At 67.3% G+C, this 57,202-nt stretch carries 52 protein-coding genes and 4 pseudogenes (1 of these 56 cut by a window edge); 31 read left to right on the plus strand and 25 right to left on the minus strand.

Translation table 11 applies throughout. The features are described from left to right. Positions 1-88: 88 nt before the first annotated feature. From JM664_RS05915 to JM664_RS05925, 3 genes are all read right to left on the minus strand, one after another. Positions 89-346: a hypothetical protein gene (locus tag JM664_RS05915; RefSeq protein ID WP_319637517.1), complete on the minus strand. Its 258-nt coding sequence runs from the start codon at positions 344-346 to the stop codon at positions 89-91. 125 nt (positions 347-471) lie between these two features. Next, positions 472-1,797: a recombinase family protein gene (locus JM664_RS05920; protein ID WP_227419003.1), complete on the minus strand. Its 1,326-nt coding sequence runs from the start codon at positions 1,795-1,797 to the stop codon at positions 472-474. Further along, complete coding sequence (locus tag JM664_RS05925) at positions 1,794-2,024, minus strand: DUF2924 domain-containing protein (RefSeq protein WP_406675772.1); 231 nt, start codon at positions 2,022-2,024, stop codon at positions 1,794-1,796. The genes JM664_RS05920 and JM664_RS05925 overlap by 4 nt, the downstream gene beginning before the upstream one ends. Positions 2,025-2,054: 30 nt before the next feature. On the opposite strand from JM664_RS05925, the pseudogene JM664_RS05930 reads away from it, so the two are divergent. Continuing rightward, positions 2,055-3,365 (plus strand): annotated as a pseudogene (locus JM664_RS05930) (phage tail protein); the annotation flags it as partial. 10 nt (positions 3,366-3,375) lie between these two features. Then, positions 3,376-3,690 (plus strand): annotated as a pseudogene (locus JM664_RS05935) (DUF2793 domain-containing protein); the annotation flags it as partial. Positions 3,691-4,305: 615 nt separating this feature from the next. Here JM664_RS05935 and JM664_RS05940 read toward each other — a convergent pair. The 3 genes and pseudogenes from JM664_RS05940 to JM664_RS05950 all read right to left on the minus strand — a co-directional run. After that, positions 4,306-4,722 (minus strand): annotated as a pseudogene (locus JM664_RS05940) (ParB/RepB/Spo0J family partition protein); the annotation flags it as partial. Continuing rightward, positions 4,719-5,627: a plasmid partitioning protein RepB C-terminal domain-containing protein gene (locus JM664_RS05945; RefSeq protein ID WP_227419004.1), complete on the minus strand. Its 909-nt coding sequence runs from the start codon at positions 5,625-5,627 to the stop codon at positions 4,719-4,721. The gene JM664_RS05945 and the pseudogene JM664_RS05940, both read right to left, overlap by 4 nt. Continuing rightward, positions 5,627-7,119: pseudogene (locus JM664_RS05950) on the minus strand (recombinase family protein). The gene JM664_RS05945 and the pseudogene JM664_RS05950 overlap by 1 nt, the downstream one beginning before the upstream one ends. 378 nt (positions 7,120-7,497) lie before the next feature. Between JM664_RS05950 and JM664_RS05955 the strand changes: the two are divergent. From JM664_RS05955 to JM664_RS05970, 4 genes are all read left to right on the plus strand, one after another. Beyond that, positions 7,498-7,797, plus strand: a complete 300-nt coding sequence (locus JM664_RS05955; protein ID WP_227419005.1) for a P-loop NTPase family protein — start codon at positions 7,498-7,500, stop codon at positions 7,795-7,797. An 89-nt stretch (positions 7,798-7,886) separates the two neighbouring features. Further along, positions 7,887-8,144, plus strand: coding sequence for a ribbon-helix-helix domain-containing protein (locus JM664_RS05960; protein WP_227419006.1), 258 nt, complete (start codon positions 7,887-7,889; stop codon positions 8,142-8,144). Positions 8,145-8,148: 4 nt separating this feature from the next. Beyond that, entirely contained in the window at positions 8,149-8,457 is a 309-nt protein-coding gene (locus tag JM664_RS05965; protein ID WP_227419007.1) for a type II toxin-antitoxin system RelE/ParE family toxin, read from the plus strand. Positions 8,458-9,294: 837 nt separating this feature from the next. Next, complete coding sequence (locus JM664_RS05970; RefSeq protein WP_227419008.1) at positions 9,295-9,612, plus strand: c-type cytochrome; 318 nt, start codon at positions 9,295-9,297, stop codon at positions 9,610-9,612. On the opposite strand, the gene JM664_RS05975 is transcribed toward JM664_RS05970, so the two are convergent. Beyond that, positions 9,599-9,910, minus strand: coding sequence for a hypothetical protein (locus JM664_RS05975; protein ID WP_227419009.1), 312 nt, complete (start codon positions 9,908-9,910; stop codon positions 9,599-9,601). The genes JM664_RS05970 and JM664_RS05975 overlap by 14 nt on opposite strands. A gap of 6 nt (positions 9,911-9,916) precedes the next feature. Here JM664_RS05975 and JM664_RS05980 point away from each other — a divergent pair, with 6 nt between their 5' ends. Next, a complete protein-coding gene (locus JM664_RS05980) occupies positions 9,917-10,264 on the plus strand; it encodes a hypothetical protein (RefSeq protein WP_227419010.1) in 348 nt (115 codons plus the stop codon). A gap of 7 nt (positions 10,265-10,271) precedes the next feature. Here JM664_RS05980 and JM664_RS05985 read toward each other — a convergent pair whose 3' ends face one another. The 5 genes from JM664_RS05985 to JM664_RS06005 form a co-directional block, all read right to left on the minus strand. Next, positions 10,272-11,090, minus strand: a complete 819-nt coding sequence (locus tag JM664_RS05985; protein ID WP_227419011.1) for a substrate-binding periplasmic protein — start codon at positions 11,088-11,090, stop codon at positions 10,272-10,274. Between the two features lie 10 nt (positions 11,091-11,100). After that, complete coding sequence (locus tag JM664_RS05990) at positions 11,101-11,943, minus strand: ABC transporter permease (RefSeq protein ID WP_227419012.1); 843 nt, start codon at positions 11,941-11,943, stop codon at positions 11,101-11,103. Continuing rightward, on the minus strand, positions 11,940-12,935 hold the full coding sequence (locus JM664_RS05995) for an ABC transporter ATP-binding protein (protein WP_227419013.1): 996 nt from the start codon (positions 12,933-12,935) through the stop codon (positions 11,940-11,942). Before JM664_RS05995 ends, JM664_RS05990 begins: the two co-directional genes overlap by 4 nt. Next, a complete protein-coding gene (locus JM664_RS06000; RefSeq protein WP_227419014.1) occupies positions 12,935-13,789 on the minus strand; it encodes a substrate-binding periplasmic protein in 855 nt (284 codons plus the stop codon). Before JM664_RS06000 ends, JM664_RS05995 begins: the two co-directional genes overlap by 1 nt. A 78-nt stretch (positions 13,790-13,867) precedes the next feature. Further along, on the minus strand, positions 13,868-15,616 hold the full coding sequence (locus JM664_RS06005) for a pyrroloquinoline quinone-dependent dehydrogenase (protein ID WP_227419015.1): 1,749 nt from the start codon (positions 15,614-15,616) through the stop codon (positions 13,868-13,870). 354 nt (positions 15,617-15,970) lie between these two features. Between JM664_RS06005 and JM664_RS06010 the strand changes: the two genes are divergently transcribed. From JM664_RS06010 to JM664_RS06020, 3 genes are read left to right on the plus strand one after another with little or no spacing between them, the layout of a single operon-like run. Next, entirely contained in the window at positions 15,971-16,927 is a 957-nt protein-coding gene (locus tag JM664_RS06010) for a sulfurtransferase (RefSeq protein WP_227419016.1), read from the plus strand. 7 nt (positions 16,928-16,934) lie between these two features. Then, the gene (locus JM664_RS06015) at positions 16,935-18,062 is read left to right on the plus strand and encodes a YeeE/YedE thiosulfate transporter family protein (protein ID WP_227419017.1); all 1,128 of its coding nucleotides are present in this window, start codon (positions 16,935-16,937) and stop codon (positions 18,060-18,062) included. Continuing rightward, positions 18,059-18,232, plus strand: coding sequence for a hypothetical protein (locus JM664_RS06020; protein ID WP_227419018.1), 174 nt, complete (start codon positions 18,059-18,061; stop codon positions 18,230-18,232). Before JM664_RS06015 ends, JM664_RS06020 begins: the two co-directional genes overlap by 4 nt. Positions 18,233-18,306: 74 nt before the next feature. Here JM664_RS06020 and JM664_RS06025 read toward each other — a convergent pair whose 3' ends face one another. Then, positions 18,307-20,022: an SLC13 family permease gene (locus tag JM664_RS06025; protein WP_227419019.1), complete on the minus strand. Its 1,716-nt coding sequence runs from the start codon at positions 20,020-20,022 to the stop codon at positions 18,307-18,309. 342 nt (positions 20,023-20,364) lie between these two features. Here JM664_RS06025 and JM664_RS06030 point away from each other — a divergent pair, with 342 nt between their 5' ends. From JM664_RS06030 to proX, 8 genes are all read left to right on the plus strand, one after another. Next, positions 20,365-20,700, plus strand: coding sequence for a YnfA family protein (locus JM664_RS06030; RefSeq protein ID WP_227419020.1), 336 nt, complete (start codon positions 20,365-20,367; stop codon positions 20,698-20,700). Between the two features lie 166 nt (positions 20,701-20,866). Beyond that, positions 20,867-21,610, plus strand: coding sequence for an SDR family oxidoreductase (locus tag JM664_RS06035; RefSeq protein WP_227419021.1), 744 nt, complete (start codon positions 20,867-20,869; stop codon positions 21,608-21,610). Positions 21,611-21,752: 142 nt separating this feature from the next. Continuing rightward, the gene (gene putA / locus JM664_RS06040) at positions 21,753-25,415 is read left to right on the plus strand and encodes a bifunctional proline dehydrogenase/L-glutamate gamma-semialdehyde dehydrogenase PutA (RefSeq protein WP_227419022.1); all 3,663 of its coding nucleotides are present in this window, start codon (positions 21,753-21,755) and stop codon (positions 25,413-25,415) included. Positions 25,416-25,458: 43 nt separating this feature from the next. After that, positions 25,459-26,931: a sodium/proline symporter PutP gene (putP, locus tag JM664_RS06045; RefSeq protein WP_227419023.1), complete on the plus strand. Its 1,473-nt coding sequence runs from the start codon at positions 25,459-25,461 to the stop codon at positions 26,929-26,931. Between the two features lie 153 nt (positions 26,932-27,084). Further along, entirely contained in the window at positions 27,085-28,479 is a 1,395-nt protein-coding gene (locus JM664_RS06050; RefSeq protein ID WP_227419024.1) for an L-serine ammonia-lyase, read from the plus strand. 160 nt (positions 28,480-28,639) lie between these two features. Continuing rightward, positions 28,640-29,827 carry a glycine betaine/L-proline ABC transporter ATP-binding protein ProV gene (gene proV / locus JM664_RS06055; RefSeq protein WP_319637518.1) on the plus strand — a complete coding sequence of 396 codons (1,188 nt, stop codon included), beginning with the start codon at positions 28,640-28,642 and terminating at the stop codon, positions 29,825-29,827. Beyond that, positions 29,820-31,061 (plus strand): glycine betaine/L-proline ABC transporter permease ProW, encoded by a 1,242-nt coding sequence (gene proW, locus JM664_RS06060; RefSeq protein ID WP_227419026.1) that lies wholly within the window; start codon positions 29,820-29,822, stop codon positions 31,059-31,061. The genes proV and proW overlap by 8 nt, the downstream gene beginning before the upstream one ends. 81 nt (positions 31,062-31,142) lie before the next feature. After that, positions 31,143-32,159 (plus strand): glycine betaine/L-proline ABC transporter substrate-binding protein ProX, encoded by a 1,017-nt coding sequence (gene proX, locus JM664_RS06065; RefSeq protein ID WP_227419027.1) that lies wholly within the window; start codon positions 31,143-31,145, stop codon positions 32,157-32,159. Between the two features lie 69 nt (positions 32,160-32,228). Here proX and JM664_RS06070 read toward each other — a convergent pair whose 3' ends face one another. The 4 genes from JM664_RS06070 to JM664_RS06085 all read right to left on the minus strand — a co-directional run bounded on the left by JM664_RS06070 (position 32,229) and on the right by JM664_RS06085 (position 35,834). Further along, on the minus strand, positions 32,229-32,765 hold the full coding sequence (locus tag JM664_RS06070) for a c-type cytochrome (RefSeq protein WP_227419028.1): 537 nt from the start codon (positions 32,763-32,765) through the stop codon (positions 32,229-32,231). Further along, entirely contained in the window at positions 32,762-33,862 is a 1,101-nt protein-coding gene (locus JM664_RS06075) for a c-type cytochrome domain-containing protein (RefSeq protein WP_227419029.1), read from the minus strand. The genes JM664_RS06070 and JM664_RS06075 overlap by 4 nt, the downstream gene beginning before the upstream one ends. Positions 33,863-33,993: 131 nt before the next feature. Beyond that, a complete protein-coding gene (locus JM664_RS06080) occupies positions 33,994-35,307 on the minus strand; it encodes a GAF domain-containing protein (protein WP_227419030.1) in 1,314 nt (437 codons plus the stop codon). Continuing rightward, positions 35,304-35,834: a hypothetical protein gene (locus JM664_RS06085; protein ID WP_227419031.1), complete on the minus strand. Its 531-nt coding sequence runs from the start codon at positions 35,832-35,834 to the stop codon at positions 35,304-35,306. Before JM664_RS06085 ends, JM664_RS06080 begins: the two co-directional genes overlap by 4 nt. Positions 35,835-36,184: 350 nt before the next feature. Between JM664_RS06085 and JM664_RS06090 the strand changes: the two genes are divergently transcribed. Then, on the plus strand, positions 36,185-37,072 hold the full coding sequence (locus JM664_RS06090) for a sulfotransferase domain-containing protein (protein WP_227419032.1): 888 nt from the start codon (positions 36,185-36,187) through the stop codon (positions 37,070-37,072). A gap of 247 nt (positions 37,073-37,319) precedes the next feature. On the opposite strand, the gene JM664_RS06095 is transcribed toward JM664_RS06090, so the two are convergent. After that, complete coding sequence (locus tag JM664_RS06095) at positions 37,320-38,018, minus strand: VPLPA-CTERM sorting domain-containing protein (RefSeq protein WP_227419033.1); 699 nt, start codon at positions 38,016-38,018, stop codon at positions 37,320-37,322. A 268-nt stretch (positions 38,019-38,286) separates the two neighbouring features. Here JM664_RS06095 and JM664_RS06100 point away from each other — a divergent pair, with 268 nt between their 5' ends. The 9 genes from JM664_RS06100 to JM664_RS06140 all read left to right on the plus strand — a co-directional run bounded on the left by JM664_RS06100 (position 38,287) and on the right by JM664_RS06140 (position 48,975). Then, positions 38,287-39,426, plus strand: coding sequence for an acyl-CoA dehydrogenase family protein (locus JM664_RS06100; protein WP_227419034.1), 1,140 nt, complete (start codon positions 38,287-38,289; stop codon positions 39,424-39,426). Continuing rightward, positions 39,423-40,463, plus strand: a complete 1,041-nt coding sequence (locus JM664_RS06105) for an enoyl-CoA hydratase/isomerase family protein (protein WP_227419035.1) — start codon at positions 39,423-39,425, stop codon at positions 40,461-40,463. The genes JM664_RS06100 and JM664_RS06105 overlap by 4 nt, the downstream gene beginning before the upstream one ends. Then, positions 40,460-41,332, plus strand: coding sequence for a 3-hydroxyisobutyrate dehydrogenase (gene mmsB, locus JM664_RS06110; RefSeq protein ID WP_227419036.1), 873 nt, complete (start codon positions 40,460-40,462; stop codon positions 41,330-41,332). The genes JM664_RS06105 and mmsB overlap by 4 nt, the downstream gene beginning before the upstream one ends. Before the next feature lie 109 nt (positions 41,333-41,441). Continuing rightward, positions 41,442-42,431 carry a TAXI family TRAP transporter solute-binding subunit gene (locus JM664_RS06115; protein WP_227419037.1) on the plus strand — a complete coding sequence of 330 codons (990 nt, stop codon included), beginning with the start codon at positions 41,442-41,444 and terminating at the stop codon, positions 42,429-42,431. 631 nt (positions 42,432-43,062) lie between these two features. Continuing rightward, the gene (locus JM664_RS06120; RefSeq protein ID WP_227419038.1) at positions 43,063-43,920 is read left to right on the plus strand and encodes an alpha/beta fold hydrolase; all 858 of its coding nucleotides are present in this window, start codon (positions 43,063-43,065) and stop codon (positions 43,918-43,920) included. A 44-nt stretch (positions 43,921-43,964) separates the two neighbouring features. Then, entirely contained in the window at positions 43,965-46,190 is a 2,226-nt protein-coding gene (locus JM664_RS06125; protein ID WP_227419039.1) for a TRAP transporter permease, read from the plus strand. A 166-nt stretch (positions 46,191-46,356) separates the two neighbouring features. Then, on the plus strand, positions 46,357-47,142 hold the full coding sequence (gene surE, locus JM664_RS06130; RefSeq protein WP_227419040.1) for a 5'/3'-nucleotidase SurE: 786 nt from the start codon (positions 46,357-46,359) through the stop codon (positions 47,140-47,142). A gap of 1 nt (position 47,143) precedes the next feature. Continuing rightward, entirely contained in the window at positions 47,144-47,782 is a 639-nt protein-coding gene (locus JM664_RS06135) for a protein-L-isoaspartate(D-aspartate) O-methyltransferase (RefSeq protein WP_227419041.1), read from the plus strand. A gap of 53 nt (positions 47,783-47,835) precedes the next feature. Beyond that, positions 47,836-48,975 carry a peptidoglycan DD-metalloendopeptidase family protein gene (locus JM664_RS06140; RefSeq protein ID WP_227419042.1) on the plus strand — a complete coding sequence of 380 codons (1,140 nt, stop codon included), beginning with the start codon at positions 47,836-47,838 and terminating at the stop codon, positions 48,973-48,975. Between the two features lie 13 nt (positions 48,976-48,988). Here JM664_RS06140 and JM664_RS06145 read toward each other — a convergent pair whose 3' ends face one another. The 6 genes from JM664_RS06145 to JM664_RS06170 all read right to left on the minus strand — a co-directional run bounded on the left by JM664_RS06145 (position 48,989) and on the right by JM664_RS06170 (position 53,522). Further along, entirely contained in the window at positions 48,989-49,822 is an 834-nt protein-coding gene (locus tag JM664_RS06145) for an ATP-binding protein (RefSeq protein WP_227419043.1), read from the minus strand. Continuing rightward, the gene (tatC, locus tag JM664_RS06150; protein WP_227419044.1) at positions 49,819-50,706 is read right to left on the minus strand and encodes a twin-arginine translocase subunit TatC; all 888 of its coding nucleotides are present in this window, start codon (positions 50,704-50,706) and stop codon (positions 49,819-49,821) included. Before tatC ends, JM664_RS06145 begins: the two co-directional genes overlap by 4 nt. Then, entirely contained in the window at positions 50,703-51,167 is a 465-nt protein-coding gene (gene tatB, locus JM664_RS06155) for a Sec-independent protein translocase protein TatB (protein WP_227419045.1), read from the minus strand. The genes tatC and tatB overlap by 4 nt, the downstream gene beginning before the upstream one ends. Positions 51,168-51,192: 25 nt before the next feature. After that, positions 51,193-51,405 (minus strand): twin-arginine translocase TatA/TatE family subunit, encoded by a 213-nt coding sequence (locus tag JM664_RS06160; RefSeq protein WP_227419046.1) that lies wholly within the window; start codon positions 51,403-51,405, stop codon positions 51,193-51,195. A gap of 154 nt (positions 51,406-51,559) precedes the next feature. Then, positions 51,560-52,660 (minus strand): ABC transporter ATP-binding protein, encoded by a 1,101-nt coding sequence (locus JM664_RS06165; protein WP_227419047.1) that lies wholly within the window; start codon positions 52,658-52,660, stop codon positions 51,560-51,562. Positions 52,661-52,742: 82 nt separating this feature from the next. Continuing rightward, positions 52,743-53,522, minus strand: coding sequence for an SDR family oxidoreductase (locus tag JM664_RS06170; protein WP_227419048.1), 780 nt, complete (start codon positions 53,520-53,522; stop codon positions 52,743-52,745). A gap of 126 nt (positions 53,523-53,648) precedes the next feature. Here JM664_RS06170 and JM664_RS06175 point away from each other — a divergent pair, with 126 nt between their 5' ends. Further along, complete coding sequence (locus JM664_RS06175; RefSeq protein ID WP_227419049.1) at positions 53,649-54,434, plus strand: universal stress protein; 786 nt, start codon at positions 53,649-53,651, stop codon at positions 54,432-54,434. A gap of 50 nt (positions 54,435-54,484) precedes the next feature. Further along, positions 54,485-56,092, plus strand: coding sequence for a peptide chain release factor 3 (locus JM664_RS06180; RefSeq protein ID WP_227419050.1), 1,608 nt, complete (start codon positions 54,485-54,487; stop codon positions 56,090-56,092). A 33-nt stretch (positions 56,093-56,125) separates the two neighbouring features. On the opposite strand, the gene JM664_RS06185 is transcribed toward JM664_RS06180, so the two are convergent. Next, positions 56,126-56,554: an OsmC family protein gene (locus JM664_RS06185; protein ID WP_227419051.1), complete on the minus strand. Its 429-nt coding sequence runs from the start codon at positions 56,552-56,554 to the stop codon at positions 56,126-56,128. A gap of 178 nt (positions 56,555-56,732) precedes the next feature. On the opposite strand from JM664_RS06185, the gene JM664_RS06190 reads away from it, so the two are divergent. Then, on the plus strand, positions 56,733-57,202 hold the beginning of the coding sequence (locus JM664_RS06190; RefSeq protein ID WP_227419052.1) for a DEAD/DEAH box helicase. Its footprint extends 973 nt past the window's final position; 470 of the gene's 1,443 nt are visible here — the first part of the coding sequence; the start codon lies at positions 56,733-56,735; its stop codon lies off the right edge, out of view.

A 57,202-nucleotide genomic window follows, 5' to 3' on the forward strand; every position in this document is an offset into this window, starting at 1 on the left:
CATGAGCACGTGCTCAGGCATATGCCTAAGCCTCCATGGCTATGCCTGGGGGTCCGGTCGAAACGGGGGCCAGTTCATAAACTGAGGATCAGTCGAACACCCGCACCGGCTGCTCGTCCCAAGGCAGCGATGCAACGAAGCACAGGTCGTAGAGGCTAATCGCGCAGGGTTCGCGGCGCACGACCAGTCGCTCGAGGACTTCCGGTGCCAGCCATGCGAGGCGCAGGAGGCGGCTCACGTAGCGGTCGGACAGGCCTTCCTCGGCGGCGAGATCGGCGATGGTGGTGACCTCGCCGCGCTGCATCCGCTGCCGCCATGCCCATGCCCGGCCGATCGCGCGCAGCACGCGGGGATCCTGTCCCCGAGGCGGGTCCGACGTCTCGACGTCCTTCGGCGGAAGGATGCGCGGCCGTCCACCCCGTTTGCGGACTGTGAGCGGGATGTGAACGCGGATCGTGTCGTTCGCGGGCATCAGGCGGCGTCCTCCTGCGCTGGCGTCATGAGGCTCGCCAGCGCGCCGAGCCCGTCATGACGGAGATCGATGTCGAGCCCATCTTCGCCCACCGTCACACGCGCCACCAGCAACTGGACGACGCGGGCCTGCTCGGCCGGGATCAGCGCCTTCCAAAGATCGTCGAACTGCGTGACCGCCGCGGTCACGGTGCCTTCGTCGAGGTCGGATCGCTCCTTCTTCGGCGCGCGGCCGGTGCGCGCGATGATCTCCGGCGTACGCAGCACCCGCCGGATCTCGCCGATGACCGCTTCCTCCACCATGGCGGCGGGCAGCCGCTGGGGCCCGCGCAGCTCGGCCGTGGGCCGTTTCTGAATCACGTCCATCGAGACGTAGTAGCAGTAACGCCTGTTGCCCTTCTTCGTGTGGTGCGGGGTCATCGCGGCGCCGGTCCCGGTGAAGATCAGTCCGCGCAGCAGCGCCGGCTCAGTGCTTCGGGTGCGTCCGGCGCGCTGGTTCCGGTTTCCGGAAAGCACGGCATGGGCGGCGTCCCACAACACCGCATCGACGATTGGCTCGTGCATGCCGGGATAGGTCTCGTCCTTGTGGGTGATCTCGCCGCGGTAGATGCGGTTGTGCAGCAGCTTGTAGAGCGCCCCGCGATCGATGGGCCGGCCGCGCTTGGATCGGATGCCGCGGGCGTTCAGTTCCCGGATCACCGCAGCGGTGGAATCGGACCGCGCGAAGAGCTCGAACATGGTGCGGACCTGCGTGGCCTCGGGCTCGTTCACGATCAGCTTGCGGTCGACCACGTCGTAGCCGAGCGGCACGTAGCCGCCCATCCACATGCCCTTCTTCTTCGAGGCCGCGACCTTGTCGCGGATCCGCTCGCCGATGACCTCGCGCTCGAACTGCGCGAAGCTGAGCAGGATGTTCAGCGTCAGCCGTCCCATGGACGTGGTGGTGTTGAACGACTGGGTGACGGAGACGAAGGTCACGCCGTGGCGGTCGAAGATCTCGACCAGCTTCGAGAAGTCCATCAGCGCGCGGCTGAGGCGGTCGATCTTGTAGACCACGACCACATCGATCAGCCCGTCCTCGACATCGGCGATCAGTTGTTTCAGCGCAGGCCGGTCCAGCGTGCCGCCCGAGACACCGCCGTCGTCATAGCGCTCGCGCCGGCAGGCCCAGCCCTCGGCGCGCTGACTGGCGATGTAGGCCTCGCAGGCCTCTCGCTGCGCGTCGAGGCTGTTGAACTCCATGTCGAGCCCTTCCTCGCGCGACTTGCGGGTGTAGACGGCGCAGCGCAAGCGGCGCGTCGGTTCGGTCTGGGTCTTTCTGGTCATCGGGCGCCTCCGGTCTGGTCGAGCCCGAAGAACCGCCAGCCGTTCCAGTGCGCGCCGGTGATCGCGCGGACGGCGGCCGAGAGCGATTTGAAGCGCCGCCCCTGCCATTCGAAGCCGTCCGCCAGAACGGTGACCATGTGTTCTTCGCCGCCCCATTCGCGGACCAGCTTCGTGCCCGGCGCTGGCTTGCGCGGGTCCGCCACCATGCCGCCCAGCTTGCCGCTCATGACCTCGTCGGCCAGTGCATCGAGCGTGCGGCGCGTCTCGTCGAGGCGCGGCGCATCACCGTGGACACGACGCGGATTGCCTCGGAGAGCTTCCCGATGGCGGTACCGCCCGAGGAGGCCGAGCGGCGCTGCCGCCGCGCGCTGATGGAGGCATGGGTGGGGCGCGAGACGGCGGCGTTCCGTCTGCCGCCCTCGCGCCTCGCGCTAGATCCGGCCGACGCGATCCGGCTCGCGCATGACGGGCGGCTGGTCAACTTGCGGCTCGTCTCCATCGCCGACGCCGAGGCGCGTGGCATCGAGGCGGTGCGCCAGGATCGCGCGACCTACGACCTGCCGCCTGGCGATCCCCGCGCAGCTTCACTGACGCGCGCTGTCGTGTTCGGCGCGCCGGACGCGGTGCTGCTGGACTTGCCGCAGCTGACCGAGGACCAGCCCGCGCACCGGCCGCTGGTCGCTGCGCATGCGGTTCCCTGGCCCGGCGAGACGGCGGTTTTCCGCAGCCCCTCGACCGATGGCTTCGAGCTGCTGACCACGTTCGGCAGCCGCGCCCGGATCGGCACACTGGTCTCGGACTTCTTTGCGGGACCGACGTCGCGCTTCGACCTCGGCAACTCACTGGTGGTCGAATTGCTGACCGGCACGCTGGAGAGCGTCACCGACCTGACGCTGTTCGGCGGGGCCAATGCGCTGGCGGTGGAAACCGCGTCGGGCGTCTGGGAGATCGTGCAGGCGGGCGCGGCGGAACTGCTGGCGCCGGGTCGGTATCGGCTGACCCGGCTCCTGCGCGGACAGCGCGGCACCGAGGGCGCCATGGGCAATCCGGCACCCGCCGGCGTGCGGGTGGTGGTGCTGGACGACAGCCTCGCAACGCTACCAATCGCCGAGGCCGATCTCGGCATCCCGTGGAACTGGCGCATTGGTCCGGCGAGCCGCCCGGTCAGCGACGAGACCTATGTGGCGCAGGCGTTCACGCCCACGGGCACCGGCCTGCGGCCGTTCTCGGTCGCCCATGTGGAGCAGCCCTGGCGCATGCCACGCAGTCCCGGCGATCTGACGATCCGCTGGACGCGCCGGTCCCGGGCACTCGCGGCCGACAGTTGGAGCGGGCTCGAGGTTCCGCTCGGCGAGGAGCTGGAGGCCTACGAGGTCGAGATCCTCGACGGCGCCACCGTGAAGCGCGTGCTGAGCGCGAACACCACCAGCGCCGTTTACACCAGCGCCCAGCAGACCGCCGATTGGGGTGCGCCGCTCGCGCCCGGCGACACGCTCGACATCCGCATCTACCAGCTCTCCGCCCTCGTGGGGCGGGGCGCGCCGAAAACCGTCACGCTGACACTCTGAAGGCCATCCCATGTCCGACGCCACGACCCATCTCCTGCTTCCCTACATCCTGGCGGCGCAGGCCCAGAAGCACGTCACCCACAACGAGGCGCTGCGGCTGCTCGACGGGCTGGTCCATCTCTCGGTGCTCGACCGGGACCTGACCGCGCCGCCCGGCAGCCCCGCCGAAGGCGACCGCTACATCGTCGGCTCGGGCGCAACCGGCGACTGGGCGGGCTGGGATCTGAACGTGGCGCTCTGGACCGACGGGGCGTGGCTGCGCCTGCCGCCGCGGACCGGTTGGCGGGCGTGGGTTGAGGACGAGGGCCTGCTGCTGGTCTACGACGGCGCGGGCTGGATCGGGACGACGCCGGACGCGTTGCAGAACATGGCGCTGCTCGGCGTCGGCACCACGGCGGATGCGTCGAACCCGTTCTCGGCCAAGCTCAATGCTGCGCTCTGGACGGCGAAGACCGTGGCCGAGGGCGGCACCGGCGATCTCTTCTACACCATGAACAAGGAGACCGCTGGCGACGATCTCGGGCTGACCCTGCAGACCGGCTTCGTGACCAAGGCGCTGGTGGGGCTGTTCGGCTCCGACCGCTTCCGGCTCGCGGTCTCGGCCGACGGCAGCACCTTCTTCGACGGGCTCAGCGTCGACAACGCCACCGGCATCGTCGACCAGCCCCGGCTGCCGCGCTTCAAGGCGTATACGAACTACGACAACTATGTCGGCGTCGGGATCTGGACGAAGATCGGCCTGAACAACACCGACTACATCGATCAGGGCGCGTTCGACGCCGCGAACAATCACTTCGTGGCCCCGGTCGACGGCACCTACCTCTTCGGCGCGACACTCCTCTACAAGATCAACGCCAGTACGTCGGCGCGGATGAGCGGGCGGCTCCTCGCAGATGCCATCGAGCAGGCGGGCCTTGCGCCGGATGCTGCTCATGTTGAGGTCGAGCGCGAGTGCGATCTTCTCTTCCGGCACGCCGCGTTCGATCGCCTTGCGGATCATCCTGTGCTCCTGGATCGGCGCGAGGCGGCTGACCTGTCGGTTGTAGGTGAAGGCTTCGTCGTCGGTGGAGACGAGGCATTCCACTTCCTGAGCGCCGGCCTCCTTCAAGGCTTCGATCCGCAGGTGGCCGTCGAGCAGCAGCCAGGTGGCGGATTCGTCGGGGTTCCGAACGACGACGGGTGGCTCGACGATCCCGATCTGGGCGATCGAGGCCACGATTTGCCGATACTTGCGGCCGGATTTCGCGTTCTTGCCGAGGGTCCGCAATGGCAGGATCGCGTCGATGGGCAGCGTCAAACAATCGTCCTCGAACCCGAGGTTGACGCCGGCCGGAGGCTGGTGCGCATCGCGTTTCATGCTGGAGCCCCGTCCGGGACCGCGCGAGCGAGATCGGCGGGCATCGACTCGAGACCCTCGGCCCGCAGCAGCGTCATGAAGTGCGCGTCCGCGCAGAGCTTTCGGAAGGCTTCACGCACGAACATCAGTCTACCCTGTGTCAGCTCTGCCTTCTTGATCAGCAGCTTCTGGCGAGTGGCTTCCTGCTGGTAGGCGCGAACGAGGCCTTCGCTGGTCAGCGCCCGTTTCCCAACCCGGCTACCGAGCGGATTGCTCTTGATCTGCGGACCGCGCAGTTCGCGCTGCTGGATCAGGCGGCGCACGAGCGCGAGCTTCCGGCCGCGCAGCTTGTTCTGCGTGTACGCGTCCATCAGCGCCTTCTGCGCGCCCTTCGCGTCCGTCTTGGAAATCTGGATGGCGAGATTGAGGGGCAGAAGCCCGCTTTCCACGGCCGAAACCAGGCGCTCCTCTCCCTTTTCCAGCAGCCCGGCGATCATGTTCACATATTCGGTGGACACGCCGATCTTTTCGCCGATCTGACGGTCATTGTAGCCGCGCTGGCGGAGCGCGCCGATCTCGCGCATCAGGTCGATGGGGTTGTGCTGCCGCCGCGCACAGTTCTCGACGAGGCTCATGACGAGGCAGTCGCTCTCGTCGGCCTCGATCACAATAGCGGGGATATGGTCCTGCTTCAGTTCGACGAAGGCCTCGAGGCGGCCCTGACCGCAAACGAGGTCGTACTCCTGCGGATCGGTCCCGGGGCGCGGTGCCACGGTGATCGGGCGCTTCAGGCCGATGCGTGCAATGTTCTCCACCATTGCCTCGAAGGTGCGCCGGTTGCGAACGCGGGGATTAAGGACCCGAACCCTGTCGGTCGGGATCAGGGTCACCTGCTTCTGGCTGGTCGGCTCAATATCGTCGGGCATCACGCCACCTCCGCGATCCTGGCCCGCGAGGCGAGCGCGTAGAAAAAATCGAGCGTGTCGAACGGTACGCATCGAGCGCGAGGCCGTTCTGCTCGGCGAATGTCAGTTTCCCGAAGGTCATGTCGATGCTGGGCAGCACGTAGTAGTCGCGCGGCGCCTCGTTCACCTCGTCCATGCGCACGGCGATGGTGATGTCCGGCACCAGTCCGGTGTCGAGGCGGATGCGCCAGCGCAGCGCACCGGCCGCCGTTGCCGTGCAGCGGGCCAGCACGATGGACACGGTGAACTCGTCGTTGACGCGAACCAGGTCGGTATTCGGGTCCTGCGCGGCCGACCCGCCGTGTCGGACAACGCCGCCGATGATCTCGGCGACGACCTGCGGATGCGCCAGCCGCAGGGCCCGGTTGATCTCGATGTAGCTGTAGTCCCGGTCGGGCTCGTAGCCGATCAGCCGGTACGCACGCAGCAGGCTACCGAAGCGGCTGCGGTAGGCGCTGGAGGACGGCAGGTCGTCCTCCTCGTCGATGATCAGCCCCGACAGCATGCCCTGCCGCTTGAGGATTGCGTGCAGGGCGTCGAGCAGTTCCGCGTCCGAGAAATGGCGGCTGCGCGCGTCGACGATCTCCCGCGCGCGCTGGAACAGCACCTTATCAACGATGGCGGGATAGGCGCCCTCGGCCCGGATCCACATCTCGCGCGGGTTCACCACACGGCGCTGCTTCAACTTGAAGGACATCTTCGCAAAGACATTGTTCCCGATGTATTTCTCGTTGGTCAGCACCTGATGGACCGTCGCCCGGGTCCACGGCCGATCGAGATCCGTGCGGTGTCCTTCGGCGTTCAGTGCCTCCGCGATCTCGCGCTCCGGGCGCCCCTCGTTGACGAACATCTCGTACATGCGCTGGACGACCCTCTGTTCCTCCTTGGGGCCGGGGACCAGGATCACGCGGTCGGTCTGCAGGCTCTTCTGCTCGCCGCGAGACAGCTCGCCCTTCAGATTGCCATGCTCGTCGATCAGGACCCGTCGCAGCCCGTATCCAGCCGCTCCGCCCTGGCGATAGCCCAGCTCGACGAGCCGGCATTGCCCGGCGAAGACCTTCACAGACAGCTCGCGACTGTACTCGCCGGCCATCACGCGCTTGACGGTCTTCAGGAGGTTCGAGCCAATACTGCCGTCGTTCTCGAACTGCTCGCCGCAGTAATGGACCCGGATGCCGGCGCGGGAACAGATGTGCTCGTGATAGGCGCCCTCGTCGGCGTCCTGAAACCGGCCCCAGCGGCTGACGTCATAGACGAGGATCGCCTTGAAATCGGCTTGGCTGGATTGGACCTCGGCCATCAGGTTCTGAAGCGCCGCCCGGCCGTCGAGTCGCAGCCCGGATCGCCCGGAGTCCTCGAACACCCGCAGGATCTGCAGGCCGCGGGCGGCGGCATAGCTGCGGATGACGTCGAGCTGGTTCTCGGTCGAATATTTCTGGTGATCGGTCGACATCCGGACATAGGCGACGGCCGGAACGTCCTGTTCAGCGCCCGCGCTGTCGTCCTCGCTGTTCACCCGACCGCCTCTCACACGTGGATCTCCCCATCACCGCCAACGAGGCCAGCACCGCTGTGCGGGGTACTCGGCAATAACGTCGGACACAGGGGACACTCGAGCGTTCGGAAACTCGTTCTCCGATAGGGGCAGGTCCTTTCCCAGCCCGCCATTCAGCCGTTGCAACCGTTGGCTGGCGCGAGTCGCAGATTTGAAAAACATTGTCGTCACCGTCCCATAGAGACCTGCTTGGCCAGACGAAGTCGGGGGGTCGTCTCGGGCGCAAAGCAGATTCTCCCGTTTTCATGGCTCTCCAAAGATTTAACGGAGAGAAACATGGAGATGCGGGTGAAGATGGGCACAGTTGTGCCGAAGATGGGCACAGTTTTGCACCTGGACGGCATTCCGGGCGATTATCGTGGTGCGATAGCTTTGGCTTTGCATACGGAGGTCGGCTCGACTCATCGGGCGATCAAGACCGCGATGCGGTGGACGGGAGCCAGCGAGAGAACCGTGAAATACTGGTTCGCGGGTGAGCGCGGGCCGAGCGGCGAGCACCTGATTCTACTCGCGCGGCATTCCGACGCCATCGTGTTGGTGCTCCTGGCGCTGGCGGAGCGGTGGATCGACGATTAGGAGCGTGCGCTACCTCCGGGGTCCATGCCACCTCTTGTCCTGTGTTCGTTTTTGGTTATCTTGAATACAGCAGAAGGAGGACGGCCCCCATGCCGCGCACCACAACGATGACCGTACGCGTGAGCGGCGCTCTCAGCGAGTTCGTCACGACGAACGTTGGCGAGGGCGGCGCCTATGAAAACGTCAGTGAGTACATCCGCGACCTGATCCGCCGCGACAAGGAGCGCGCGGAGCGCGAAGCCTTCGATCGCCTGAAGGCCGAATTGAACCGGGCGTTCGCTGCGCCCGAGGAGAGCTACACACCCATGGCTGCCGCCGAGGTAATCGCTCGAAACCGGCGGGCCTGAGCCCATGGCGATCCGGGTCCAAGAAGCGGCCTCGGTGCGTCTCGACGAGATCTACCGCTACACCCGCGACCAGTGGGGCGAAGCGCAGGCCGAGACATACATCACCGGGCTGTTCGACGCCTTCGAGAAGATCGAAACCCGCGGAGTGATGTCGAGGCCCGTGCCGGCCGAGTTCGGGGTGGAGGGATACTTCTTCCGCTACGAGCGGCATTTCGTGTACTGGAGACGGCTCGGCAATGGCGACATCGGCATCGTCACCATTCTGCACGAGCGGATGCACCAGATCGACCGGTTCAAAGACGACTTTGGATAAACCATTGTAGGACAAGGGAAATACAGATCAGAAGCCGATCTGCGGAAGCTCGAAAGAGGTGGAGAAGGTTCGACCGCAGGCCCATCCCCTCCGCCACTTTATCCCCCGCGACGTGTTGCGAACATCATCATCGTGCAGCAAAACTACTTGCGGCACCGGGTTGCCCAGTCGGCTCCTTTCTTGCTCCGCATCTTGCATCAGGCGTCGCCCAAGGGCCGGGTGTCATCACCACTTCTTCCATGAGTCCCGTTCTCAGGGTCGGCACCTGCCACCTCCGGCATCGGCGGACCGCAGGGCGCGCCGTCTCCTCAGTTTCGGATGTCCGCAGGATGGTGTTCTCGTCCTACTTCGGTTGGAGTCACGTTTCGCGCGCTCGCCGGTAGGTTGGGCGCCGTGTCCCCAAATATGCAGGCGAGCGGTCCGAGGCGCTGGAGGATCTCCCCGTCGAGGTGCTGGCGCGTGGCTGTCGGTTCGGTACGAGGCTGAAGGTTTCCAAAGGGTCCTCCTGGCCACAGCGAATATGGCTCTTGCAATCGCCCTTCGCGTCGGCTTCGTTGTCGGCTCACAACTCGTCTCGCTTCAGCGGCAGACGCTGTCTTCGTGGACTCGTGCGCGAATGGCGAGGAATGGGAGGAATCGATGAGACGCACTTTTTCCGGTCCTGCGGGACGGCTCGCCCTGATCTCGGGACTCGCTGCCGCCGGCTGGCTGGCCCCGTCGGCATCCGGCGGCGAGACGCATGCGCCGCTTGACCATGGGTATTCCGCAGCGGGGCCCGACCTCATCCACCTCGCTCAGGCCGATGCCGGTCCGGTCGAGCGTCCGGTCTCGTACTCAATGGATCAGGCCGATCGCGGAGAGGATCGATACGCTACAGATTGCGAGGAATGCCACGGTGACGATCTCAGAGGCGGGCTGAACGGCGGCCCGCCGCTGCGCGGCCTGGCGTTCGAGGAGAAATACACGGGCGACTTGCCGGCTTCGCTGCTGTTCTCGTACATGAGCAGCGAGATGCCGCCGAACGCGCCCGGACGCTATCCGCCGACCACTTACGCCGATTTGACCGCCTACGTCCTGAAGCGGAACGGTTTCCAGCCTGGCGCTCCGCTGCCGGCAGACCTGGACGCGCTCGGCTACCTGATCATGGAGAAATGACCGAGGCCGGCGGGGGTGCGCGAACCAGCCGTTGATCGTGGAACTGCCGAGCCTCAACCTTACGCTCCAGTTGATCGGTTTCCGCGTCCTGGCGCTTTTGCTCATCGCAGGGGTTCAGGGCTGCGCAATCGCAGGCGCGGCAGTCGTCCTCGGCGACAAGGGACCCAAGTACGACGGCCGCTTGACGATCAGCCCATCCGGTCACGTCGACCTCGTCGGCGCGATGGGCCTGATCATATTCGGTCTTGGCTGGACGAAGCCGGTCGATGTCGAGGCCAGGCAACTGCGCTTCGGCCACTTCGGTGTGCTGCTCGTCGTGCTCGCTGGTTTCGCCGCCCTCCTTGCCACCGCAGCGCTGCTTGCCGCGCTGATCCTGCCGGCGCTGACGGTTCTGCCGCATACGGCCGCGCTGACGACGGCGGCCTTCCTGAGGTTTGCCAGTAGCCTCTGCATCTGGATCGGATTGTTCAGCCTCATCCCGATTCCGCCACTGACCGGCGGCATGCTGCTGGACACCTTTGTCGCTCCTGTCCCGCGAAAGGCGCGGGGCGTTATTGCTGTCTTGCTGCTGGTGGCGGTGGCTTTCGGCTTCGTCCGCCAAGTTCTCGCGCCGGCGCATGCCGAGCTGGCGACGGCCATTCTCGGCGACTGAGGGTTCGTCAGAGGGTGGGGATCATACCGTCTCGCGCCATCGGCGCAGCGCCATAGCGCTCAAGGATCGCCGCAAGCGTCCCGTCGGACTCGATCTTCCGAAACGCCTCGACAACCTTGCGCTTCAGCGTGAGGTCCCCTTTCCAGAGCCCGAAGACCAAGTTGTGGCGGGCGAGCTCCTCCGGCAGATAGGCGACCCACCAATCGTTTTCCGCAGCGATCGCGCCTGCCAGCAGCGCCTCGGTGATGCCGGCGTCGAACTCGCCGCTGGCGACGCCCTCGGCCAACGACTCGGCGCTGCGCACGACGCGGATGGTGACATCCTCGCGACGTAGGTAACTCGACAGGCCGATGCGGTCGAGGCCGGACACGAGGGTCAGCACCCCAACGGTCAGACCGCCGGCATCGCCCAGCGGCTCCGGCGCGACGATCGCCCAACCCGTCTCGGCGTATGCCGGGCCTATGTCCAGGAATGACCGCGTCAGCGTGGAATCGACCACGCCTCCGGCAAGTATCTGGCACTTGCCTCGGTTTATGGCCCAGTTGCGCGGGTTGAAGTCGCGGCCCATCGCGTCGTTTGGGTCGAGCAGCAGATTGACCCCGAGGTGTTCGGCGACCACCCTGAGGATCTCGATGTCGATCCCGGGACGCTCGGAATCGCCTGTTACCAGCGGCGGATAGCTTCGCGGGACGCAGGCGCGGATCGCATCGTTGGCCTCGACCTCGTCCAGTGACGTATCGGGCGGCAGCAAGGTCACCAACCCGAGCAACAGGGCGACAAGGGCGAGGCCGCCCAAGTCGTTGGCGAGACTTCGGAACGTAGGCATCGCCGGACGCTCAAGCCCTGCGGAAATCGAGCAGCGCGACCGCGAACAGCACGATGGCGGCCATCACCATTACCGATACGCCAAGCATGGGATCGAACTGGTTGTAGTTGATCAGTACGCCGCGCAGTGCGTCCACCGCATAGGTCAGCGGGTTCCACTCGACGAGCGTGACCAGCCATTCGGGATAAACGACGCGCGTCTGGGCTCGGGTCAGGGCCGGGTCGAGGGGAAAGATCGAGCTGGACGTGAAGTAGAGCGGCAGGATGACCGCATTGGAAAAGACGCCGAAGCCGGCGAAGCTGCGGACGCGGTTGGCGATCACCACGCCGAGCGACGTCAGCGCGAAGGCCAGCAAGGCCATGAGACCGAGCGCCCGGAACACGTCGGGCCACGTCAGGGGAACGTCCGCGAACCGCGCGAGAAGAAGGACCAGACAGCCATGGACGACCGCCACCGTCGCGCCGCCCAGAACCTTGCCGAGCAAGATCATGCCGCGCGACATGGGCGACACGAGCACTTCTCGCAGGAATCCGAACTCGCGGTCCCAGATGACGGAGACGGCCGACTGCACCGACGTGTACATGATGTTTAGCGCGACGACGGCCGGAAAGATGAACTGGAGGTAGGTGAACGGCACGACGAAGGTCACCTCGCCATAGACCTCGCCACGAAAATACGGATTGAGGCCGATTCCGAGGATCAGCACCCAGAGGATCGGGCGACTGATCCCGCCCACGAGCTGCCCGCGGTCGCGGAGGGCGCGCTTCACTTCGCGAAGCCATATGCCGTAGAGCCCGCCGAGCTGAACGAGCAGCATCGACCTATCGGCGGATGACATCGCGCGCTCGGTCATCGGGTGTGCTCTCCACCGCGCTTGCCAAAGGCGCGTGTCTGCTCACGCGCACCGGCAGCCTGATCACGAAGCTCCCGTCCGGTCAGCGACAGGAACACCGTCTCGAGGCTCGGCACCTCGACCGCCAAAGACCGGATGCGGCCGCTGTACTCGCCGAGCACCGACTCGACGAGGGCATCGTCCGAGGTCAGCAGGATCGTGTCGCGCGTCTCGCCTGCAAGGCGGTTCGCGTAGCGGCTGAGGATCGCCTGGCGATCGCTGTCGGTCTTCGGAATGACGCGCAGCAACTGCTGGCCGTGTTCCCGCTTCAGCGCCGCGGGCGTGTCGAGGGCCAGGACCTTGCCGTTGTCGATAACGCACACCCTGTCGCTCTGCTCGACTTCCTCGATGTAGTGGGTGGTCACGAGCACGGTGATCTGCCGCTCGTCGCGCAGTCGGTGGATGTAGGACCAGATGCGGTCACGGGTCTGGGCGTCCAGTCCGACGGTGGGCTCGTCGAGCAGCATGATCTCGGAATCGTGGACCAGCGCGCGGGCGATCTCCAGGCGGCGCTTCATGCCCGACGACAGCGTCCGCGCCGGCCGATCGGCCCAATCCGTCAACTCCACAAGCGACAGCATCTCTTCGATCCTCTGCCGCCGGCGCTTTCGCGGCACTCCGTAGACCAGACCATGCAGGTTGAGATTTTCCGCGACCGTCAGTCGGTCGTCGAGGCTCGGCTCCTGAAAAACGATGCCCAGGCGGCGGCGGGCGGCGAGAGGTTGCCGGACCACGTCGAACCCGCCGATCCGCGCCAAGCCTCCGTCGGGGCGCAGGATCGTGCAGAGGATGTGAAGCATCGTGGTCTTGCCGGCGCCGTTCGGCCCAAGGAGCGCGAACAGCTCCCTGCCGCGGACGTCGAAGCTGACCTCGTCGAGCGCCAACGTTCGCCCGTAGCGCTTCGAGACCTTGTCGACCTGGACGACGGGCGCGGAGTCCGTAGGTCCGTCCATCAGGGCGCGGCCGTCGCCGGGAATCCGTACTCATCGAGGATGGCCTGGAGGGTCCCGTCCGCAGTCAGCGCGGCGATTGCCTCGTCGACAGCCGTCCGCAAGAAGGTCTCGTCGGAGAGCATGAGCGCACCGACGCCAAGTGTCGTCGGCGGCAAGGGTCTCGGCTCGATCACGCGAAGTTCGGCGTAGGCGGCATCCTCCCGCTGTTTGGCCCAGAGGGTCGGAGCCCAGACGAGAGCGGCATCGACCGTGCCCTCGAGAAGCGAACCCAGGGCAAGGTCGGCTGTTCCCATCGGGTAGGTCGGCCAGCGCTCGTCCCGTGGCAGCGCCGAGAGGTACGAGACCAGCCGAAGGTGCGCCTGACTGCCGATCGTTGCGCCGATCGGACGCGAGGGTTCGAGATCGGAGAGCGAGGCGATCTCCGGATCGGCAGTGACGTACACATACCGGGTTTCGTAGTAGGGGCGCGTGACGGTGACCCAGGTCGGATAGCCTTGCGGGATCAGCTTGAAGCCCATGTGCATGTCACAGTGCTTCAGCAGGATCTCGTAGACGGCGGTGATGTCTTCGAGGACGATGCTGCCTTCGACCACGTGCCGCTGCGGCTCCAGCAGCAGGCCGCGGGCGATGGCGTCGGCGATGGCGCCCGCCACCTCCCAGTCCGGGTCGCGACGATCCACGCAGTAGCGAAGCTGCGACTCGTCCAGTCTCCTGCCATAGGTCCACTGGTTCTGGGTATAGGGACGGTCGAAGAACTCCGGCTCCTGCGCCGCAGCCGGTGCCGGCTTCGCCAACGCCAGGACCAGGGCCAGAAGCGGAACGACCAGTGGCGCGAAAGCCGCAGGTGATTTCATGGGACCTCAGGTAGGCAACGGGCGGACTGGTCAACTTCCAGATCCGCCCGCGCCGGTCTTGGAGATATGCTTCGCGGATCAGTCGGGAAGCGCGAAGACGTAGAGCGTGATCGGGTCGTTCGCCGGAAGCTTCACCTCAGGTGTCAGCGAGGCCAGGCGCCCGAGACCCGAGGCAAAGTTGGCCGTGATCGCGACGTACTGCTTTCCGTCCGCCTCGTAGCTGATCGGAAAGGACTCGAGCGAGTTGCTGAGCTTTCCACTCTCCCACAGCTTCTCGCCCGTCTCGTCGTCAAACGCCATGAACTTGCGGTCGAGGCTGCCTACGAACACCACGCCGCCTGCGGTCGGCAGGGTGGAGCTGGTGATCGGCGGGCGCTGCCGGTACTGCCACGTCTCCGAGTGGTCCGCGAGGTTGATGGCACGAACCTGGCCGATGTTGCCGTCGCTGTCAGGCACCGGCACGCGCGAGTAGGTCTGCAGGCCGCCACCGGTGTAGATCTGGCCCGGATCGAGCGGGTTCACCGTCGTGTTCGAGCAGAACTCGACCGTCGGCAGATAGAGCGTCTCGGTCCGCGGGCTGTAGGCCGCTGCCTGCCACGCCTTGGCGCCAGGGTCGGCAGGGCAATGGAACACGCTCTCGCCAATCACCGGGATGACGTCGGGGTTGATCTCCTTCTCGCCCGTCTCCGGGTCAATCGAGAGCACCACGTCCTGCGGCGCGGTTTCGACGTGCCACAGCCACTCGCCGTTGGTCCGATCGATCGACTCGACGATGCCGGTCTTGCCCACCGTCACCGACTGCTGACGCGTCTCGCCGTCTACCGGCAGGTCGACGAGAATGCGCTCGTAGACGTAGTCGAGGTCGAGCGAGTCAGTCGGCAGGTGCTGGAAGTACCACTGGAGCTCGCCGTTGGTGGGATCGAGCGCGAGGGTGGCGTTGGTGTAGAGCGCGTCGTTCGTGACATCCGGGTCCGAGCTCGGCGGGATCAGCCCGGCGATCTCGAGGTTCCACGGATAGGGCTGGCCGACGCCGGCGAAGACAAGGTTCTGCTCGACGTCGTAGGTTCCCGGGATCCAGGCCGACGCGCCGAACCGGCTTTCCAGCGGAACGCCGTTCCAGCTGTTGCCCTCGGGCGTGTCGCCACGGGCGATCGTGTGGAAACGCCACAGCTCCTCGCCGGTATCCGGATCATGGCCCGTGAAGAAGCAGCCCCCCGGCTGGGCATTGCTGCAGCTCGTCATGCCTTGGACGATCACGCCGTTGGCGACGATCGGTCCGCTGGTGTAGCCCCAGCCGTGCTCGTAGTTGGCGACCTGCTTGTCCCAGATCAACTGGCCGGTCTTGGTGTCGAGCGCGATCAGGTGGGCGTCGCGCGTCGCGACGATCAGCTTGTCCTCGTAGATCGCCTTGTTGCGCATGCCCCGGGGATCGACGTCGTCGGGCAGCTCGTAGAAGTACTCCCAGATGAGATCGCCCGTGGCGCCGTCGAGCGCCTGGATCACGTGGTCGGAGTTCTGGATGTAGACTATGCCGTCATGGGCAAGCGGGGTCTCCTGCGTCCGTCCCGGAGTCATGCTCCAGGCCCAGGCCAGCTGGAGGTCGCCTACATTCTCCTTGTTGATCTGGTCGAGCGGGCTGTAGCCCCAGCCGTCGTAGGTGCGCCGCCACATCAGCCAGTCGCCGTCGGGCGGGTTGCGCAGCATCTCGTCGGTGACGGGCGTCACCTGATCGATCGCGCTGTCTGCCTCCTGTGCCACCGCAAGCGTGGTGCATGCGCCGAACGCGAGAGCCGTCGCGCACAAGAGTCGCGTTTGTCGTTCCATCATGTAGATCTCCTCCCGACCGCTGTAAGCCGGTCCATTCTTGCCGTCACCGCCGGAAATCGCGGCGTCGCCATCAGCGCCTTTACGCTAGGCGAGGGTTCTGGCGCGGTCAAAGCGATTCCGCAGCCATGCAGCGCCTCGCGAGCACGCAAACGTGAATGCCCGATTTTTCGGAACAGCTTTTCCGGCGCGTCGTCGACTGCTCGGACGCAGTTCCAACGCGTGCGGCGTTCTCGGTACATGTGTCTCCCAGCTACCGCGCAAACGGGACAGCGGTCTGCGCAACAGCGCGGTGGCCGCCTTGCAAGTCAGCGATCCTTCACGAAATTGTCGTCAGACAACCCGAGGAGAGGACAGATGCTCTTACGATCGATCGGTCTGACTGCGGCCGTCATAGCCAGTCATGCGACGGCCGCTGCAGCTCAGGAGAACCTGACACCGCTCCTTTCGCCGGCGGAGCTGGCCGAGGTTCGCGAGGGGATGGACCCTCTGATCCTCGACATTCGCGCAGCCAAGTCCGAAGGCGAGGCGCCGTCCTACGCCGTCGGTCACGTCGAGGGTTCGATCAGCGCCCCCTATTCGCTCTTCCGCGGCCCCGCGGAGAATCCGGGCCAGCTTCCGTCCGAGCAGGCGCTTACCGAGACGCTTCGCGGCCTCGGCGTGACGCCGGAACGGCCGACGGTGATCGTTTACCAGGGTGCGGACGTCAGCGACTTCGGCGCGGCTGCTCGGGTGTATTGGACGCTGAAATCGAGCGGCGTGAGCGAACTCGCAATCCTGAACGGCGGCATCGCGGCCTGGATCGAGGCGGGTCAGTCGCTCTCGACCGAGAGCACGGCTGCCGAGCCGAGCACGATCCAAGTCAGCTTCTCTGAGGAATGGCTCGCCACCGCCGAGGATGTGCAGGCGGTGCTCTCCGGCGAGGACGAGGCGACACTGATCGACGCGCGGCCCGAATCATTCTGGGCTGGCGAGGAGATGCACGGTGCCGCGGCGCGCCCCGGCACGCTGCCGCAGTCGGAGTATTTCGTCCATTCGAGCTGGTTCGGCGACGGACCGGCCATCGTCGACGCCGCGGCGGCGCAACAACTCGCCGAGGAGGCGGGCTACGCGGACGATGCGCAGCTGATCTCGTTCTGCAACACAGGCCATTGGGCGGCGACGAACTGGTTCGCGCTGAGCGAGCTTGCCGGCCTCGACAACGTGAAGCTCTACCCGGAGTCGATGGTCGGCTGGTCGAACGCCGGCTACGAGATGGCAAACGTGCCGGGGCCGCTGCGCACCATCTGGCTTCAGATCAAGAACGTCTTCTAGGAACCCCATGACTGACGCGACACTGGCGCGCCCCGGCCGGATGGGCCGGGGCTTTCAACGTACGGTTCTCGTCGCTGCGGTGCTCGCGGCGACCTTTGCCGTCGCGTCGACGGCCGGGGCACGGTATGGACTGCTGCTGCTGATCGGGCTTGGCTTCGGCATCACGCTCGAGGGCCTGCGCTTCGGCTTCGCGGGCCCATGGCGCGCGATGATTGTCCGGCGCGAGCCGGCGGGGTTGCTGGCGCAGCTCGCCGCCATCGCGGCGGTCGCGGTCGTGGCGATCCCGCTCATCAGCGAGAATGGTACGGAACTGGTCGGCGCGCACGCGCCCGTCGGATTCGCCATGCTGGGCGGAGCCTTCGTCTTCGGCGCGGCGATGCAGGTAGTGCTTGGCTGCGGATCCGGCACTCTCGTGAACGCGGGCAGCGGCAACCCACTCGGCGTCCTCGCCCTGCCCTTCTTCGCGATTGGCAGCTTCGCCGGCGCATTCCATCTGACCTGGTGGACCGAGCTTGGCACGGCGCCGCTCGTCGTCCTCGACGGCTATGGCGGTGTTGCGATGACGCTGCTCGGTCTGTCAGCGGTCGCCGCCGTGATCCTGTGGCTTGCGGCGCCCGGCACGCGCCGGGTTCCACGGCGGCTGTGGCTGGCGGCGGGGCTGATCGCAGCGTTCGCGCTCGCCAACCTGATCGTCGCGGGACAGCCGTGGGGTGTCGTCTATGGCCTTGGCCTCTGGGCGGCGAAGGGGGCGGAGACGCTCGGCGTGGACCTCGCGGCGTCGACCTTCTGGAGCCTTCCCGTGAACGTCGAGCGGCTTGAGCAGAGCCTGCTGACGGACGTCACCTCGCTCACCAACATCGGCATCATCGGCGGCGCGTTCGTGGTGGCCGCCTGGCGCCGCGGGCTGTCGCAGCCAATCCCCGACCTGCCGCTCCGCGCGTGGGCGGCGACGGTCGTCGCGGGCTTCCTGCTCGGCTACTCCTCCCGGCTCGCGTTCGGCTGCAACGTGGGCGCCTTCTTCAGCGGCGTCTCGACCGGAAGCCTGCACGGCTGGGCGTGGTTCGTGATGGCTTTCGCCGGCTCGTGGTGCGGCATTCGGCTGCGACCGGCACTCGGCATCGAGGGGCGACCATGACCCGGCGGGTGACGGCAACCGCGGCGCTGGCACTGGTTGCCGCGCTTGTCCTGCTCGACGTGGCGGGCAGTGCGCCGATGAACCCGTTCCAGGCGCCGCCCCTGCTCGCGCTCGGATCGGGCGAGGCCGCCGGCGGCGCCCATTGCGCTGCACTTCCGACGGCGGATTAGACCGCTCCCTGCGCTCTCTGGAGGCACGGCTTCGGCGCGTATGACCGTCCTCAGGACGACGTTTCCGCCGAGCCTCACAGCGGCCAGATCAGGGGGATGAGCAGACAGGCCGTGACGCCGGTGACGAGGTTGAGAGGCAGACCGATGCGGGTGAAATCGGTGAACCGGTAGCCGCCTGGTGCATAGACCATCGTGTTGGTCTGGTAGCCGATCGGCGTCGCGAACGCGAGAGTCGCCGCGAACATCACCGCGACGACGAGCGGCCGCGGGTCGAGATTGAGGCTCTGTCCAAGCGAGATCGCCACCGGCGTGACGATCACTGCGACGGCGTTGTTGGACAGCAGTTCCGTGAGGATCTGGGTCAGGAAGTAGAGCACGAAGAGCACCGCGAGCGGCGGCAGTCCGGCGAGACACGGCGACAGCGCGTCGACGATCAGCCGCGCTGCGCCCGAGCGGTCCATCGCCTCGCCGACCACGAGCATCGCGAGGATCAGGATCAGGAGCGGCGCGCTGATCGAGGCGTAGGCCTCCTGCGGCTCGATGGTGCGTGACGCGAGAAGGACGACCACGCCCAGCATCGCCAGGATCTGGATCGGCGCCACTTCGAAGGCGGATAGCGCCACGACGGCTGCGAGCACGGCCAGCACGAGAGGCGCGCGCTCGCGCCGGAACGGCCGATCCCTAGTTTCGTTGAGCTCCGTGAGATCCATCTCCGCCGCCAACCTGCGGATGTCGTCAGGCGCGCCTTCGAGCAGCAATGTGTCTCCCACCCGCACCACGACGTCTTCGAGCTGGCGCCCGATGTTCCGACTGCGCCGATGAATGGCCAGCGGATAGACGCCGTAGCGCCGCCTGAGCCGCAGCTGCCCGAGCGAGCGCCCCGCCATGCGGCATCCGGGCAGGATCAGCGCCTCGACGGTCGTGGTCGCCTTGGAGCTCACGCGGTCGACCAGCGCGACCCTGTTCGAGTCCCGGAGACCGAGGAGCTCCTGCATCTCGGTCCGGATCACCACCCGGTCACCCTCGGCCAGCGTTACGTCGGCGAGATGGTGCCGCAGGCTCTCGTCACCACGGATCACGTCGATCACGAGCGTGCCTTCGCGCTTGAAGAGGGGAACCTCCGTCGCCCGCTTGCCGATCAGGGACGAGTTCTCGGGCACGACGACCTCGGTGAAGTACTTCATGCGCTTCCTCACTCCGAGGAGTTCCGAGACGGATTCCCGGTTCGGCAGGAATCTCGGCACGAGCGCACATAACGTGACGAAACCGACGACCGTCACCGCGGCACCGAGCGGCGCGATCTCGAAGAGACCGAAGGGAGCCATCCCCCGCTCTCGCGCCACGCCGTCGACGAGGATGTTCGTCGAGGTCCCGATCATCGTCATCATGCCGCCAAGGACGGTCTGGTACGAGAGAGGGATCAGGAGCTTGGAGGGCGAGAGCCCCATCGCATGCGCGAGCTGCACCGTGACCGGGATCATCACCGCGACGAGGGGCGTGTTGTTGGTGAAGGCCGAGGCGACCGACACCACCAGAGCGACGAGGCAGATGACCATGATCCTGTTCTCGGCGGCCCGGCGCGAGACGAACCAGGCAAAGCTGCCAATGAGGCCGGTTCGCACCAGCCCTGCAGAGACGATGAACATCGCGGCGATCGTCCATGGCGCAGGGTTCGCGAATACCTCGAGCACGCCGTCGGGCGGAACGATGCCAAGCAGGACGACGGCCGCCGCGCCCAGCATCGCCGTCACCTCGACCGGATAGCGCTCGAGAACGAAGAGCGCGAACATGACCGCCAGAACAACGAGCGTGGCGTAAGCTGCGAGATCCGGCTGCAAAAGTTGAGCGTCCACCGACTTGCCCCGCCTGTTGTCCCGAGCGAGCTCGGCCTTGCAGCATCGCCGAGCAGCTGCCGCTGCTCAAGCGGCTTGATGACGAGCGTTCGAGTGACCGCCGCCATGACGTCACCAGCGGCCACCGACTAGGAGAGCGATGCGTGCTCAAGCTGGAAAATCGGGCGAAGCGGCGGGCCCGGAGGCTCTGACCAGTCGTTGTCACGAAGAGGCCCGGCTTCCGCCGGATCCCGCGCGCAACGCCGGAAGCCAAGGGCTTTGAGACGCGGAGAGTGCAGCATGTCGGCGATCATGACCCTTGTCGTCTACGCCTCCGCGGCCTTTGCCGAGATCGCCGGCTGCTTTGCCGTATGGGCGTGGATGCGGCGCGGAGCGTCGGCGCTGTGGCTGTTCCCGGGCGTGCTTTCGCTCGTCGCGTTCGCCTGGCTCCTCGCGCTGTCGCCCTCGATCTTCGCGGGTCGTGCCTATGCGGCCTACGGAGGAGTGTACGTCGCCGCCTCGCTCGCCTGGCTATGGGCAGTCGAGGGACGGCGTCCCGACGGCTGGGACGCCGCGGGCGCGCTGCTCGTCCTGATCGGCGCAGCAACTATCCTGTTCGCTCCGCGCGAAGGATGACCGGAAGGGGCGAGCCTTGCGCCTCGCTGGCCGCGTGACCCGCGGCGTCTACTTGGGCGCGCCAGCAGCGTGCTCTGACAGGCGCCGCGCCATTCCCACGGCCCTATGCCCGGTATAGCCATCGGTTGGGCGACATGAGCGCCGGTAAAACTGAAGGACGATCCATATGACGGACAGGACCATTCTCATTACCGGCGCCGGCAGCGGCATCGGCCGCGGCACCGCCGAACTGTTCCTCGCCGAGGGCTGGCGCGTCGCCATGTTGGGCCGGCGCGAAGCCGCGCTGGCCGAGACGGCCGGCAACCGCCCGAACGCGCTGATCCTGCCGTGCGACGTCACCGACGAGGAGGCCGTCGACACGGCCTTCGACCGTCTTGCCGCCACCTGGGGCCGTCTCGACGTGCTCTTCAACAATGCCGGCACCACCGCGGCCGCCGCCCCGATCGACGAGATCCCCGTCGAGGAGTGGCGCCGGGTCTGCGACGTCAACATCACGGGCATGTTCATCGCCGCGCGCGCCGCATTCCGGCAGATGCGCCGCCAGTCGCCGCAGGGCGGGCGGATCATCAACACCGGCTCGATCTCGGCACATGCCCCGCGGACGGGCTCGACGCCCTACACCGTGTCCAAGCACGCGGTCACCGGCCTCACCCGCGCACTCTCCCTCGACGGGCGCCCGTTCGACATCGCCTGCGGGCAGATCGACATCGGCAATGTGCTGACCGAGATAACGCGCCAGATGGCGGCGAGGGACGTGCTTCAACCTGATGGTACGACCGCACCGGAGCCGATGATGGACGTCTCCGACGTCGCCCGGTCGGTCCGCCACATGGCGACTCTCCCGTTGGAGGCAAACGTCCAGTTCATGACGGTAATGGCGACCAAGATGCCCTACATCGGCCGCGGCTGACCGAACGCGCGGACGCGCGACGCGCCTGCTCTCGAGGATCGAAACTTGTCACAGGTCAACTCGTGATGCAGGCTCGGCAGGACAGACGGAACCCGCCGATCGCAATTGCCTCCTGAGGCCGGCACTCGAACGGGAGCGGATGATGAACCTCGAGTCAGCGATCAACCACTCGGCCGAAGGCGAACTTCGCGCGGCGATCCGCCACCGATACGGCAGCGACGAAGGGGCAGTCATCCGGGATCTGATGGAGCGGATCGGCCTCAGCCAGGGCGAGCGTCGGGCGGTGGCCGCCGCGGGCGCAGGCATCGTGTCGCGCGTCCGGCGCGAGACCTCGCCCAGCATGATGGAAAGCTTCCTGGCAGAGTACGGCCTATCGACCGAAGAGGGCGTGGGGCTCATGTGTCTCGCCGAAGCGCTCTTGAGGGTGCCGGACGCCGAGACCGTCGACGACCTGATCCAGGACAAGATCGAGCCGTCGGACTGGGGCGCGCATCTCGGCCACTCGTCGTCCTCGCTGGTCAACGCCTCCACCTGGGCGCTGATGCTGACGGGGCGTGTTCTCGACGACGATCCCAATCGTCCGGCCGCCGCCCTGCGCGGTCTCGTCAGGCGCATGGGCGAGCCCGTGGTCCGGCGAGCGGTGGCGCAGTCGATGCGGCTGCTCGGGCGGCAGTTCGTGCTGGGCCAGACGATCGAGGAGGGCATGAGGAACGCCCGCGAGCGCGAGAAGCAGGGCTACACCTACTCCTATGATATGCTGGGCGAGGCGGCGCGGACGCATGCCGACGCCGAGCGCTATTTCAGGGCCTATGCGGACGCGATCGCCGCGATCTCGCGTGCGGCCAAAGGCGACGTGCGGTCTAACCCCGGCATCTCGGTCAAGCTCTCGGCCCTGCACCCACGCTACGAAACGACCCATCGCCCGACGGTCATGGAGGAGCTGGTCCCGCGCGCGCTGAAGCTGGCGCAGCAGGCGGCGAAGGCGAACATCGGCTTCAACGTCGACGCGGAGGAGCAGGACAGGCTCGATCTTTCGCTCGACGTGATCGAGGCGGTACTGTCGGACCCGAGCCTCCTAGGGTGGGACGGATTCGGCGTGGTGGTCCAGGCATACGGCCGGAGGGCGGCGCCGGTGATCGAGTACCTCGGCGCGCTGGCCGAGCGGCTCGATCGGCGGATTATGGTGCGGCTGGTCAAGGGCGCCTACTGGGACACCGAGATCAAGCTGGCGCAGGAAATGGGCGTGAACACGTTCCCTGTTTTCACGCGCAAGGCGAACACCGACGTTAGCTACATGGCCTGCGCGCGGATGCTGCTGGACCGGCGCGACCGGATCTATCCGCAGTTCGCCACGCACAACGCCCACACCTGCGCCGCCGTCCTCCAGATGGCCGGCAACGATCGCGACGGCTTCGAATTCCAGCGCCTGCACGGCATGGGCGAGGCGCTCCACGACATCGTCCGCAAGGAGAGCGGCGCCCGCTGCCGCATCTATGCCCCGGTCGGCGCGCACCGCGACCTGCTCGCCTACCTCGTGCGGCGGCTCCTGGAGAACGGGGCGAACAGCTCGTTCGTCAATCAGATCGTCGACGAGAGCATCCCGCCCGAGCGCGTGGCGCACGATCCGATTTCGGACGTGGAATCGTTCGGCCATCAGATCGCCAATCCGGCGATCCGCCCGCCCCTGCACCTCTTTGCACACCGAAAGAACTCGAAGGGCTTCCGCGTCAACGAGCCAGCGTCGGTCCTGCCCCTTCTCGAGGCTCGGGAGGCCTTCACGGACGCGACGTGGACCGCCCGTCCGATCCTCGCGGACGGACGCGATCCCGTTGGACCGGCGCAGGAGGTATATTCGCCCAGTAATCGCGGTCGGCTGATTGGCCACGTGCACGAAGCCACGCCCGAAGAGGTCGAGGCCGCGGTGACTGCCGCCGAGGCGGGCTTCCGCCAGTGGTCTGAGACCTCGATGGCGGAGCGCGCCGCAATCCTGCGCCGCGCCTCCGACCTCTATGAAGAAAACATGGCCGAGCTTGTCGCGATCGCGGCGCGCGAGGCGGGGAAGATCCTGCTCGACGGCATCGCCGAGGTGCGCGAGGCGGTCGACTTCCTGCGCTACTACGCCGATGAAGCCGAGCGGCTGGAGGAGGAGGAACCCGGCTCGGGGCGCGGCGTCTTCGTCTGCATCAGCCCTTGGAACTTCCCGCTCGCGATCTTCTCCGGCCAGGTGGCCGCGGCGCTGGCCGCAGGCAACGCAGTCGTCGCCAAGCCGGCCGAGCAGACGCCGCTCATCGCCGCCCGCGCCGTCGAGCTGATGCGCGAGGCCGGACTGCCGGAAGGCGCGCTCCAGCTCCTGCCCGGCGACGGACCGACCGTCGGCGGCCCGCTGACCTCGGACCCGCGCATCGCCGGCGTGTGCTTCACCGGCTCGACCGAAGTCGCGCAGATAATCCACAAGGCGCTCGCCGCGAACGCCGGACCGGATGCCGTCCTGATTGCCGAGACCGGCGGCCTGAACGCGATGATCGTCGACTCGACCGCGCTGACCGAGCAGGCGGTGCGCGACATCGTGGCCTCGTCTTTCCAGAGCGCCGGCCAGCGCTGCTCGGCGCTGAGGATGCTCTACGTGCAGGAGGAGGCGCGCGAGCGGCTGCTGGACATGCTCTACGGAGCGATGGACGCGCTCACGATCGGCGAGCCGTGGGACACGGCGACCGACGTGGCGCCGGTCATCGACGAGGAGGCGCAGCGCGGTATCTCCGCCTACGTCGCGGAGAAGCAGCGTGCCGGACACGTCCTGAAGTCGCTCGCCGCTCCGCCATCGGGGTTCTACGTGGGCCCGGCCGCCGTGAAGGTCGGTGGGATCGGCGATCTGGAGCGCGAGATCTTCGGCCCTGTGCTTCACGTCGCGAGCTTCAAGGCACGCGATATCGACAGGGTCGTCGACGACATCAACGCGCGCGGCTACGGCCTGACGTTCGGACTGCACACGCGGATCGACGACCGGGTGCAGCAGATCGTCGAGCGCATCCGGGTCGGCAATGCCTACGTCAACCGGAATCAAATCGGCGCCATCGTCGGCTCGCAGCCCTTCGGCGGCGAAGGTCTCTCCGGCACCGGCCCCAAGGCTGGCGGGCCGCTCTACGTCAACCGCTTCCGGCGCACGGAGCCGGTCGTGGAGCATCCGGCGCCCTCCGGTCCGGCGGTGGACGCAAAGGCGTTGCAGCGGGCGATGACGGGCGTGGACGCCCGCAACTGGGCGGCGCGGCCGGACAAGGTGGCGGTGCTCCGGCGGGCGCTCGCGGGCCGCGGCGGCATCGTGCGCAAGGCGCTGCTGGCGGCGGTCACGTTCGACCCCGGACCCTTCACGCTGCCCGGCCCGACCGGCGAGAGCAACCGGCTCAGCCTGCACCCGCGCGGCATTGCGCTCTGCCTCGGGCCCACGGCAGAAATCGCGCTCGCGCAGGCCACGCAGGCGCTCGCCGCAGGTTGCGGTGTCGTGGTGGTCGCGCCTGGTGCGAGGGACGCAGTCCAGCCGCTCATGGAGGTGGGCGCACCGGTCGAGGCGCTGGACGGAACCATCGAAGCGTCGACACTCGTGGGGCTCGACGGGCTGGCGTCCGTTGCGGCCGCGGGACGCTCAGACTGGACCGCTGGACTGCGCCGCGCTCTCGCAGAGCGCGCCGGACCCATCGTGCCGCTCGAGACGCAGGTGATCGCTCCGGCGCGCTTCTTCATCGAGCGGCACCTCTGCATCGACACGACCGCCGCCGGCGGCAACGCCAGCCTTCTCGCCGCCGTCGCCTGACGGCGGGGACGCGGAGGCGGCCCAGAGAGACGGGAGACACATCATGCAGACCGGGGTCTGGATCAGCCTGATCATCTACTTCGCGATAATGCTGGGCATCGGCTTCTACGCGTGGCGCAAGTCCACGTCGAACTCTGAGGAATACATGCTCGGCGGCCGCAACCTGCCGCCGGCGGTCGCGGCCCTGTCTGCCGGCGCGTCGGACATGTCCGGCTGGCTGCTGCTCGGGCTGCCGGGGGCGCTGTACGCCGCGGGGCTCGTGGAGGCCTGGATCGGGATCGGCCTCTTCATTGGCGCCCTCGTGAACTGGATCGTCGTTGCGCCGCGCCTCCGCGAGCAGACCGAGCGCTACGACAATTCGCTCACCATCCCGGAGTTCCTCGCGAACCGTTTCCCGTCGCAGGCGACCACGCTGCGCATGGTCTCGGCGATCATCATCGTAATCTTCTTCGCCGTCTACACCGCTTCCGGCCTCGTGGCGGGCGGCAAGCTCTTCTCAACGGCCTTCGACGGCGGCTACCAGACCGGCGTCTGGCTGACGCTGGGTATCGTCCTCGCCTACACAGTCGTCGGCGGCTTCCTCGCCGTTTGCCTCACGGATTTCGTGCAAGGCTGCATCATGATGCTCGCCCTCATCGTCATGCCGCTCGTCGTCCTCTACGCGGGCGAGGGCGGGGGCTTCGGCCAGGCCGGCGAGACGCTGTCGACCGTCGAGGGCTTCACGCTCTCCTGGTGGACCGACGGGATGACCTTCATCGGCTGGCTCTCGCTGATGGCCTGGGGCCTTGGCTACTTCGGTCAGCCGCACATTATCGTCCGCTTCATGGCGGTGCGCAGCGTCCCGGAGGTCTCGACCGCGCGCAACATCGCAATGGCCTGGATGGGGATCTCGCTCCTCGGAGCGATCGGCGTCGGCATATTCGGCCGCGCCTATGTCGAGCGCAGCGGCATCACGCTCGAGGATCCAGAGACCATCTTCATCCTGCTGGCGGAGACGCTGTTCCCGGCGCTGATCACCGGCTTCCTCTTTGCCGCGCTGCTGGCGGCCATCATGTCGACAGTGTCGAGCCAGCTCCTGGTCTCGTCCTCGTCGCTCGCCGAGGACTTCTACAAGCTCCTCGTCGACCGGCAGGCGAGAGACACCGCCATCGTGACCGTCGGCCGGATCGCCGTCGTGGCGGTCGGGGCCGTCGCGGCGTTCATCGCCAGCGATCCGGAGAGCCAGGTTCTCGGCCTCGTGGCCAACGCCTGGGCCGGGTTCGGCGCCGCTTTCGGGCCGCTGATGATCCTGTCCCTGACATGGCAGCGCATGACCGGCCTCGGCGCCGTCGCCGGCCTCGTCGTGGGCGCGCTGACGGTCATCGTCTGGAGCAGCCTTGGCTGGAACGCAAGCTTCCTCGGCGGCCCTGGAGTCTACGAGATGATCCCGGGCTTCCTGCTCGCCATGGGTGCCATCGTCATCGTCAGCCTCGCGACCGAGACGCAGGGGGAGTTCCGGCCGCGCGCATCCGCGTGAGCATGCGCCGCAGTCTCTCGCCCATTCCGGACGACGAGCACTGGTCGCGGGCAGGATCCCTGTGCTCTGCCCGATGCACTCGGCGGCGTGATGTCGGATCTGCCGCGCAGCGAGGAGATATGCTTCACTCGCCGTAGAATGACGGGAGGTCCGATGTTCCTGAGCGTTTTCGACATCTTCAAGATCGGCGTGGGCCCCTCCAGCTCACACACCATGGGTCCGATGCTTGCCGCCGCGCGCTTTGTCGACACGCTCCGCGCCGGACCCGATCCGATACCGGGTTCGGGTGCCGCCGCGCGGGTCGAGGCGACGCTGCATGGCAGCCTCGCCTTCACCGGCAAGGGACATGCGACCGACAGGGCCGTGGTGCTGGGGCTCCTTGGCCTTCGCCCCGAAACGCTCGACCCCGACGAGGCCGAGCGCCGCATCGCAGAACTGCGGCGTACACACATCCTCGACGTGCCTGACCTCAGCGATCTCGCCTTCGATCCGGATGCGGATGTCGTGTTCGACTACGGACCGCCGCTTTCCGGGCACGCGAACGGCCTCGTTTTCCGCACCTTCGACGCGAACGGAAATCTTCACTTCGCCGAGACATACTTCTCGATCGGCGGCGGCTTCGTTCTGACCCAGCGCGAGCTCGAAAGGGAGAACATCAAGGGAGACGACGCCAGCCGGGCCCGGCCCTACCCCTTTGCCACCGCGGCCGAGATGCTGCGCATGGGTGCGGGGTCAGGCCTCTCGATTGCGGCGATGAAGCGGGCCAACGAGACCGCTGGCAGCGACGGCGACCTGAACGCGGGCCTCGACCGCCTCTGGTCGGCAATGGACGAGTGCATAGATCGCGGCCTCGCCGCCGAGGGCACGCTGCCGGGCGGGCTGAAGGTGCGCCGTCGCGCGCGTGCCATCAGCGAGTCGCTGCTGGCCGAACGCGGCCGGAACCAAGCGCAGCCGCACGTCGCCAACGAGTGGCTTTCGGTCTATGCGATGGCGGTCAACGAGGAGAACGCTGCCGGCGGACGCATCGTGACCGCGCCGACCAACGGCGCCGCCGGCGTGGTGCCTGCGGTGATCCGCTACTACCGCGACCACTGCATTGGCGCCGATCGCACCGGGATGCGGGACTTTCTGCTGACTGCCGCGGCGATCGGCGGGCTCATCAAGAGCAATGCCTCGATCTCGGGTGCCGCGGTCGGCTGCCAGGGCGAGGTCGGCTCGGCCTCGGCCATGGCTGCGGCCGGTCTATGCGCCGCGCTTGGGGGGACGAATGCGCAGATCGAGAACGCGGCCGAGATCGCGCTAGAGCACCACCTGGGCATGACGTGCGATCCGGTGCGTGGGCTGGTCCAGGTCCCCTGCATCGAGCGCAACGGGCTTGGCGCGATCAAGGCGGTGGCCGCGGCCGCACTCGCCCTGCGCGGCGACGGCTCGCACATCGTGCCCCTCGACGCCTGCATCGAGACGATGCGACAGACCGGCCGCGACATGAGCGACAAGTACAAGGAAACTTCGCAGGGCGGCCTCGCGGTAAGTCTGCCCGAATGCTGATCGGCCGGAGCCGCGCGGGCTGACTCACCTTCCCTCGGAGGACACCGCGCCCGGCGCAGCGTCAGCCGGCTGCGGTTGACATGTACATCCCGCATGGCCCAAGTACCTGCGCTTCAAAAATCAGGGGGAGATCGTCATGGACGCAGGCGCTGCGTTATCCGTGAACCAGCTGTTCAAGGTCTTTGGACCGGATCCCGAACGGGCGATCTCGCTCTACAGAGAAGGGCTGGACAAGGACGAGGTCTTTAGCCGGACCGGCATGACGATAGGCGTCTGCGACGCGACCTTCGACGTGTACGAGGGCGAGATCTTCGTGGTGATGGGACTGTCCGGGTCCGGCAAGTCGACGCTCGTGCGGATGCTGAACCGGCTGATCGACCCGTCGGCGGGCGAGATCGTCGTCAAGGGCGCCGACATCGCACGGATGAACGAGAAGGAGCTCAACGCCTTTCGCCGCGAGCACATCTCGATGGTGTTCCAGTCCTTCGCTCTCATGCCGCACATGACGGTGCTGCAGAATGCGGCCTTCGGGCTGGAGCTCTCCGGCGGGCCGGTGGAGCAGCGGGAAAAGCGCGCGCGCGTGGCGCTGGAGCAGGTCGGCCTCGCGCCCTACGAGCAGAGCTATCCCAACGAACTTTCGGGCGGGATGCAGCAGCGCGTGGGGCTCGCCCGCGCACTCGCCAACGACCCGACGATCCTGCTGATGGACGAGGCCTTTTCTGCGCTCGACCCGCTGATCCGGACGGAGATGCAGGACGAGCTGCTGGAGCTGCAGCAGGAGGAGAAGCGCACGATCATATTCATCTCCCATGATCTCGACGAGGCGATGCGCATCGGCGACCGCATCGCGATCATGGAAGGCGGGCACGTGGTGCAGGTCGGCAGGCCCGACGAGATCCTCAACAATCCCGCCAACGACTATGTCCGCTCGTTCTTCCGCGGCGTCGATGTCACAGGCGTCATCTCTGTCGGCGATATCGCGACCAAGCGGCAGGTCACCATGTTCGAGCGGCGCAACCGCGATGGCAACCTCCGCGCCGTGCGCGAGCGCATCGCGGCGGCCGACCGGGACTACGCCTACATCGTGGACGCGTCGCAGAAGTATCTCGGCGTCGTCTCGGCGGCGAGCCTCGAGCGCGAGATGAAGGCGGCGGATCCGCAACTCTCTCGCGCCTTCGTCCCCGGCGTCGAGCCGCTGTCGGCTGACCGTCGGATCGGCGACGTCATCAACCAGGTGAGCGCGGCGCCGTGCGGCCTGCCCGTCATCGACGAAGGCGGCCGCTACATGGGCGTCGTCTCGCGCGCGGTCCTGCTCGGCGCGCTGTCCAAGGAGGACCAGGATGCCTGATCCCAAACTTTCGACTTCCTTCGAGACGGCGCAGGCCGACACCGGCAACCCTTGGACCGACCGCGGCACGATTGCTCCGCCGTCGAACGAGCCTGCGACGGAGCCCGGTAATGACGCCGCCGCGCTGCCGACCCAGAACCAGGCGGGCGGCACGACCGATGCCGCGCCGCCCGCAGCCGGTGAGGATGCGGCCGCCAATCCATGGGGTGGTGGATCTGAGACGCAACCCGCGACGCCGGACTGGCTCACGGGCGCGGCGCCGGCCGAGGAGCGGAGCTTCGACATCCTGCACCCGTTTCAGGAGGCGCTGATACCGCTGGAGTCGTGGGTGGAGGCGGCGCTCGACTTTGTGGTCGACAACTTTCGTCCCGTCTTCCAGGCGATCCGCTGGCCTGTCGACGGTGTCCTCACCACCATCGAGGCGGCGCTCCTTAGCGTGCCGGCACTGGTAATGGTTGTGCTGATCGGCGTCCTGGCCTGGCAAGCCGCTGGTCCGCGGCTCGGCCTCGGCGCTGTGATCTCGTTCATCTTCGTGGGTCTGATCGGCGCGTGGGACGAGGCGATGGTGACGCTGGCGCTGGTCTTCACATCGGTCTTCTTCTGCATCCTGATCGGCCTGCCGACCGGGATCTGGCTCGCGCGCAACGACCGGGCGGCGACGATCATGCGGCCGGTCCTCGACGCGATGCAGACGACGCCCGCCTTCGTCTATCTGGTGCCCATCGTGATGCTCTTCGGCATCGGCAACGTGCCGGGCGTGGTGGTCACCATCATATTCGCGCTGCCGCCCCTGATCCGCCTCACCAACCTCGGCATCCGGCAGGTCCCGAGCGACCTCATCGAAGCGTCGAAGAGCTTCGGTGCCTCGCGGGGACAACTCCTGCGCAAGGTGCAACTTCCGGTCGCGATGCCGACGATCATGGCAGGCGTGAACCAGACGCTGATGCTGGCGCTGTCGATGGTGGTGATCGCCTCGATGATCGCCGTCGGCGGTCTGGGTCAGATGGTCCTCCGCGGCATCGGCCGCCTCGACATGGGGCTCGCCACCGTCGGGGGACTGGGCATCGTGTTGCTCGCGATCATCATCGACCGTATGACGCAGGCCATGGGTGTCTCCAAGCGCGATCGCGGCAACCTCGCCTGGTACGAGACCGGCCCGGTCGGGCACGCAAGGCGAGCACTAGGCAAGGGCTCGAGGCGCTCTCCCGCGGGAGAGGCCGAGCCGGCCGAATAGACCCGCCACTCAAGCAATCATCGACTTCGGACCGACCAGCGGCTGTCATGGGCCGCTGCAACAAACTTGAAGGGAGATCATATGATCCGAGAGAAATCACGCACCGCCGTCGCAACACTGGCGGCCGCCGGCCTCGGCCTCGCTACCGGCGGCACGGCGCTGGCCCAGGATATGCCTGGCGAGGGCGTTACCGTGACGCCGCTCAAGTCGTCCATCGCCGAAGAGACGTTCCAGACCCTGCTCGTGACGAAGGCGCTGGAAGAGCTGGGCTATGAGGTCGAGGACATCAGCGAGCTGGAATACGCCGCCGCGCATGTCGCGATCGCAAATGGCGACGGCACCTTCCTGGCTGACCACTGGGATCCGCTCCACACCGACTTCTTCGAGGCAGCCGGCGGCGACGAGGAGATCTACCGCCAGGGCGTCTACTCCCCCGGCGCACTGCAGGGCTACCTGATCGACAAGACCACGGCGGAAGCGTTCGGCATCACTAACCTCGGCCAGCTTCAGGACCCCGAGATCGCGGCGCTCTTCGACAACAATGGCGACGGCAAGGCCGATCTCACCGGCTGCACGCCGGGCTGGGGCTGCGAACAGGTGATCGAGCACCAGCTCGACGCGTTCGACCTGCGCGACACGGTGACCCACAACCAGGGCTCGTATTCGGCCATCATCGCCGACACGATCACTCGCTACGAGAACGGCGAGCCGATCCTCTACTACACGTGGACCCCCTATTGGGTCTCGGGCGTGCTCGTCCCTGCCGAGGACGTGGTCTGGCTGCAGGTGCCGTTCTCGTCGCTGCCCGGCGAACGGTCTGAAATCGACACGGCGCTGCCCGACGGCACGAACTACGGATTCCAGGCCAACAACCAGCGCATCATTGCCAACCGCGACTTCGCCGAGGCGAATCCGGCCGCGGCCAAGCTCTTCGAGGTCATGGAGCTCTCGGCCAACGACATCAGCGCGCAGAACCTTCTAATGCGCGATGGGCAGGATTCCGAAGCGGAGATCGAGCGCCATGCCGATGCCTGGATCGCCGCTCACCCCGACCAGTGGAACGCGTGGCTGGAAGAGGCCCGCGCCGCCGCGCAATGAGCGCGTAGCCACCGACGATCTGGAACGCCGGCGGTTCGCCGGCGTTCTCTGCTTTCGGCATCCGCGGCGTCACTGCGACGGCGGCAACGGCTCCGGCACCGCGTTCCGGATCGGAGTCACCTGCTGCAGGTACGCGTAGATTGCGGCGAGATCGGCATCGGTCATGTTTCGATAGGCCGGCCACGGCATCGGCGGCAGGATCGGACGCCCCTGCCCCATGTGCCGTCCGTTGCGGATGGTGTCGATGAACTGCGACTCGCTCATTTCTCGCAGGACGCCGGTCTCCGGGTCGGGGGTAAGGTTTGCGGTGAAACTCACGCCCCACGGTCCGGACCAGGCGGTGTTGGCCGCGTTGGCCGCCATTGCCCATCCTTCCGGGACCTCCGCCGGCGCATCGACCACCATGTCGGCAGGGTGGCCCGAGAGTGCCCGCGTCATGTCGGGCTCCGGTCCGTTCGCGCCCATGATCCACGGCGTATGGCAGTCGTGGCAGCCTGTCGTATTGGTCAGGTACTCGCCACGGGCGACCGGGTCGGCCTCCTGCGCGGCGAGGCCTGTGCCGGCGAGCGCGAGGCAGAGCCCCGCCAAGGCCTTTGCGACGTTCATCCTTCTCCTCCTTCGTTGAGTGGCGCGGAAGCATCCGCACGGGATTTGTCCTGAGCTGCGATCCACGCCTCGAGAAGTGCGACGGCATCCTCGTCGACAAGCGCAGTACCAAGCGGCGGCATCTGCAGCAGCCGGTCGCGTGAGGCGACGCGATGGAGCAGCGCGCTCGCGTCCGGATCGCCGGGGATGACGCGCAGCGCAACGCCTTCGGGCAAACCGGCAGGCGGCTTGCGCAATGGAGTGTCGAATGTCGTTGTACGCGCCGACGCCGGAGAATCCTCTGGGTCATGGGCAAGGTCGAGCCCCAGTTCGGCAAGTGCGCCGTCCTCGGTGTGACAATGCCCGCAGTTCCCGTGCAAGTAGCCCAGCGCCGCCCGTTCCACCGGACCCGACGCCACGATGCGCGGCGCCCCATCGTCCGCAAGGCCGGTGATGAGACCGCGCTCGATCAGGGCCGCGAGATCGACCGCCCCGAGCGGCAAGAGCTCGCCATGGGGAGCGTTCGGGTCGCGGTCCGGCGAGAGCTGGAGCGCGGTGAAGCCGAGCACCGGGCTCGGGCCACTGCCGTGGCACACCTGGCAGTCGATCCGGCCGGGGATCGTGTGCGTCCGGCCCTCTCCCAGCGGCCAGGCGTCGGCGCGGCCACGTTCCGGCGCGAGCGTCGCGCCTGTGCCATCTGCGCTCCATTCGTAGGCCGCGAAAGTCCAGCGACCGTCCCCTCGGTGCTCCATGAAACGCGTCTCGACGCGGCGTCCGTCAAAGGAGAACTCCTTCCAGAAGCGCGTGCCGACAGGGAAGAGCCAACGCCCGGCGTCGGCAGCGTCGATCGTGGTGCCGGCCGGCAGCGAGATCCAGCGCCGCTTGGTCGCGCCGTCAGTCCAGAGCGGATATTGCGGCGAAAATGCAAGGTGCGCAGGATCGACCGTCAGCGTCTCCGGCTCGGAATAGAGACCGGTGGCAAAAAGGTCCGCGGGCAGTTCCGCCTCGCGCGCCGGCCAGACCGGCTGCGCCGAAGCCGCGACCAGCACCGCGAATGCCGACGCCGCGCCGAGCGACGCACCGAAGCGGCGGGCTTTTGCGATGAACGGGACTGACATGGCGTCACGCGGCTCCCTACGGTCCCGCGCAAAGGGCACGGGACCACAGGCAGCAGAGTCTCACGATGCCGGCGGCACCGCATGGGAAGATATCCTTCCTCGAACCTGAAACGTTTCTTAATTGCGGTGGGTCATATCTCTTCGAGTTCGAGCTTGCCCGCGACCTGGAGCCGGAACCGTCCACGACCCGAGCGCACGATCTGGATGCAGCCGCCGCGCTCGACGAGGCGACGCTGCAACAGCAGGAGACGCGACTCCAGATTGTCGGACTGCGCCGGCAGTCGCAGCGACAGGTCGAGCCGCAGCTCGCGGTTGGTGAACTCGGTCCGGCCGGTCGCGGCGTGCTCGCTCACCAGCTTCCATAAGATCGCGCCAGCGACGCCCTTGATAAGGTAGGCGTCGCCGATGAACACCGTGCTGTCGAAGCGGTAATGACGCATGCGCAGCGAGCCGGCGCAGCCCGGCACATGCGGCGCCTCCGCCTCGGCCCCGTCGTTCTGGGCGAGCAGGATCCGCATCCCAAGGCTCTCGGCCACGAGCTGCAGCGCATCCTCGTCGTCATAGCCGAAGCGGTTGCGCTCGAGCGACTCCGCGAAGAGCACGCCGGTGGTCTCGCCGAGCGGACGCAGCGGGAGCGCGATCTGGCTCAACGGCGCCTCGAGCCCGGGATAGGGTATCGCGGTGGCCGGGCAGCCGCTGTCCTCGACGATGCCGGCGGCCGAGCGGATCGCCGCGCTGTAGCTGTAGTCAGCCGCGAGATGGCCGATCCGGATCGGCACGCCTTCCGCCGCCGCGACGCCGATGACGCCCTGCCCCACTCCGACCTCGGAGCCGATCCCGGTCGTCGGGTATCCGTGCGATGCCACCGTGAAGAGCCGCCCGGCCCCCCGGTCCAGCATCAGCACCATCGAGTGCGTTATGCCGAGCTGCCGGTCGAGCGCGCCGAGCAGCCGGTCGAGGAGTGTTCCCATGTCCGCGCTCGCACAAAGCTCCGCCGCCGCTCGCCGCGCAGCGCTGAGAGGGTTGCACGGCCGCACCCGCTCGATCCGCTGCGAGGGCAGGACCTCGATCCCGCTGACCCGATAGAGATCGGACCCGAGCAGCCGGAAGACCCCCTCCATCCGGCTGTGCGAAGCAATGCCGGCCAGCTTGGCGCGCATCGCCTCGAACAAGGCACCGCTGGTCTGTGTTTCCTCATAGTCGAGGTCGAGCCGGAACTGCGCGTTCGTGTCGGGGTCGATGACGATGACGGAGGCCATGCGCGTTGCCAGCACGTTCCGGCGGGTCTTGTTGAAGAACTGGTAGGACAAGGCGACACGCCCCGGATCGACGTAATGGACCTGCGAGATCTCCGAGACGTTGGGCGTGCCGTCGCTGTCGAACGTGGCGAGGAAGGCGGGTATGACGCCTTCGAGGCAGTTCCGGATCTGGTCGAGCGTGGTCACGACACGCGCCGCAGCCGTTCGCCGGCCTGCGGGCCCGGGGTCTGCGTGAACGCCTCGCGCGGCACGAACTCCACGGCGACGACATCGGTCGGATCGAAGCTGCAGCAGCAGGACGAGAAGGCCTCGCCATAGTCGGCGTCGATCAGCCGGTCACGAAAGGCGCGAAGCTGGCGCGAGGCGGCGCGCAGGTCGTCGGGCTGCGCGGCAAGCAGCACGGCCTCGCCGCCCTTGATCTGGACCGAGCGGTGCGTCGGCACTTCCGTCACCGTCAGCGCGATCCTCCCGTCGCGGGTCAGCCCGAGGAGAAGCTGGGCGTTCGACGGCCGCGAGAGCAGCACCCGGATCCGGTCCGGCGCAAGCACCAGACATGCCAGCGCCATCCCGGCGAGCGGGCGCCGATCGAGTCCGACAACCCCGATGATCGTGCTCGCTCCGTATTGGCAGAATTCCTCGACAAGCGCCCGGCCAGCGGACAGGCAATCGGGATCGGGTTCGGTCAGCGCCCCGGAAGGTGCGACACTGGACATCGAAAGATCCATCTCGTCTTGCGGGGAGTTCAAGCTGCCCGTCGGTATCTTATACTGACCCTAATCACCGCGCGAGCCGCCTTTTTCGACTGGTCCGGCAGGGTTTACGGGTTCTCCACGCTCCGTCGGCCGTGACCCGACATTGAAGGTTTCGCGAGCGATCACTGAACTGCCGCGGCGGCCGCGGGGTCTAGAAGTCACGGGGCCAAATCACCGGCTCGACGTGCCGCAACTCCCTTCAGGCCGGCCCGCCCGCCCAAGACCAGACACTGCGACGACCTGATTGGCTTCGGATGCTTGCGTTCGCTGCACATCATCGGGCGTCGCCCGCAGATCAAGGGAGACCTCGGATGAGCTCGGATCGTCGCTGGCTGCAGAAGGCCCGCGAGCTACACAATCACCATTTCGACTCGACCGTGTGGAACGGTTTCGCATTCCGGCCCGATGACGTCGTCATCGCGACCTATGCGAAGTTCGGCACCACCTGGACCCCGCAGATCGTGGGCCAGCTCGTCTTCGGTGGCGACCCGTCGGTGAAGGTCGTCGAACTGTCGCCCTGGCTCGACCTCCGGGTTCCGGAAAAGAAGATCAAGCTCGACCTTCTCGAGGCACAGACCCACCGCCGCTTCGTCAAGACGCACCTGCCGGTCGATGTCGCCCGCGGCGGCCGCGACGTGATGGGGTCGATGCACAATCACCACGTCTGCGCCAACGATTTGTGGTACCGGCTGATCAACGACACCCCCGGCCGCGTCGGCCCACCGATCGAGCGCCCGCGCAGCGACGTGCGCGCCTACTTCCTTGACTGGCTCGACGGGAATGGCTACCCGTTTTGGCCCTTCTGTAAGAACTTCCGCTCGTGGTGGGCGATCCGCGACCTACCGAACGTGCTCTTGCTGTACTACCCAGACATGGAGGGTGATCTGCCTGGCTGGGTCGCCCGAATCGCGCGCTTTCTGGACATTCCGGTCGACAACGAAACGATGCAGCGGGTTCTGGAGCATGCGAGCTTCGCCTGGATGAAGGCTCATGCCGACGACGCTGCGCCGCTCGAAGGTGTCTGCTGGAACGGCGGCGCAGGCGACTTTATCCACGAGTGCACGAACGGACGCTGGCGCGACGTGCTGACGTCTGGTGACTGCGATCGCTACGAGCAGTGCGCGCTGGCCGAACTCGGGACGGAGTGCGCCCGCTGGTTAGCTGAGGGCGCGCGTGGCCAGTCGGCCCGCGCCGCCTAGCTTCGCGCGGAAATGCGGGCGTGCAGGTGTCGTTGCTGTAGCCGGCTCGTGTCAGGCATCGTCCCATGTCGCCCGAAACCGACAACGTGCTGATGTCGATACGTGGGCTGAAGGCGGTAACAGTCGGGCAGCAAGATCTGTATCTGCAACGCCGAAAGAGCAGAGCTCGATCAGTGCAGACGGATCGTTGAAACAGAAACGCGCGCCTCGGGGCGCGCGTCTCCAGCACTTCGTGTCATCCAGGCGATCAGGCCTTACGGCGGAAGCTCCGCATCGCGCCGAGGCCGCCAAGGCCGCCCATCAGCAGGAGGGCCGTTGCCGGGAGCGGGATCACCCCATCAGGTCCATCACCCGGCACGCCGATCAGCTTGTCGCTACCCTCTCTATTGTTCGCAGACTGGAAACGAAGACCGACCGAGAGAAAATCGGCCAGCGTCAGCGCACCGCCTTGGTCGGACAGATTGAACGAAAGCGTCGAGCCTGCGTCGCCGAGAGAGTCGTTGTTGAAGAACCCGAGGACAACGTCCCAATCATCCGGATACACATCCGGAACCCCGCTCAGGTTGTTGCTGTTTCCGCCGATCGGTACGCTGGTGCCGAAGCAATACTTTCCGCTGCTGACCTGGTTCTGTCCCGTGTTGGAGCACGGGGTTTGCAGCGACAGCGACGTGGAGACCAGCGTCGTGTTGTTCGTGTTCCTGACATTCGTGACATCGCCGGACGAGAAACTCGCCGTTCCGAGGTCGAACGCGATCAGGTTCAGGTGCCCGTCCGATCCCGCATTCTGGGTAACCGACACCAGGAAGCTCCCCACCGGGTCGTCGCTGACCGTGACGAGCGGACTGATCTGGTCGGCGCCATTCGACGATACGTATCCGCCGAAAGTGATCGTCGCCGCCGATGCGGGCGCGCTGACCGCGATCCCCGCGCAGACGAACGCGCCCACAGACGCCGCAGATTTTAACGAAACAAAGAAACTCATATAGCCCTCTTCAACATTGGCTCAGACTGCCCCTCTGCTTTCATGGCGGTATCGAAGGCTTCTGTAAATCTTTTCTTAGATCGTCGCGCAGGTTCAAGCCATTGGAATTGCGGCACTCATCCGGGAGTTGTGCAAGTTATTCGGTGGCAAGCCCGGGCGCAGGCTGCCCTTGCGTCGCAGCAATTGCCGGCAGTTCACGGCGCCGCTACACATTCGCGAGGAAGGAGCGCTCATGGACTTCGGTCTCAGCGAGGAACAGCAGGCGATTCGAGACATGGCGCTCGCCGTCGCGGAGGAGCGAATCGCTCCTTTCGCCCGCCAGTGGGAGGCGGAAGGGACGATCCCGCGCACGCTCTGGCCGCAGTTGGCCGAGCTCGGCTTCGGCGGGCTCTATGTCAGCGAGGAGGGCGGCGGCACGGGCCTCACCCGGCTGGACGCGACGCTGGTGTTCGAGGCACTGAGCCACGCCTGTGCATCGGTTGCCGCGTTCCTGTCGATTCACAACATGTGCGCCCGGATGATCGACGCTTACGGCTCGGAGGAGCTCAAGGCGCGGTTGCTGCCTGGCGCGGTGTCAATGGAGACGATCCTCTCCTACTGCCTGACCGAGCCGAGCTCGGGCTCGGATGCGGCGGCGCTGAGGACACGCGCCGAGCGGACGAACGAGGGCTGGACGCTGAACGGCAGCAAGGCGTTCATCTCGGGCGGCGGCTATTCGGACGCCTACATCGTGCTGGCGCGCACGGGCGAGGCCGGCGCGCGCGGCATCTCGGCGCTGATCGTGGAGGACGGCGCGCCGGGGCTGAGCTTCGGCGCGCTGGAAGACAAGATGGGCTGGCGTTCGCAGCCGACGCGGGCAGTGCAGTTCGACGGCTGCCGAGTGCGGGCGGAGAACCTGCTGGGGGAGGAGGGCAAGGGCTTTCGTTACGCGATGGCGGGGCTCGACGGCGGGCGCCTCAACATTGCGGCCTGCTCGCTCGGCGCGGCGCAGGCGGCGCTGGACGCGACGCTGGCCTACATGCGCGAGCGGCGGGCCTTCGGGCAGCCGCTGACGGAGTTCCAGGCCCTGCAGTTCCGGCTGGCGGAGATGGAGATTGAGCTGCAGTCGGCGCGCACCTTCCTGCGCCAGGCGGCTTGGAAGCTGGACCAGGGCGCGCCCGACGCGACCAAGTTCTGCGCGATGGCCAAGAAACTGGTGACGGAGGCCGGCAGTCGGGTGGCGGACCAGTGCCTGCAGCTGCATGGCGGCTACGGATATCTTGCGGACTATGGCATCGAGAAGATCGTGAGGGACCTGCGCGTGCACCAGATCCTGGAGGGGACGAACGAGATCATGCGCCTGATCGTGGCGCGGCAGATGCTGAACTCATGAGCGACCTGGACATCCGAATAGAGGGCTGCGCCGGGCGGATCACGCTCACGCGGCCGAAGGCCCTCAATGCGCTGACCTGGGAGATGTGCCGCGACGTGAGCCGGGCGCTTGACGAGTGGCGGGACGACGAGTGCGTGTCGCTGGTGGTTATGGACGGCACCGGCGACCGCGCCTTCTGCGCCGGGGGCGACATCGCCGAGATGTACCGGCGCGGCACGTCGGGCGACTTCGACTTCGGCCGCGGATTCTGGGCGGACGAGTACCGCATGAACCGCAAGCTCTACCATTATCCGAAGCCGGTGGCGGCCTTCATGCACGGCTTCACGATGGGCGGCGGGGTCGGCATCGGCTGTCACGGCTCGCACCGGGTGGTCTGCGAGAGCTCGCAACTCGCCATGCCGGAATGTGGAATCGGGCTGATCCCCGACGTCGGGGGGACGCTGCTGCTCGCCCGGGCGCCGGGGCGGCTCGGCGAGTATCTCGGCCTTGGCGGCGCGCGAATGGGGCCTGCGGACGCAATCCATGCGGGGTTCGCGGATCATTATGTGCCGCAGGCGGCGTGGCCCGAGCTGATCGCGGCGCTGGAGCGCACCGGCGAGTGGCACCGCATCGAGGCGGCCGCCGGCGACCCGCCGCCGGGCGACCTGGAACAGCGGCAGGCCGAGATCGACGGCCTGTTCGGCGGTGCGAGCATCGCGGAAGTGCTCGCCGCGCTCGCCAATTCCGAAGCCCCCTTCGCGACCGAGACGCTCGGCGTGCTGGGCCGGAATTCGCCGCTGAGCATGGCCTGCACGCTCGAGCTGATCCGCCGCGCCCGCGCTGCCGATACGATCGAGGCGGCACTTGAGCAGGAGTACCGCTTCACCTGGCGCTCGATGGAGCACGCCGATTTCCTAGAGGGGACGTGCGCCGCCGTCATCGACAAGGACCGGCAGCCGAGATGGTTGCATGAGCGGGTTTCGGACGTGTCGGCGGACGAGGTGGAACGAATGCTCGCGCCGCTCGGCGACGAGACGCTGGACTGGGAGGAAGCATGAAGATCGGTTTCATCGGCCTGGGGAACATGGGCGCACCGATGGCGGCGAATCTGGCGAAGGCCGGGCACGAGGTGGTGGGCTTCGACGTGGCCGGAGCAACGGCCGAAGCGGTGGCGCAGGCCGGCTCGGCCGCCGAGGCCGCGAGCGGTGCCGACGTCGTCATCTGCATGCTGCCGAACGGCGACATCCTCAGGCGGGTGGCCGACGAGGTGATCCCGGCGATGGAGCGCAGCGCGATCCTGCTCGATTGCTCCACCGTCGACGTGGCGAGTGCCCGCGATGTGGCGGCGCAGGCCGAGGCGGCGGGGCTGCGCCCGCTCGACGCGCCGGTCTCCGGCGGTACGGGCGGCGCGCAGGCGGGAACGCTAACCTTCATGGTGGGCGGCGGCGCCGACGCCTTTGCCGAGGCCAGGCCGCTCTTCGACGTGATGGGCGCCAAGGCGGTGCACTGCGGCCCGTCCGGCAATGGCCAGGCGGCGAAGATCTGCAACAACATGATCCTCGGCGTCACAATGATCGCCACCTGCGAGGCGTTCGCCCTCGCCGATCGCCTCGGTCTCGACCGGCAGGCGATGTTCGACGTGGTCTCCACCTCGTCGGGCAACAGCTGGTCGATGTCGACCTACTGCCCCGCCCCCGGCGTCGGGCCGAAGAGCCCGGCGGATAACGACTATCGCCCCGGGTTCGCGGCCGACCTGATGCTCAAGGACCTGCGCCTGAGCCAGCAGGCCGCCGAGACCGCGGACGCGGATACGCCGATGGGGCAGCTCGCCGCCGAGCTCTACCGATCCTTCGTCGAGGACGAGAATGGTGCCGGCCGCGACTTCTCCGCGATGCTTCCCCGCTTCGAGGGGCGAGGCCGGAGCTGAGCCGTAGCGTGTCAGTTGTATCCGCCCGGCTTTGCTTGCCACGGGCCGCGGGGGCTATAGAACCACGGACATGGTCCCGGTCAAAGACCGGGCATGTGGAGGAGACAACATGAAACTGACCACATTCACCGCCGTTGCGGCACTCGCCGCCGGCGGAGCATACGCTCAGGACTATTCCGATCTCGACCGCACGGGCTGGCCCAGCAGCTTTACTGTAGGAACCGCGAGCCAGGGCGGCACCTACTTCGCCTATGGTACGGGATGGGCCAACCTGGTGGCGGACGAGCTTGGTATATCCGGCGGCGGCGAGGTCACCGGAGGGCCGATGCAGAACATGGCCCTCGTCCATACCGGCGACGCTGCCTTCGGCCTCACGACAACGGGCCCGGCCCGCGAGTCGATCGAGGGCACCAACCCGATCGCGCCGGGTCTCGCCATGGACAACGCCTGTGCGATGTTCCCGATGTACCAGACGCCGTTCTCGGTCACGGCGCTCGCCTCGTCAGGCATCGAGACGATCTCCGACATCCCCGACGGCGCGCGTATCGGCTTCGGGCCCGCAGGCTCGACCTCGGACACCTACTTCCCGCTTATGCTCGAGGAGCTCGGCGTAAACTTCGAGCGCCGCAACGGCGGCTGGGAGGATCTCGGCGGGCAGCTGCAGGACGGCCTGATCGACGTCATCGCCTTCGCGGCCGGCATCCCGGTCCCGGCGGTCAGCCAGCTCGAGGTCCAGACCGACGTCAACATCATCGAGTTCACCGAGGAGGAGCAGGACCAGATTGCGGAGGCGTTCCCGGTCTCGGACTTCCAGATCCCGGCCGACACCTACCAGACGCTCGAGGAGCCGGCGAATTCGGTGGCGATGTGGAACTTCGCCATCGCCAACTGCGACCTGCCGGAAAGCTTTGTCTACGCGGTCACGGACATCGTGATGTCGGACAACGAGCGCATGGTGAACATCCATCGCGCGGCCGAGGAGACGCTGCCCGAGCACTGGGACAAGAACCAGGTGATGAAGTGGCATCCGGGCGCCGCCCGCTGGTTCCGCGACAACGCCGGCGCCGAGATCTCCGACGATATGGTTCACGGCGGCTGACGCGCCGACGCACGATCCGAGGAGATCGCGATCCGACTCTCAGGACATCGCCCGCTCCGGCAACGGGGCGGGCTACTTGTCCGGGGCTTCAGCCTATGAACCGGGTGCAGAGCGGCGTGCCGTGGAACATCCACTGCTTGTAGAGAACCGCTGCTTCGGGATCACAATCCGAGCGGAAGAGCCAGCCCGTATGTTGGCGACACACCAGCCATAGGCCATCGCTTCGATCGCAGGTGCATTGTGCAAATTGAAGGCCTTGGGGTTGCGCTCCTCATCCTGCACGGAGTTCATCGTCTAGAAGACACGGCCCGCTGATTTTGTCTCTCCATCCTGCCTCTTGGGGCCGGACGTCTGTTCCCCGAGCTGCGAAAGTCGGACAGGATCCAAGCCGTGTTTGCCGCAGGATGGTCGCCGCAGGTGTTGAAGTTGCTTTCCCGAAAGCATGGAGTTGCGAGACAGTGAGTTTCGGCAGAGTCTTGACCTGCCGGTCGCGTCGCGCGCGAGCAGCTCTTGGAAGAACTTGAAACAACGGTGACCTGCCGAATGTTCTCCGGCAGGCCACCTGGGACGTGTCCTGCGCTGCGCAATATGTCAGCCTCAGGACGCACCATTCTCGTCTGCGGGAGGATTAGTGGAACGGCGGCACGCCCGGATCGACGGCCTCCGCGTCTCATGGCTCGAGCTGGGGCCGCGCGACGGAACGCCAATGGTCGTCCTGCACGGCGGCGGCCTCGACCGCGCCGGCGTCTCGTGGGGACCTGCCCTGCCGGCGCTTGCGCGCCGACATCGCATCTTCGCGCCAGACCTGCCCGGCCACGGCGAGAGTGACCTCTTCAGCGGCAGCTACCGCGTGCCCGACGTCGGTCGCTGGTTGGTTGCGCTGCTCGATACCCTGGAGCTTGAATGCGCAATCCTCGCCGGTCTCTCGCTCGGCGGCGCCGTCGCGCTCTGGACGGCGCTTGCCACGCCCGGACGCATATCTGCCGTCATTCCTGTGGCCTCCTACGGTCTCGCCCCCGTGGCCCCGCTGCACCCGCTGGCGTTTCTCGGAACTCGGCTGCCCGTCAACCGCCTGGCCTACCCGCTGATCGCGCGGTCGGACTTCGCCGCGCGTGAGGCGCTGGCCACCATCGTGCATGACCGGGCCTCCATCACGCCGGACCTCCTGCGCGACGTGCGGCAGCTCGCGGCCGCCGCCAGGCCTCATGCCTACGACCGCTTCCTGCGCGACGAGATCGGCCCCAATGGACTCGGCACCTGCCTCATCCCTCGGCTCCCCGGCCTCGGACCGCCCGCGCTTTTCATCCACGGCCGCCACGACCGCCCCGTGCCGATCGCTGCAGCCCGCGCTGCGGCCCGCGCTGCCGGTGCCCGACTGGTCGAACTCGATACGGGGCACTGGCCGATGGTCGAAGCACCCGGTCCCTTCGACGCCGCGCTCGATCACTTCCTGCAGCGGCTTGGTCGCGACAGGAACGAATTGCATTGACCCCTCCGCTTCGCCAAAGATCGACGCAAGAGAGGGAGGATCCGATGAGCGACCCCACCGAAGGCCCGGTGCTGGCCGAAGGCGTCGACGAAGAGCCGGTCGAGGCCAACCGCCGCGACTTCATCGGCCGGAACTACCTCATCATCGCCGCGATGGCGACGATCTACGCGGCATTCCACATGGCCGCCCTCAACGGCCTCTCGATCGAGAACATGACCGGCATCGAGCTGCCGTTCCTCCCGACCCTGCCGATGGAGACCTGGAACTTCCGCATTGTCCACGTGGCCGGTGCGCTGGTCTTGGGTTTCCTCCTCTACGCTTCCGCCGTCACTTTTCCCGCGCCCGAGGAGGAGACGCGCGCCCTCGACTACGTCTCCTGGGCGCTGGTGATCCCGGCCGTCATCTCGCTCGGGGTGGCGCTCTGGTTCGCCTGGCAGATCTCGACCGGAACGATGTGGAACGGGATGGACGCGACGATCCGCTTCCGCGAGATCTGGTTCTTCGGCGTGCCGCTGATGATCGCGACCGTCGGCGCCATCGTCGCCGGCTGGTATCACCGCCGTCGCCGGGACGGCTTTGCCGCGCCGGATTTCGTGCTCAGCGTCGCCGCGATCGCCGTCGCCGCCTACCTCATCACCATCTACGGCACGCTGATGCGCAATTCGACGGGGACGCCGTTCGCGCCCATCGGCATCTCCATCGCCGCGGTCGCCGGCACGCTCCTCATCATGGAGCTGACCCGCCGAGTCGCCGGCCTCGCGCTTGTCATCATATCGGTTGTCTTCCTCGCCTACGTCTTCACGGGCCAGTACCTGCCGGGCTTTCTCAATTCGCCTCCGATCGGATGGCAGCGGTTCTTCAGCCAGGTTTACACCGACGCCGGCATCCTCGGTCCGACCACGGCCGTCAGCTCGACCTACATCATCCTCTTCATCATCTTCGCCGCGTTCCTCCAGGCGTCCAAGGTTGGCGACTATTTCGTCAATTTCGCCTTCGCCGTCGCCGGACGCGCTCGCGGCGGGCCGGCCAAGGTGGCGATCTTCGCCTCCGGCCTGATGGGCATGATCAACGGCACCTCGGCCGGCAACGTGGTTGCCACAGGCTCGCTGACGATCCCGCTGATGAAGAAGGTCGGCTACAAGGCCAAGACCGCGGGCGCGGTCGAGGCTGCCGCCTCGACCGGAGGCCAGATCATGCCGCCGATCATGGGCGCCGGCGCCTTCATCATGGCCGAGATCACCGGCATCCCGTACACCGACATTGCCTTTGCGGCGATCATCCCCGCGGTGCTCTACTTCGTCTCAGTCTACTTCATGGTCGACTTCGAAGCGGCAAAGCTCGGAATGCGCGGCATGCGCGATGACGAACTGCCGAAGTTCGCCGCCATGGTCCGCCGGGTCTACCTGTTCCTGCCGATCGTGATCCTGATCGCCGCGCTCTTCATGGGCTACTCCGTGATCCGTGCGGGCACCCTCGCCACGCTCTCGGCCGCAGTAGTCAGCTGGCTCACGCCCCACCGGATGGGGCCTCGCTCCTTCATCCGCGCCTTCGAGCTTGCTGGGATCATGTCGATCCAGATCATCGCGGTCTGCGCCTGCGCCGGCATCATCGTCGGCGTCATCTCCCTGACCGGAGTCGGCGCAAGGTTCTCGAACCTGCTCCTGGGCCTCGCCGGCCTGTCGCAGCTCCTGGCGCTCTTCTTCGCCATGTGCATCGCGATCTTGCTCGGGATGGGCATGCCCACGACCGCGGCCTACGCGGTCGCGGCCTCGGTCGTCGCGCCGGGCCTCGTGCAGCTTGGCATTCCGGCACTGACTGCGCACTTTTTCGTCTTCTACTTCGCCGTCCTCTCGGCCATCACCCCACCAGTCGCGCTCGCCTCCTACGCAGCGGCCGGCATTTCGGGCGCGAACCCGATGGAGACGTCGGTCGCGTCGTTCAAGATCGGCATCGCGGCCTTCATCGTGCCCTTCATGTTCTTCTACAACTCCGCCCTCCTCATGGACGGAAGCTGGCCCGAGATCGTGCGCGCGGCGGTCACCGCCACCGTAGGCGTCTTCCTCCTCTCCGGTGGCGTCCAGGGCTGGTTCCTCGGCGGCCGCTGCGCCTGGTTCCTGCGGGTCGGGCTCATCGTCGCCGCGCTCTTCATGATCGAGGGCGGGATCATCACCGACCTGATCGGCATCGGCGCCGCCGTGGCGATCTACCTCATCCAGAAGCTCGCGCGTCCCGATCCTGACGCCACCATGCCGGTCCGCGGCGCCGACTGAACCTCCGCGCGGACCGATCCTCCTCCGGGCGGCTCGACGCTGCCGCGCGCAATAGCGCATGTCGGGCCGAAAGCTCCCGGCACGGGACCCGAGGTACGCCATGCCACCGCTTGCCGGCCGCGCAGCGCTCGCCTAACAAGAGGCCCGACGCGAACCGGGGCAGGACGTGCGCATTCTCATCACCAATGACGACGGCATCAATGCGCCGGGCCTGTCCGTGCTCGCCGCCATCGCCGAAGAGCTTGCCGGACCGTCGGGTGAGGTGTGGACAGTCGCGCCCGCATTCGAGCAATCCGGCGTCGCCCACAAGATCAGCTACACCCACCCGACGATGATCGCCGAGCTCGGGCCCCGCCGCTGGGCGGCCGAGGGCTCGCCCGCCGACTGCGTCCTCGCCGGCCTGCACGACGTGATGCGCGACGCGCCGCCGGACCTCGTCCTCTCCGGCGTCAACCGCGGCAACAATTCCGCCGAGAACGTACTCTATTCCGGCACGATCGGCGGGGCGATGGAGGCGGCGCTGCAGGGCCTCCCCGCGATCGCAATGAGCCAGTACTACGGTCCCGGCAACGTCAGCCTCGATGATCCGTTCGACGCCGCCGCAGGTCATGGCGTGGCAACGGTGCGCCGGCTGCTCGATGCGGGCCTCTGGGATGACGGAGACTACCGGCTCTTCTACAACGTGAACTTTCCGCCCCTTTCCGCGGCGGATGTACGCGGCCTGAAGGTTGCGGCGCAGGGGTTCCGCCGCGACGTCACCTTTGGAGTGGAGGCGCATCTCTCTCCCTCCGGGCGCCGCTTCCTCTGGGTCAAGGGCGGCCGGCAGAACGTTCCGTCCGAGCCGGGCACGGACGCGGCGGTGAACCTCGACGGCTGGATATCGGTGACCCCGATGCGCGCGGACCTTACCGCCCACGATGCCCTCGACGAGCTGACGCAGAGGCTCGGCTGAGATGGTCGATCCCGAGAACACGATGCAGCTTCTGCTCGCGCTGCGGCGCAACGGCGTCACGGATGCCCGCACCCTCGACGCCATCGAGTCGATCGACCGCGGCATCTTCGTGCGCGGTACGTTCGCCAACCGCGCCTACGACGACACGCCGCTGCCGATCCCCTGCGGGCAGACGATCAGCCAGCCGTCGGTTGTCGGCCTGATGACCCAGGCGCTCGAGGTCGGGCCACGCGACAAGGTGCTCGAGGTCGGCACCGGCTCGGGCTATCAGGCGGCGATCCTCGCCCGCCTCGCCCGCCGCGTCTACACGGTGGATCGCCATCGCAGCCTGGTGCGCGAGGCGCGCGAGCGCTTCGAGGCGATCGGCCTGACCAACGTTACCGCCTTCACCGCCGACGGTAGCCGCGGCCTGCCGGACCAGGCGCCCTTCGACCGGATCCTGGTGGCCGCCGCGGCCGAGGACCCGCCGGGGCCGCTCTTGGCGCAGTTGCGCATCGGCGGTATCATGGTAGTGCCGGTGGGCCAGTCCGACGCGGTGCAGAGCCTGATCAAGGTCGTGCGGACCGAGGCGGGCTACGAGTACGACGAGTTGCGGAGCGTGCGTTTCGTGCCGCTGCTCGAGGGGCTGGCGCGAGAGTGACCGGTGAGATGGTACGGTCCCGGCCACAAGGGACCGGCAGACGAGGGCGGGCGATGAGATTTTCCAAACGGCCGATCGTGAGCGCAGCCGCGGCGATGCTGCTGCTCGGCGCCTGCCAGAGCGGCTTCGACCCCGACTTTCGCAACCTCGGCGACGGCCTCGACACCTCCGACGCCGCGATCCGCTCGCGCGCGGAGGAGCGGCCGACGCCCGACAGCCGCGGCGTCATCACCTACCCGACCTACCAGGTCGCGGTCGCCCAGCCCGAGGATACGGTCAGCGCCGTCGCGACACGCGTGGGCCTGCCACCGGAGGAGGTCGCCAGTTACAACGCGCTCCCCGTCGACGCGCCGCTCCGCCGCGGCGAGATCATCGCCCTGCCCCGCCGGGTAGCCGGCACCACCGTCGTGACCGCCTCCCCCGCCACCGCGGCGACGCCGCGCGGCGTGGGCCAGGTGGACGTGGCCACCATCGCCGGCAACGCGATCGACCGCGCCGGCGGAGTGACCTCCACCGGGACCGAGCCTGTCCGGCATCGCGTTGCTCCGGGCGAGACCGCCTTCTCGATCGCCCGTCGCTATGGCGTGTCGGTCGATGCGCTGGCGCAGTGGAACGGTCTAGACGCGGCGCGGAACGTGCGGGTCGGACAATATCTGCTGATCCCGCCGGCGGCCGCGGCTCCGGTGCCTGTCGCCGTGCCGCCCTCGCGTCCGGGCGAGGGCACCGCCACGCCAACACCGCCGAGCGCGGCGCAGCCACTCCCCGAGGATGACACCGCCGAGCCCGCGCCCGAGCCGCCGGCGCCCCCGGTGCTCGCCGAGGAGGCGACCGAGGCGTCAGACACGGCGCGCCTGCTGACCCCCGTGCCGGGCAGCATCATCCGTGGTTACAGCAAGGGCAGCAACGACGGCATCGACATCTCGGCGCGCGCAGGAACGGCGGTGCGCGCCGCCGATGCCGGCACCGTCGGCGCGATTACCAACGACACCGACGGCGTCCCGATCGTGGTGATCCGGCACGAGGGGAACCTGCTGACGGTCTATGCCGGGGTCGACAACGTGTCCGTCTCGCGCGGCGACACGGTCAGCCGAGGCCAGACCATTGGCGTGGTGCGTTCCGCCGACCCGGCCGTGCTGCACTTCGAGGTCCGCGAGGGGTTCGAGAGCGTCGACCCCGGTCCCTACCTGAACTGACCTCTGGCGAGGGTCAGAGCCTCACGCCCCTGCGCCCCGCCAGGTCGGTGAAGAATTGCCAAGCGACGCGGCCGGAGCGCGAGCCGCGCGTCGCCTGCCACTCGACCGCCTCGGCGCGCAGCGTCCCGTCGTCAATCTCGACGCCGTAGGCGTCGCAGTAGCCGCGCACCATCGCGAGGTACTCGTCTTGCCCGCAGGGGTGAAAGCCGAGCCAGAGGCCGAACCGGTCGCTGAGCGACACCTTTTCCTCGACCGCCTCGGACGGATTGATCGCACGCGAACGCTCGTTCTCGATCATGTCGCGCGGCATCAGGTGGCGGCGGTTCGATGTCGCGTAGAAGATCACGTTCTCTGGCCGCCCCTCAATTCCGCCGTCGAGAACCGCCTTCAGCGATTTGTAGTGCTGGTCATCATGGCTGAACGACAGGTCATCGCAGAAGAGGACAAAGCGGTGCTCGCTCCGCCGCAGCAGCGACAGAAGCCGTCCGATCGACGGCAGGTCCTCGCGCTGGACCTCTACGATCTTGAGCGGAACCTCGGCTGCAACTTCGGCATGGATTGCCTTGACAAGGCTGGATTTCCCCATGCCGCGCGCCCCCCAGAGCAGGGCGTTGTTCGCCGGGTACCCACCGGCAAAGTGCCGCGTGTTCTCCAGCAGCGTGTCGCGCGCGCGGTCGATGCCGAGGAGAAGCGGGAGCGCCACGCGGTTGACCTGCGGGACCGGGTCCAGCCGGTCGGGCGCCACATGCCAGACAAAGGCGTCGGCTGCGTTCCAGTCCGGTGCCTCGGCCGGCGGCGGACTGATCCGCTCGAGCGCGGCGGCGATGCGGTGGGACGCGTCGCTCACCGCGCCTCGTCCCCATCGTCGCCCCAGAGCTCCTCGTCCTCGTCGAGCAGGCCTTCCGCCCGCATCCGCTCGACGCGCTTCCGCTCGACGCGCGCCACCAGCAGGATCGAGATCTCGTAGAGGCCGTAGACCACCACGAAGAGAATGATCTGCGTGATGACGTCCGGAGGCGTGACGACCGCCGCCAGGACGAGGATGCCGACCACGGCGTACTTGCGCACGCGGCCGAGGCCCTTGGCACTCACAAGGCCGGCCTTGCCCATCAGCGTCAGCAGCACCGGCAGCTGGAAGCAGAGCCCGAACGCCAGGATAAACTTGATCGTGAGGGCAAGATACTCCTCGACGGAACCCTGGAACGTGATCCCGGCCTGCGCGAGCGGTCCCGCCTCCTCGCCCACGGGCGCCACGTTCTCCGGCATCGGCAGCCCGCCGACCTGCTGGAAGCCGAGGAAGAAGTCGAAGGCCAGCGGGATCACGACGTAGAAGGCGAAGGCCGCGCCGAGGAAGAACATGATCGGCGAGGCGACCAGGAACGGCAGGAACGCGGCCTTCTCCGTCTTGTAGAGGCCCGGCGCCACGAAGCGCCACATCTGCGTCGCGATGTAGGGAAAGGCGAGGATGAAGCCGCCCATGAGCGAGATCCGCACGGCGACAAAGAAGCCCTCCTGCAACTTGATCAGGATCAGGCCGCAATCCTGCCCGCGCTCGCCGAGCTGCGAGCAGATCGGCTGGGTCAGGAAGTTGAAGATCGGGTTCCAGACGGAGAAGCAGATCACCATCCCGATGATGAACGCCACGACCGAGTGGATCAGCCGCGTCCTCAGCTCGGCCAGATGCTCGATGAGCGGTGCCGAACTGTCTTCGATCTCGTCGCGGGTGGTCACGACGTCTCCTTCGCGGCCGGCTCGGCGGCAGGGGCCGGCGCTTCCGGCGCCGGCGCATCTGCCTGCGCCCGTGCCGCCTCGCGCCGCTCTTCCGCCTTGGCTGCCGCCGCATCACGCAGCTTGCCCGCCTTTGCCGCGCGCTCCTCGTTCGTGCGTGCGGTCTCGCCCGCGCGGGGCTTGCGGTCGGGGTCGAGCTTGCCGAGGTCGCGAGCCGCGGTCTTGAGCTTGTCGAGGCCGAGGTTCTTGGCCGAGGTCAGGTTGCGCATGTCGCGCCCCATGTCCTTCACTCCGGACTCGTCCGCCGCGTCTTCCATTGCGCGCTGGAACTCGCGCGCCATCCCGCGTGCCTTGGCGGTGAACTGCCCGAGCGCCTTGAACATGCCCGGCAGATCCTTCGGGCCCACGACGATCAGCGCCACGATGCCGATGACCAGAAGCTCGGTCCAGCCGATGTCGAACATGGAAGCAGCCCTCCGGGCGGCCGGATCAGGCCTTGTCCTTCTCTTCCTCCGGAGTGATGTCGCGAGCCTGGGTCGAGCCGTCCTCCAGCTCCTTCGTGCCCTCGCTCACGCCCTTCTTGAAGGCCGTGATGCCCTTTCCGACCTCGCCCATGAGCGACGAGATCTTGCCGCGCCCGAAGAGCACGAGCACGACGATCGCGATGAGGAGGAGGCCCGGAAGGCCGATGTTGTTCAGCATGCTTCTTTCTCCCTCGGCGACCGGACTATCCGCGCCGGACGCCTGAAACCGACACCGCGCCTATCTATTGGTTCCGAAGCTTCGTTGGAAGCGTCAAAGCGCCTGTCCTCCCGATTGATACAGGACCCGTGCCGGATGGTCCAAGGGCCAGCAGTCACGAGGTCGCGCGCTCCTCTCGACGGGCGGGAAAGACGTGGCACCGGTCCCGCCGCAGCATCAACCAGAGCGGCGTTCCGACCTTGGGCAGGAAGACCGAAGGCACCGTCGCCCGCAGGATCGAGCCGTCGAAGTCCATGCGGAACTCGACGAGGCTTTCGGAGCCCATGAAGCGTGCGCGCTCGACGACGCCGCGCGCCGGCGTGCCGTCCCGCGCGGTTGGGCTCGGGCCCCTGCCCTGACGGTCGAAGTCGATGCGGATGTGCTGCGGCCGGATCACGATATCGACCTCGGTGCCGTCAGGCACGCCGGGCGCGAGGAACTCGCCGAACGGCGTCTCCGTCAGCGCTCCTTCGACCTTGCCGCGGATCACGTTGATATCGCTGAAGAATGCCGCGGCGGCTTGGTCGCGCGGCGCGTTGTAGACGTTGTAGGGGGCGCCGGCCTGGACGATGCGGCCGTCGCGCATCAGCGCAATCTCATCGGCCATGCGCATCGCCTCGTCGGGCTCGTGCGTGACCAGGAGCACCGCCGCACCCTCCTCCTTGAGGATCTCCAGCGTTTCGTCCCGGATACCGTCGCGCAGGCGGTTGTCGAGCCCCGAAAACGGCTCATCCATCAGCATAACCCGCGGTTGCGGCGCAATGGCGCGGGCCAACGCCACCCGCTGCTGCTCGCCCCCGCTGAGCTCGTGCGGCCAAGCATCGATGAAGCGCGAGAGACGCACCCGCTCCAGCAGCTCCCCCACCCGGCGGCGGCGCTCGGTTTTCGAGCCCTTGAGCCCGAAGGCCACGTTCTGCGCCACGCTGAGATGCGGGAAGAGCGCGAAGTCCTGAAACATCAGGCCGATAGACCGGCGCTCGGGCGGCAGGTGCAGGTGGGCGTCCGAGACAATGGCACCGTCCACCAGTACCTCGCCCGCGTCCTGCCGGTCCACGCCCGCGGCGATCCGCAGCGTCGTGGTCTTGCCGCAGCCCGACGGGCCAAGCAGACAGGTGACGTTCCCCGGCAGGATGCTCAGCGACACGCAATCGACCACCGCGCGCCCGCCGAACCGGCGCACGATGTTGCGAATCTCGAGCCTCGGGATGTCGTCCACGCGGTCCCTCAATACCCGACAATGCCGGTCGGGCAGCGGGCGGACTAGCAGCCCTGCCGCAGCGCGGCAAGGGCGCCCCGGGTCACATGGTCAGGTTAACCCCGCCGCCATCATGCAGGATGTTCTGACCGACGATGAAGCCGGCGTGGACCGAGCAAAGGAATGCGCAGGTCGCGCCGAACTCCGCGGCCGTGCCGTAGCGCCGCACCGGAATCGTCGCCTCGCGCCGCCGCCGCGCCTCCTCCATGCTGATCCCGTCCTTTTTCGCCACGCCGTCGTCGAGCGAGACGGCGCGGTCGGTGGCGTGGATGCCGGGCAGCAGGTTGTTGATCGTCACTCCCGTCTCGGCCACCTGGCGCGCGGTACCGGCGACGAAGCCGGTCAGGCCGGTGCGGGCGGTGTTGGACAGCCCGAGGACCGGGATCGGCGCCCTGACAGCCTGACTCGTGATGTTGACCACGCGGCCCCAGCCGCGATTCGACATTCCCGGAATGAGAGTCTGCATCATCGCGATCGGCGACAGCATGTTGGCGTCGAGCGCGGCAATGAAATCGTCGCGGCTCCAGTCGGTCCACATGCCTGGCGGCGGACCGCCGGCGTTGTTCACGAGGATGTCGACGTCGCCCGCGACGTCCAGCACCTGCCGTCTGCCGTCTTCGGTCGTGATGTCGGCTACGACCGTCTCGACCTCGACCCCGTGCGCATCCCGGATTGCCTGCGCCGCCACCTCCAGCGCCTCGGCGCCGCGCGCGTTCATGACCAGCCGCACACCGGCGGCGGCCAGCGCCTCGGCGCATCCGCGCCCCAGTCCCTTGGACGAAGCGCAAACCACCGCCCGCTTCCCCGAGATTCCCAGATCCATAATTGCTCTCCTTTGCCGGCGGCGACTTCATTCGCCTTGAAGCGCGAGGTCAAGCGCCGCCGCTCCGGCGCATTGACCGCCGACCGTGCCGCGTTACCGTTGCACCTTGAGCGGAGAGGGAAGCCGATGGCACATCTGACGGTGGCGAGCGACCTCTCGCCGCGTTCCGAGCGCGCGATGGTGCGCGCGATCTCGCTCGCGGCCAGAATGCGGGCACGGCTCACGGTTGTCCATGTCGTCGACGATGCCATGCCGTCGGACCTCGCCCACCGCGTGGCGGAGGATGCCGAGGAACGCCTGGCGCGCTTCTGCGCCGAACAGCACGGCGGTGAGGATGCGAGCATCGACTTCGAAGTGCGGCTCGGCGATCCGGTCGAGGAACTGCTGGCCGAGGCCGAGGGCGCCGATCTGCTCGTTGCCGGGACGCACCGCGGCCGGCGGTTCTTCGACACGGTCCGCGAGACGACGGTCGAGCGGCTGGTGATGCACAGCGGGACGCCGGTCCTGATTGCCCGGAGCCCGGCGGAGACCGACTACGCCACGATACTTGCCGCCATCGACGGCTCGCCGGCTGCCAGCGCCGCGCTTGCCGTGGCGCTGAAGATCGCGCCCAACGCGACCGTCAGGAGTTTCTACGCAACCCAGACCGGGCATCCCGACGAGGTGGAGCGCGTCATCGGCGCATGGTCCGCTGTCGGCGGCCTGCCGAAGGGCGTGAAGCCGCCGGAGGTCATCGAGGACAGCATCGCCCGCGCCATGCAGAAGATGGTGGAGCGCGTGAACCCGGACCTGATCTCGCTCGGCGCCCATTCCCGCGGCAGCGTCGAGCGGTGGGCCATCGGCAGCCTGACCTCGGCGCTCGTGCGCGAACCGTCCTGCGATCTTCTCATCGCGCGCCGCGCCATGGCCTGACGCAACTGGGGCAGATTGCGGCGCGCCCAGCGACACGCTAGATGCCGCCCATGCTAGACCGCTCATCGAACGCGCCCGACCTGCCGGCCGAGATCGCCCGGCGTCGGACATTTGCGATCATCTCGCACCCGGACGCCGGCAAGACCACGCTGACCGAAAAGTTCCTGCTCTACGGCGGCGCGATCCAGATGGCGGGCCAGGTCCGCGCCAAGGGCGAGGCGCGCCGCACCCGCTCGGACTTCATGCAGATGGAGAAGGACCGCGGCATCTCGGTCAGCGCCTCGGCGATGTCGTTCGACTTCGACGGCTTCCGCTTCAACCTCGTCGACACGCCGGGCCACTCGGACTTTTCCGAGGACACCTACCGGACGCTCACGGCAGTCGACGCCGCGATCATGGTCATTGACGGCGCCAAGGGCGTCGAGAGCCAGACGCGCAAGCTCTTCGAGGTCTGCCGCCTGCGCGACCTGCCGATCCTGACCTTCTGCAACAAGATGGACCGCGAGGCGCGCGAGACCTTCGAGATCATCGACGAGATCCAGGAGAACCTCGCGATCGACGTCACCCCGGCCTCCTGGCCCATCGGCATGGGGCGCGACTTCCTTGGCGCCTACGACATCCTGAACGACCGGCTCGAGCTCATGGACCGCGCCGACCGCAACCGCGTTGCGGAGTCGATCAAGATCGACGGCCTCGACGACCCGCGTCTGGCCGAGCGTGTGCCGGCGGACCTGCTCGCCCAGCTCCGGGAGGAGGTCGAGATGGCCCGGGAGCTCCTGCCGCCGTTCGACCGGCAGGCTTTCCTCGACGGCACGCTGACGCCGATCTGGTTCGGCAGCGCCATCAACTCGTTCGGCGTGCGCGAGCTGATGAACGGGATCGGCACCTACGGCCCGGTTCCGCAGCCACAGCCGGCCAACCCTCGACAGGTTTCTCCTGACGAGACAAAGGTCTGCGGCTTTGTCTTCAAGGTGCAGGCGAACATGGACCCCAAGCACCGCGACCGCGTCGCCTTCGTCCGCCTCGCCTCGGGCCACTTCACCCGCGGAATGAAGCTGCACCACGTCCGCTCGAAGAAGCCGATGGCGGTGACGAACCCCGTCCTCTTCCTCGCCGCCGACCGCGAACTGGCGGAGGAGGCTTGGGCCGGCGACATCATCGGCATCCCGAACCACGGCCAGCTGCGCATCGGTGATACCTTGACCGAGGGCGAGGCGATCCGCGCCACCGGCATCCCCTCCTTCGCGCCGGAACTCCTGCAGTCGGTCCGCGCCGGCGACCCGATGAAGGCGAAGCACCTCGACAAGGCACTGATGCAGTTCGCCGAGGAGGGCGCGGCCAAGGTCTTCAAGCCGATGATCGGCTCGGGCTTCATCGTCGGCGTCGTGGGGGCACTTCAGTTCGACGTACTCGCGAGCCGGATCGAGCTGGAGTACGGCCTGCCCGTCCGGCTGGAGCCCACTCAGTTCACCTCGGCCCGATGGGTCTCAGGTCCGCGTGACGCGGTGGAGCGGTTTGTCGCCGCGAACAAGGGCCACATCGCGCACGACCATGACGGCGACGTCGTCTACATGACGCGGCTGCAATGGGACATCGACCGGATCGCCCGCGACCACCCCGATCTTACGCTCAGCGCCACCAAGGAGATGATGGTCTAGGAGCCGCCTTGCAGCGGCTCCCGCAGGACCCTGTCAGTCGACGAGCTTGGCGTCCATCGTGATCTCGGCGTTCAGCAGCTTCGACACCGGGCAGTTCTCCTTCGCTGTCTGGGCCGCCTCGTCGAAGGCCGCCTGATCCGCGCCGGGAACGCGGGCCTCGACCTCGAGGTGCACGCGGGTGATGGAGAAGCCCCCGTCCTTCTGCTCGAGGCTGACTGTCGCCTTGGTCGAGATCTGCTCCGCGGTCAGGTTCTTCTGCCCGAGCTGGCCTGACAGCGCCATCGAGATGCAGCCGGCATGGGCCGCGCCGATCAGCTCCTCGGGGTTTGACCCCCGCTCCCCCTCGAAGCGCTGGTTGAAGCCATACTGCTGCTCCGACAGCGAGCCGGATTCGGTCCAGAGTTGCCCGCGGCCGTCCTTCAGGCCACCGTTCCATTTTGCGCTTCCGTACTTCCTGATCATCCGTTTCTCCCGATTGGACCCGGCGTCACCAACCTCTGACGGTTGCAGCAAGTTGACCTGACACCATATTTCGACTATCGGCCAGACCATAGGGCGCGGCAGTGACGCCGCAAGGGCCATTCGGGCCACCTGTCAGACGCGCGGGCCATGACAGAGGTCCGCTTTGCCACGGACCTCCATGACCAGATTCGCCGACCTCAGACTCGACCCCAAAGTGCTGCAAGCCGTCGAGGAAGCGGGCTACGACACGCCCACTCCCATTCAGGCTGGCGCCATTCCGCCCGCGCTCGAGGGGCGCGATGTCCTCGGGATCGCGCAGACCGGGACGGGCAAGACCGCCTCGTTCGTCCTGCCGATGATCACCATGCTCGGCAAGGGCCGCGCCCGCGCCCGGATGCCGCGGAGCCTGGTGCTTGCCCCCACGCGGGAGCTTGCGGCGCAGGTGGCCGAGAACTTCGACACCTACGCAAAGAACACCAAGCTGACCAAGGCGCTGCTGATCGGCGGCGTCAGCTTCAAGGAGCAGGACGCGCTGATCGATCGCGGCGTCGACGTGCTGATCGCGACGCCTGGCCGCCTGCTCGACCATTTCGAGCGCGGCAAGCTCCTGCTGACAGGCGTGCAGATCATGGTCGTCGACGAGGCCGA

It is taken from the genome of Roseitranquillus sediminis, assembly GCF_016918935.1.
GTDB classification, from domain to species: Bacteria; Pseudomonadota; Alphaproteobacteria; order Rhodobacterales; family Rhodobacteraceae; genus Roseitranquillus; species Roseitranquillus sediminis.

Coding starts and splice junctions, on each gene's coding strand:
- JM664_RS06185 (WP_227419051.1), bottom strand. CDS start 56,554: ATGATCAGGAAGTACGGAAGCGCAAAATGGAACGGTGGCCTGAAGGAC.
- JM664_RS06050 (WP_227419024.1), top strand. CDS start 27,085: ATGTTCCTGAGCGTTTTCGACATCTTCAAGATCGGCGTGGGCCCCTCC.
- JM664_RS06010 (WP_227419016.1), top strand. CDS start 15,971: ATGCTCTTACGATCGATCGGTCTGACTGCGGCCGTCATAGCCAGTCAT.
- JM664_RS06030 (WP_227419020.1), top strand. CDS start 20,365: ATGTCGGCGATCATGACCCTTGTCGTCTACGCCTCCGCGGCCTTTGCC.
- putP (WP_227419023.1), top strand. CDS start 25,459: ATGCAGACCGGGGTCTGGATCAGCCTGATCATCTACTTCGCGATAATG.
- JM664_RS06000 (WP_227419014.1), bottom strand. CDS start 13,789: ATGAAATCACCTGCGGCTTTCGCGCCACTGGTCGTTCCGCTTCTGGCC.
- JM664_RS05925 (WP_406675772.1), bottom strand. CDS start 2,024: ATGAGCGGCAAGCTGGGCGGCATGGTGGCGGACCCGCGCAAGCCAGCG.
- JM664_RS06015 (WP_227419017.1), top strand. CDS start 16,935: ATGACTGACGCGACACTGGCGCGCCCCGGCCGGATGGGCCGGGGCTTT.
- JM664_RS06115 (WP_227419037.1), top strand. CDS start 41,442: ATGAAACTGACCACATTCACCGCCGTTGCGGCACTCGCCGCCGGCGGA.
- JM664_RS06135 (WP_227419041.1), top strand. CDS start 47,144: ATGGTCGATCCCGAGAACACGATGCAGCTTCTGCTCGCGCTGCGGCGC.
- JM664_RS05985 (WP_227419011.1), bottom strand. CDS start 11,090: ATGCCTACGTTCCGAAGTCTCGCCAACGACTTGGGCGGCCTCGCCCTT.
- JM664_RS06160 (WP_227419046.1), bottom strand. CDS start 51,405: ATGCTGAACAACATCGGCCTTCCGGGCCTCCTCCTCATCGCGATCGTC.
- JM664_RS05960 (WP_227419006.1), top strand. CDS start 7,887: ATGCCGCGCACCACAACGATGACCGTACGCGTGAGCGGCGCTCTCAGC.
- tatB (WP_227419045.1), bottom strand. CDS start 51,167: ATGTTCGACATCGGCTGGACCGAGCTTCTGGTCATCGGCATCGTGGCG.
- putA (WP_227419022.1), top strand. CDS start 21,753: ATGAACCTCGAGTCAGCGATCAACCACTCGGCCGAAGGCGAACTTCGC.
- JM664_RS05955 (WP_227419005.1), top strand. CDS start 7,498: ATGGAGATGCGGGTGAAGATGGGCACAGTTGTGCCGAAGATGGGCACA.
- JM664_RS05945 (WP_227419004.1), bottom strand. CDS start 5,627: ATGCCCGACGATATTGAGCCGACCAGCCAGAAGCAGGTGACCCTGATC.
- JM664_RS05990 (WP_227419012.1), bottom strand. CDS start 11,943: ATGACCGAGCGCGCGATGTCATCCGCCGATAGGTCGATGCTGCTCGTT.
- mmsB (WP_227419036.1), top strand. CDS start 40,460: ATGAAGATCGGTTTCATCGGCCTGGGGAACATGGGCGCACCGATGGCG.
- JM664_RS06140 (WP_227419042.1), top strand. CDS start 47,836: ATGAGATTTTCCAAACGGCCGATCGTGAGCGCAGCCGCGGCGATGCTG.
- JM664_RS05995 (WP_227419013.1), bottom strand. CDS start 12,935: ATGGACGGACCTACGGACTCCGCGCCCGTCGTCCAGGTCGACAAGGTC.
- JM664_RS06100 (WP_227419034.1), top strand. CDS start 38,287: ATGGACTTCGGTCTCAGCGAGGAACAGCAGGCGATTCGAGACATGGCG.
- JM664_RS06180 (WP_227419050.1), top strand. CDS start 54,485: ATGCTAGACCGCTCATCGAACGCGCCCGACCTGCCGGCCGAGATCGCC.
- JM664_RS05970 (WP_227419008.1), top strand. CDS start 9,295: ATGGATCAGGCCGATCGCGGAGAGGATCGATACGCTACAGATTGCGAG.
- JM664_RS06005 (WP_227419015.1), bottom strand. CDS start 15,616: ATGATGGAACGACAAACGCGACTCTTGTGCGCGACGGCTCTCGCGTTC.
- JM664_RS06090 (WP_227419032.1), top strand. CDS start 36,185: ATGAGCTCGGATCGTCGCTGGCTGCAGAAGGCCCGCGAGCTACACAAT.
- JM664_RS06125 (WP_227419039.1), top strand. CDS start 43,965: ATGAGCGACCCCACCGAAGGCCCGGTGCTGGCCGAAGGCGTCGACGAA.
- JM664_RS06020 (WP_227419018.1), top strand. CDS start 18,059: ATGACCCGGCGGGTGACGGCAACCGCGGCGCTGGCACTGGTTGCCGCG.
- JM664_RS06070 (WP_227419028.1), bottom strand. CDS start 32,765: ATGAACGTCGCAAAGGCCTTGGCGGGGCTCTGCCTCGCGCTCGCCGGC.
- JM664_RS06035 (WP_227419021.1), top strand. CDS start 20,867: ATGACGGACAGGACCATTCTCATTACCGGCGCCGGCAGCGGCATCGGC.
- proW (WP_227419026.1), top strand. CDS start 29,820: ATGCCTGATCCCAAACTTTCGACTTCCTTCGAGACGGCGCAGGCCGAC.
- JM664_RS06025 (WP_227419019.1), bottom strand. CDS start 20,022: ATGTTCGCGCTCTTCGTTCTCGAGCGCTATCCGGTCGAGGTGACGGCG.
- proX (WP_227419027.1), top strand. CDS start 31,143: ATGATCCGAGAGAAATCACGCACCGCCGTCGCAACACTGGCGGCCGCC.
- JM664_RS06105 (WP_227419035.1), top strand. CDS start 39,423: ATGAGCGACCTGGACATCCGAATAGAGGGCTGCGCCGGGCGGATCACG.
- JM664_RS06085 (WP_227419031.1), bottom strand. CDS start 35,834: ATGTCCAGTGTCGCACCTTCCGGGGCGCTGACCGAACCCGATCCCGAT.
- JM664_RS05965 (WP_227419007.1), top strand. CDS start 8,149: ATGGCGATCCGGGTCCAAGAAGCGGCCTCGGTGCGTCTCGACGAGATC.
- JM664_RS06170 (WP_227419048.1), bottom strand. CDS start 53,522: ATGGATCTGGGAATCTCGGGGAAGCGGGCGGTGGTTTGCGCTTCGTCC.
- JM664_RS06075 (WP_227419029.1), bottom strand. CDS start 33,862: ATGTCAGTCCCGTTCATCGCAAAAGCCCGCCGCTTCGGTGCGTCGCTC.
- JM664_RS06175 (WP_227419049.1), top strand. CDS start 53,649: ATGGCACATCTGACGGTGGCGAGCGACCTCTCGCCGCGTTCCGAGCGC.
- JM664_RS05920 (WP_227419003.1), bottom strand. CDS start 1,797: ATGACCAGAAAGACCCAGACCGAACCGACGCGCCGCTTGCGCTGCGCC.